The 57,047-nt window shown below is 54.6% G+C and carries 57 protein-coding genes and 1 other RNA gene (2 of these 58 only partly in view); 24 read left to right on the forward strand and 34 right to left on the reverse strand.

Going from position 1 to position 57,047, the window contains the following annotated elements:
- The 8 genes from N1249_RS18095 to N1249_RS18130 form a co-directional block, all read right to left on the reverse strand.
- Positions 1–686, reverse strand: partial view of an SDR family oxidoreductase gene (locus tag N1249_RS18095; protein WP_259831854.1) — the 5' portion only. The gene continues 58 nt to the left of window position 1, outside the view; 686 of the gene's 744 nt are visible here — the first part of the coding sequence; the start codon lies at positions 684–686; the stop codon falls past the left edge of the window.
- 69 nt (positions 687–755) lie between these two features.
- The gene (gcvP, locus tag N1249_RS18100; RefSeq protein ID WP_259831855.1) at positions 756–3,629 is read right to left on the reverse strand and encodes an aminomethyl-transferring glycine dehydrogenase; all 2,874 of its coding nucleotides are present in this window, start codon (positions 3,627–3,629) and stop codon (positions 756–758) included.
- A 123-nt stretch (positions 3,630–3,752) separates the two neighbouring features.
- Positions 3,753–4,142 carry a glycine cleavage system protein GcvH gene (gene gcvH / locus N1249_RS18105; protein ID WP_166717536.1) on the reverse strand — a complete coding sequence of 130 codons (390 nt, stop codon included), beginning with the start codon at positions 4,140–4,142 and terminating at the stop codon, positions 3,753–3,755.
- 23 nt (positions 4,143–4,165) lie between these two features.
- Positions 4,166–5,260, reverse strand: a complete 1,095-nt coding sequence (gcvT, locus tag N1249_RS18110; protein WP_259831856.1) for a glycine cleavage system aminomethyltransferase GcvT — start codon at positions 5,258–5,260, stop codon at positions 4,166–4,168.
- 429 nt (positions 5,261–5,689) lie between these two features.
- Positions 5,690–6,892, reverse strand: a complete 1,203-nt coding sequence (gene ubiI, locus N1249_RS18115; RefSeq protein WP_259831858.1) for an FAD-dependent 2-octaprenylphenol hydroxylase — start codon at positions 6,890–6,892, stop codon at positions 5,690–5,692.
- A 12-nt stretch (positions 6,893–6,904) separates the two neighbouring features.
- On the reverse strand, positions 6,905–8,083 hold the full coding sequence (ubiH, locus tag N1249_RS18120; protein ID WP_259831859.1) for a 2-octaprenyl-6-methoxyphenyl hydroxylase: 1,179 nt from the start codon (positions 8,081–8,083) through the stop codon (positions 6,905–6,907).
- Entirely contained in the window at positions 8,080–9,393 is a 1,314-nt protein-coding gene (gene pepP / locus N1249_RS18125; protein ID WP_259838213.1) for a Xaa-Pro aminopeptidase, read from the reverse strand. Before pepP ends, ubiH begins: the two co-directional genes overlap by 4 nt.
- Positions 9,394–9,424: 31 nt before the next feature.
- The gene (locus tag N1249_RS18130) at positions 9,425–10,003 is read right to left on the reverse strand and encodes a YecA family protein (protein WP_259831860.1); all 579 of its coding nucleotides are present in this window, start codon (positions 10,001–10,003) and stop codon (positions 9,425–9,427) included.
- A 168-nt stretch (positions 10,004–10,171) separates the two neighbouring features.
- On the opposite strand from N1249_RS18130, the gene zapA reads away from it, so the two are divergent.
- The 3 genes from zapA to N1249_RS18145 all read left to right on the forward strand — a co-directional run bounded on the left by zapA (position 10,172) and on the right by N1249_RS18145 (position 11,347).
- A complete protein-coding gene (zapA, locus tag N1249_RS18135) occupies positions 10,172–10,501 on the forward strand; it encodes a cell division protein ZapA (protein WP_014071673.1) in 330 nt (109 codons plus the stop codon).
- 41 nt (positions 10,502–10,542) lie between these two features.
- Positions 10,543–10,726: non-coding RNA, 6S RNA (gene ssrS / locus N1249_RS18140), on the forward strand.
- A 24-nt stretch (positions 10,727–10,750) separates the two neighbouring features.
- Positions 10,751–11,347: a 5-formyltetrahydrofolate cyclo-ligase gene (locus tag N1249_RS18145; protein ID WP_259831861.1), complete on the forward strand. Its 597-nt coding sequence runs from the start codon at positions 10,751–10,753 to the stop codon at positions 11,345–11,347.
- Between the two features lie 96 nt (positions 11,348–11,443).
- Here the strand turns inward: N1249_RS18145 and serA are convergent, their stop codons facing one another.
- Together serA and rpiA are read right to left on the reverse strand one after the other, a co-directional pair.
- Positions 11,444–12,676 (reverse strand): phosphoglycerate dehydrogenase, encoded by a 1,233-nt coding sequence (serA, locus tag N1249_RS18150; RefSeq protein WP_259831862.1) that lies wholly within the window; start codon positions 12,674–12,676, stop codon positions 11,444–11,446.
- Positions 12,677–12,943: 267 nt separating this feature from the next.
- Positions 12,944–13,603 carry a ribose-5-phosphate isomerase RpiA gene (gene rpiA / locus N1249_RS18155; protein ID WP_014071676.1) on the reverse strand — a complete coding sequence of 220 codons (660 nt, stop codon included), beginning with the start codon at positions 13,601–13,603 and terminating at the stop codon, positions 12,944–12,946.
- A 189-nt stretch (positions 13,604–13,792) separates the two neighbouring features.
- Here rpiA and argP point away from each other — a divergent pair, with 189 nt between their 5' ends.
- Positions 13,793–14,686, forward strand: a complete 894-nt coding sequence (gene argP, locus N1249_RS18160; RefSeq protein WP_003860089.1) for a DNA-binding transcriptional regulator ArgP — start codon at positions 13,793–13,795, stop codon at positions 14,684–14,686.
- A gap of 42 nt (positions 14,687–14,728) precedes the next feature.
- Here argP and N1249_RS18165 read toward each other — a convergent pair whose 3' ends face one another.
- The 8 genes from N1249_RS18165 to tkt all read right to left on the reverse strand — a co-directional run bounded on the left by N1249_RS18165 (position 14,729) and on the right by tkt (position 25,634).
- On the reverse strand, positions 14,729–15,451 hold the full coding sequence (locus tag N1249_RS18165; RefSeq protein WP_182063462.1) for an oxidative stress defense protein: 723 nt from the start codon (positions 15,449–15,451) through the stop codon (positions 14,729–14,731).
- A 92-nt stretch (positions 15,452–15,543) separates the two neighbouring features.
- On the reverse strand, positions 15,544–16,179 hold the full coding sequence (gene argO / locus N1249_RS18170; protein WP_259831863.1) for an arginine exporter ArgO: 636 nt from the start codon (positions 16,177–16,179) through the stop codon (positions 15,544–15,546).
- A gap of 145 nt (positions 16,180–16,324) precedes the next feature.
- Positions 16,325–17,179, reverse strand: a complete 855-nt coding sequence (gene mscS, locus N1249_RS18175) for a small-conductance mechanosensitive channel MscS (protein ID WP_259831864.1) — start codon at positions 17,177–17,179, stop codon at positions 16,325–16,327.
- A 187-nt stretch (positions 17,180–17,366) separates the two neighbouring features.
- Entirely contained in the window at positions 17,367–18,446 is a 1,080-nt protein-coding gene (gene fbaA / locus N1249_RS18180) for a class II fructose-bisphosphate aldolase (RefSeq protein ID WP_257272022.1), read from the reverse strand.
- 89 nt (positions 18,447–18,535) lie between these two features.
- On the reverse strand, positions 18,536–19,699 hold the full coding sequence (gene pgk / locus N1249_RS18185) for a phosphoglycerate kinase (protein WP_014071681.1): 1,164 nt from the start codon (positions 19,697–19,699) through the stop codon (positions 18,536–18,538).
- Between the two features lie 49 nt (positions 19,700–19,748).
- Positions 19,749–20,768: an erythrose-4-phosphate dehydrogenase gene (gene epd / locus N1249_RS18190; protein ID WP_166717527.1), complete on the reverse strand. Its 1,020-nt coding sequence runs from the start codon at positions 20,766–20,768 to the stop codon at positions 19,749–19,751.
- A 317-nt stretch (positions 20,769–21,085) separates the two neighbouring features.
- Complete coding sequence (locus N1249_RS18195) at positions 21,086–23,398, reverse strand: glycoside hydrolase family 18 protein (RefSeq protein WP_259831865.1); 2,313 nt, start codon at positions 23,396–23,398, stop codon at positions 21,086–21,088.
- Positions 23,399–23,642: 244 nt separating this feature from the next.
- Positions 23,643–25,634 (reverse strand): transketolase, encoded by a 1,992-nt coding sequence (tkt, locus tag N1249_RS18200; protein ID WP_259831866.1) that lies wholly within the window; start codon positions 25,632–25,634, stop codon positions 23,643–23,645.
- Between the two features lie 272 nt (positions 25,635–25,906).
- Here tkt and N1249_RS18205 point away from each other — a divergent pair, with 272 nt between their 5' ends.
- Both N1249_RS18205 and N1249_RS18210 read left to right on the forward strand, forming a co-directional pair.
- Entirely contained in the window at positions 25,907–26,665 is a 759-nt protein-coding gene (locus tag N1249_RS18205; RefSeq protein WP_014071684.1) for a M48 family metallopeptidase, read from the forward strand.
- Between the two features lie 209 nt (positions 26,666–26,874).
- Positions 26,875–28,143 carry an OprD family porin gene (locus N1249_RS18210; RefSeq protein ID WP_259831867.1) on the forward strand — a complete coding sequence of 423 codons (1,269 nt, stop codon included), beginning with the start codon at positions 26,875–26,877 and terminating at the stop codon, positions 28,141–28,143.
- 51 nt (positions 28,144–28,194) lie between these two features.
- Here N1249_RS18210 and speB read toward each other — a convergent pair whose 3' ends face one another.
- From speB to yqgB, 3 genes are all read right to left on the reverse strand, one after another.
- Positions 28,195–29,115, reverse strand: a complete 921-nt coding sequence (gene speB / locus N1249_RS18215) for an agmatinase (protein ID WP_014071686.1) — start codon at positions 29,113–29,115, stop codon at positions 28,195–28,197.
- Positions 29,116–29,324: 209 nt separating this feature from the next.
- Positions 29,325–31,301 carry a biosynthetic arginine decarboxylase gene (gene speA / locus N1249_RS18220; protein WP_259831869.1) on the reverse strand — a complete coding sequence of 659 codons (1,977 nt, stop codon included), beginning with the start codon at positions 31,299–31,301 and terminating at the stop codon, positions 29,325–29,327.
- A gap of 8 nt (positions 31,302–31,309) precedes the next feature.
- Complete coding sequence (gene yqgB / locus N1249_RS18225) at positions 31,310–31,441, reverse strand: acid stress response protein YqgB (protein ID WP_166717525.1); 132 nt, start codon at positions 31,439–31,441, stop codon at positions 31,310–31,312.
- 784 nt (positions 31,442–32,225) lie between these two features.
- On the opposite strand from yqgB, the gene metK reads away from it, so the two are divergent.
- The 8 genes from metK to ruvX all read left to right on the forward strand — a co-directional run bounded on the left by metK (position 32,226) and on the right by ruvX (position 39,382).
- A complete protein-coding gene (gene metK / locus N1249_RS18230; RefSeq protein WP_014071689.1) occupies positions 32,226–33,380 on the forward strand; it encodes a methionine adenosyltransferase in 1,155 nt (384 codons plus the stop codon).
- Positions 33,381–33,823: 443 nt separating this feature from the next.
- On the forward strand, positions 33,824–35,221 hold the full coding sequence (gene galP / locus N1249_RS18235) for a galactose/proton symporter (protein ID WP_259831871.1): 1,398 nt from the start codon (positions 33,824–33,826) through the stop codon (positions 35,219–35,221).
- A 59-nt stretch (positions 35,222–35,280) separates the two neighbouring features.
- Positions 35,281–35,778 carry a SprT family zinc-dependent metalloprotease gene (locus N1249_RS18240; protein ID WP_014071691.1) on the forward strand — a complete coding sequence of 166 codons (498 nt, stop codon included), beginning with the start codon at positions 35,281–35,283 and terminating at the stop codon, positions 35,776–35,778.
- A gap of 94 nt (positions 35,779–35,872) precedes the next feature.
- Positions 35,873–36,580 carry a deoxyribonuclease I gene (gene endA / locus N1249_RS18245; protein WP_259831872.1) on the forward strand — a complete coding sequence of 236 codons (708 nt, stop codon included), beginning with the start codon at positions 35,873–35,875 and terminating at the stop codon, positions 36,578–36,580.
- A 52-nt stretch (positions 36,581–36,632) separates the two neighbouring features.
- Entirely contained in the window at positions 36,633–37,364 is a 732-nt protein-coding gene (gene rsmE / locus N1249_RS18250) for a 16S rRNA (uracil(1498)-N(3))-methyltransferase (RefSeq protein ID WP_259831873.1), read from the forward strand.
- A 19-nt stretch (positions 37,365–37,383) separates the two neighbouring features.
- Complete coding sequence (gshB, locus tag N1249_RS18255; protein WP_182062370.1) at positions 37,384–38,331, forward strand: glutathione synthase; 948 nt, start codon at positions 37,384–37,386, stop codon at positions 38,329–38,331.
- A gap of 74 nt (positions 38,332–38,405) precedes the next feature.
- Positions 38,406–38,966 carry a YqgE/AlgH family protein gene (locus N1249_RS18260; RefSeq protein WP_014071695.1) on the forward strand — a complete coding sequence of 187 codons (561 nt, stop codon included), beginning with the start codon at positions 38,406–38,408 and terminating at the stop codon, positions 38,964–38,966.
- On the forward strand, positions 38,966–39,382 hold the full coding sequence (ruvX, locus tag N1249_RS18265) for a Holliday junction resolvase RuvX (protein ID WP_014071696.1): 417 nt from the start codon (positions 38,966–38,968) through the stop codon (positions 39,380–39,382). Before N1249_RS18260 ends, ruvX begins: the two co-directional genes overlap by 1 nt.
- Here ruvX and N1249_RS18270 read toward each other — a convergent pair.
- On the reverse strand, positions 39,376–40,098 hold the full coding sequence (locus N1249_RS18270; protein WP_259831875.1) for an IclR family transcriptional regulator: 723 nt from the start codon (positions 40,096–40,098) through the stop codon (positions 39,376–39,378). The genes ruvX and N1249_RS18270 overlap by 7 nt on opposite strands.
- Before the next feature lie 60 nt (positions 40,099–40,158).
- On the reverse strand, positions 40,159–41,166 hold the full coding sequence (locus tag N1249_RS18275) for a type IV pilus twitching motility protein PilT (protein ID WP_259831877.1): 1,008 nt from the start codon (positions 41,164–41,166) through the stop codon (positions 40,159–40,161).
- A gap of 17 nt (positions 41,167–41,183) precedes the next feature.
- Between N1249_RS18275 and N1249_RS18280 the strand changes: the two genes are divergently transcribed.
- The 6 genes from N1249_RS18280 to N1249_RS18305 are packed head-to-tail and all read left to right on the forward strand — an operon-like array spanning position 41,184 to position 44,899.
- A complete protein-coding gene (locus N1249_RS18280) occupies positions 41,184–41,888 on the forward strand; it encodes a YggS family pyridoxal phosphate-dependent enzyme (protein ID WP_217186910.1) in 705 nt (234 codons plus the stop codon).
- An 18-nt stretch (positions 41,889–41,906) separates the two neighbouring features.
- Positions 41,907–42,473 carry a YggT family protein gene (locus N1249_RS18285; protein WP_182062375.1) on the forward strand — a complete coding sequence of 189 codons (567 nt, stop codon included), beginning with the start codon at positions 41,907–41,909 and terminating at the stop codon, positions 42,471–42,473.
- Positions 42,470–42,766, forward strand: a complete 297-nt coding sequence (gene yggU / locus N1249_RS18290; protein ID WP_014071701.1) for a DUF167 family protein YggU — start codon at positions 42,470–42,472, stop codon at positions 42,764–42,766. The genes N1249_RS18285 and yggU overlap by 4 nt, the downstream gene beginning before the upstream one ends.
- Positions 42,767–42,769: 3 nt before the next feature.
- A complete protein-coding gene (locus N1249_RS18295; protein WP_259831880.1) occupies positions 42,770–43,363 on the forward strand; it encodes an XTP/dITP diphosphatase in 594 nt (197 codons plus the stop codon).
- Positions 43,356–44,504, forward strand: coding sequence for a radical SAM family heme chaperone HemW (hemW, locus tag N1249_RS18300; RefSeq protein ID WP_259831882.1), 1,149 nt, complete (start codon positions 43,356–43,358; stop codon positions 44,502–44,504). Before N1249_RS18295 ends, hemW begins: the two co-directional genes overlap by 8 nt.
- A gap of 56 nt (positions 44,505–44,560) precedes the next feature.
- Positions 44,561–44,899, forward strand: coding sequence for an endonuclease domain-containing protein (locus tag N1249_RS18305; protein ID WP_259831883.1), 339 nt, complete (start codon positions 44,561–44,563; stop codon positions 44,897–44,899).
- A gap of 82 nt (positions 44,900–44,981) precedes the next feature.
- On the opposite strand, the gene N1249_RS18310 is transcribed toward N1249_RS18305, so the two are convergent.
- From N1249_RS18310 to trmB, 3 genes are read right to left on the reverse strand one after another with little or no spacing between them, the layout of a single operon-like run.
- Entirely contained in the window at positions 44,982–45,698 is a 717-nt protein-coding gene (locus N1249_RS18310; RefSeq protein ID WP_259831885.1) for a DUF2884 domain-containing protein, read from the reverse strand.
- Positions 45,699–45,754: 56 nt separating this feature from the next.
- The gene (locus tag N1249_RS18315; protein ID WP_182062380.1) at positions 45,755–46,081 is read right to left on the reverse strand and encodes a YggL family protein; all 327 of its coding nucleotides are present in this window, start codon (positions 46,079–46,081) and stop codon (positions 45,755–45,757) included.
- Positions 46,081–46,800 (reverse strand): tRNA (guanosine(46)-N7)-methyltransferase TrmB, encoded by a 720-nt coding sequence (trmB, locus tag N1249_RS18320; RefSeq protein ID WP_259831888.1) that lies wholly within the window; start codon positions 46,798–46,800, stop codon positions 46,081–46,083. The genes N1249_RS18315 and trmB overlap by 1 nt, the downstream gene beginning before the upstream one ends.
- Before the next feature lie 144 nt (positions 46,801–46,944).
- On the opposite strand from trmB, the gene mutY reads away from it, so the two are divergent.
- The 4 genes from mutY (at position 46,945) to N1249_RS18340 (ending at position 50,975) form a co-directional block, all read left to right on the forward strand.
- On the forward strand, positions 46,945–47,997 hold the full coding sequence (gene mutY, locus N1249_RS18325; protein ID WP_259831892.1) for an A/G-specific adenine glycosylase: 1,053 nt from the start codon (positions 46,945–46,947) through the stop codon (positions 47,995–47,997).
- 26 nt (positions 47,998–48,023) lie between these two features.
- Positions 48,024–48,296 (forward strand): oxidative damage protection protein, encoded by a 273-nt coding sequence (locus tag N1249_RS18330; protein ID WP_013098674.1) that lies wholly within the window; start codon positions 48,024–48,026, stop codon positions 48,294–48,296.
- A gap of 125 nt (positions 48,297–48,421) precedes the next feature.
- Positions 48,422–49,498 (forward strand): membrane-bound lytic murein transglycosylase MltC, encoded by a 1,077-nt coding sequence (mltC, locus tag N1249_RS18335; protein ID WP_259838215.1) that lies wholly within the window; start codon positions 48,422–48,424, stop codon positions 49,496–49,498.
- 220 nt (positions 49,499–49,718) lie between these two features.
- Positions 49,719–50,975, forward strand: coding sequence for a nucleoside permease (locus tag N1249_RS18340; protein ID WP_259831896.1), 1,257 nt, complete (start codon positions 49,719–49,721; stop codon positions 50,973–50,975).
- 79 nt (positions 50,976–51,054) lie between these two features.
- Here N1249_RS18340 and citG read toward each other — a convergent pair whose 3' ends face one another.
- The 8 genes in view from citG to N1249_RS18380 are tightly spaced (at most 17 nt apart) and all read right to left on the reverse strand, a layout consistent with a single transcriptional unit that may run on beyond the window.
- On the reverse strand, positions 51,055–51,858 hold the full coding sequence (citG, locus tag N1249_RS18345; RefSeq protein ID WP_259831898.1) for a triphosphoribosyl-dephospho-CoA synthase CitG: 804 nt from the start codon (positions 51,856–51,858) through the stop codon (positions 51,055–51,057).
- On the reverse strand, positions 51,836–52,375 hold the full coding sequence (citX, locus tag N1249_RS18350; RefSeq protein ID WP_259831900.1) for a citrate lyase holo-[acyl-carrier protein] synthase: 540 nt from the start codon (positions 52,373–52,375) through the stop codon (positions 51,836–51,838). The genes citG and citX overlap by 23 nt, the downstream gene beginning before the upstream one ends.
- Positions 52,372–53,895 carry a citrate lyase subunit alpha gene (citF, locus tag N1249_RS18355; protein WP_259831901.1) on the reverse strand — a complete coding sequence of 508 codons (1,524 nt, stop codon included), beginning with the start codon at positions 53,893–53,895 and terminating at the stop codon, positions 52,372–52,374. Before citF ends, citX begins: the two co-directional genes overlap by 4 nt.
- 10 nt (positions 53,896–53,905) lie before the next feature.
- Positions 53,906–54,781 (reverse strand): citrate (pro-3S)-lyase subunit beta, encoded by an 876-nt coding sequence (citE, locus tag N1249_RS18360; protein WP_259831902.1) that lies wholly within the window; start codon positions 54,779–54,781, stop codon positions 53,906–53,908.
- Positions 54,778–55,071: a citrate lyase acyl carrier protein gene (gene citD / locus N1249_RS18365; protein ID WP_259831903.1), complete on the reverse strand. Its 294-nt coding sequence runs from the start codon at positions 55,069–55,071 to the stop codon at positions 54,778–54,780. Before citD ends, citE begins: the two co-directional genes overlap by 4 nt.
- 16 nt (positions 55,072–55,087) lie before the next feature.
- On the reverse strand, positions 55,088–56,113 hold the full coding sequence (gene citC / locus N1249_RS18370; RefSeq protein WP_259831905.1) for a [citrate (pro-3S)-lyase] ligase: 1,026 nt from the start codon (positions 56,111–56,113) through the stop codon (positions 55,088–55,090).
- A 13-nt stretch (positions 56,114–56,126) separates the two neighbouring features.
- Positions 56,127–56,990, reverse strand: a complete 864-nt coding sequence (locus N1249_RS18375) for a fumarylacetoacetate hydrolase family protein (RefSeq protein WP_014071717.1) — start codon at positions 56,988–56,990, stop codon at positions 56,127–56,129.
- Between the two features lie 17 nt (positions 56,991–57,007).
- A protein-coding gene (locus N1249_RS18380; RefSeq protein WP_259831906.1) for a 2-hydroxycarboxylate transporter family protein crosses the window boundary here: on the reverse strand, positions 57,008–57,047 show its 3' portion. Its footprint extends 1,322 nt past the window's final position; the window shows 40 of its 1,362 coding nt (coding positions 1,323–1,362); the start codon falls outside the window, past its right edge; its stop codon occupies positions 57,008–57,010.

A 57,047-nucleotide genomic window follows, 5' to 3' on the forward strand; every position in this document is an offset into this window, starting at 1 on the left:
AGCAGCCAGGCAATGGCCTGAGCGACCTCCTCCGGCTGGCCGCCGCGCTGCATTGGCAGCAGAGACTTGACCCTGTCCACACGCCCCGGCTCGCCGCCCGAGGCGTGAATATCGGTGTAAATCAGCCCGGGACGCACGCAGTTGACGCGAATGCCCTGCGCGGCCACCTCCAGCGCCAAGCCGGTGGTCAGGGAATCCACCGCCCCTTTGGATGCGGCATAGTCCACATATTCCCCCGGTGCGCCTAAGCGTGACGCCGCCGAAGAGACATTCACAATAGCCCCGCCCTGTCCGCCATGCTTATGCGACATGCGTTTCACCGCTTCACGACAACAGAGAAAATAGCCCGTCACATTGGTGGCCAGCACGCAGTTGATACGCTCGGCAGACAAGTTTTCGATGGTGGATTGTTCAAACAGGATCCCGGCGTTGTTTACCAGCGCGGTCAGCGGCTCGCCTTCGCGGTCAAGGCTTTCGAACATCGCCAGTACCTGCGCTTCATCACTGATATCTGCACGCACGGCAAAAGCTTTCCCGCCCGCATCAACAATTGACCTGATGACATCCGTTGCCGCCTTGATGTTGTGGTGATAGTTCACCGCAACGGTGTAGCCTTCATCTGCCAGCTGTAGCGCGGTGGCTTTACCAATTCCGCGGCTGGCACCGGTCACAAGTGCAATAGCCATTCACAATCTCCGGATAAAAAAAAGCCGGGTGACGCTTGCGCTTACCCGGCCTACAGTATGGCAAAGAAATTACTGGTATTCGCTCATCGGCACGCAGGAGCAGAACAGATTACGGTCACCGTAAACGTCATCAAGACGTTTCACGGTCGGCCAGTATTTGTTCGCCACGCCTGCCGGGAAGACGGCCAGCTCACGGGTGTAACCGTGGTTCCACTCTGCCACCAGCTCGTGCTGGGTGTGTGGCGCGTTAACCAGCGGGTTATCTTCCAGCGTCCATTCGCCGTCCAGCACGCGATCGATCTCCATGCGGATCGCCAGCATCGCATCAATAAAGCGGTCCAGCTCGGCTTTGCTCTCGGATTCCGTTGGCTCAACCATCAGGGTACCCGCTACCGGGAACGACATGGTTGGGGCGTGGAAGCCGTAGTCGATCAGACGTTTGGCGATATCCAGTTCACTAATACCGCTCTGCTCTTTCAGCGGACGAATATCCAGAATACATTCGTGTGCCACACGGCCATCGCGGCCGGTATAGAGCACCGGGAAGGCAGACTTCAGGCGAGTCGCAATGTAGTTGGCATTCAGAATAGCCACCTGGCTTGCCTGCTTCAGCCCTTCCGCACCCATCATGCGGATATACATCCAGCTGATAGGCAGGATAGATGCGCTACCAAACGGTGCCGCAGATACCGCGCCCTGACGGGTCAGCATCCCTTCGATTTGCACGACGCTGTGACCCGGAACGAACGGTGCCAGGTGCGCTTTCACACCGATTGGACCCATACCCGGGCCGCCACCGCCGTGTGGAATGCAGAAGGTTTTGTGCAGGTTCAGGTGCGACACGTCCGCGCCGATAAAGCCCGGAGAGGTAATGCCAACCTGGGCGTTCATGTTGGCGCCATCAAGGTATACCTGGCCGCCAAACTGATGCACCACTTCGCACACTTCACGGATAGTCTCTTCGTACACGCCGTGGGTAGACGGGTAAGTCACCATGATGCAGGAGAGCTTATCGCCCGCCTGCTCAGCTTTTGCGCGCAGGTCAGCCAGGTCGATGTTACCGTTCTTATCGCAAGCCACAACGACCACTTCCATCCCTGCCATCTGGGCAGAGGCCGGGTTAGTACCGTGGGCAGAGCTTGGGATCAGGCAGATATCACGATGCCCTTCGTTGCGGCTTTCGTGATAGTGGCGGATCGCCAGCAGACCAGCATATTCACCCTGTGCGCCGGAGTTTGGCTGCATACAGAGTGCATCGTAACCGGTCAGTTTCACCAGCCAGTCAGAAAGCTGGTTAATCATCAGGTGATAACCTTCAGCCTGCTCTGGCGGGCAGAACGGATGCAGCTCAGAAAACTCAGGCCAGGTGATTGGGATCATCTCAGCCGCGGCGTTCAACTTCATGGTGCAAGAGCCCAGCGGGATCATCGCCTGGTTGAGCGCCAGATCTTTGCGTTCCAGAGAGTGCATATAGCGCATCATCTCGGTTTCGCTGTGATAGCGATTGAACACCGGGTGCGCCAGGATGGCATCGTCACGCAGCATGGTTTGCTGGATGGAGCGGCTGTCGTGCGCCACCTCTTTATCCAGTGAATCAACGTCCAGACCGTGAGAGTCACCCAGCAGCACGTTAAACAGATTCAGGATATCTTCACGCGCGGTGCTTTCATCCAGCGTAATGCCCACTGCGTTGTGAATATCGCTGCGCAGGTTAATTTCTGCCGCATCGGCGCGTGCCAGAACAGCCGCTTTGTCTGCCACTTCAACACACAGGGTGTCAAAGTAATGAGCGTGGCGCAGCTTGAGGCCTTTATGTTGCAGGCCGCAGGCCAGAATATCCGCCAGGCGGTGGATACGACCGGCAATGCGCTTCAGGCCAGCCGGGCCGTGGAAGACGGCATACAGGCTGGCGATGTTTGCCAGCAGAACCTGTGAGGTACAAATGTTGGAGTTCGCTTTCTCGCGGCGGATGTGCTGCTCACGAGTCTGCATCGCCATACGCAGTGCGGTGTTACCGGCAGCATCTTTCGATACCCCGATAATACGGCCAGGCATAGAGCGTTTGAATTCATCTTTAGCGGCGAAGAATGCCGCGTGCGGGCCACCGTAGCCCATCGGTACGCCGAAGCGTTGTGCAGAGCCGAATACAATATCCGCACCCTGTTTGCCTGGTGCAGTCAGTAAGACCAGCGCCATGAAATCAGCGGCGACGCTAACGACCACTTTGCGGGCCTTCAGTTCGGCAATCAGCGGGCTGTAGTCGTGTACTTCACCGGTAGTGCCAACCTGTTGCAGCAGCACGCCGAAGACGTCCTGGTGATCCAGCACTTTGTCCGCATCATCAACAATCACGTCAAAACCGAAGGTTTCCGCACGGGTGCGTACCACGTCCAGTGTTTGCGGGTGAACATCTGCCGCCACGAAGAAGCGGTTGGCGTTTTTCAGCTTGCTGACACGTTTGGCCATCGCCATGGCTTCTGCCGCAGCGGTTGCTTCATCCAGCAGAGACGCGGAAGCGATATCCAGGCCAGTCAGATCCAGCGTGACCTGCTGGAAGTTCAGCAGCGCTTCCAGACGGCCCTGAGACACTTCTGGCTGATAAGGGGTGTAAGCGGTGTACCAGCCCGGGTTTTCCAGCATATTGCGCAGGATAACCGGCGGTAACTGCACGTTGGTGTAGCCCATGCCAATGTAAGACTTGTAGCGCTTGTTCAGGCCGGCAATCGCCTTCAGCTCCGCCAGTGCGGCGAATTCTGTGGTGGCTTCACCTACCTGCGGCGGTGTTGCAAGCTGGATGTCTTTTGGCACTATCTGGCCGATCAGTGCGTTTAATGAATCCGCGCCAACCGTGTTCAGCATCTCCTGCTGTTGCTGAGCATCCGGCCCAATGTGACGTTCAATAAAAGCGCCACGGTTTTCAAGCTGGCTTAAAGTCTGTGTCATGAGCGATGGTTCCTGAAACGTGCAGTGAATTAAGATTCCCTCTCCCTGTGGGAGAGGGTTAGGGTGAGGGGAAATGGGCACCCTCACCCCGGCCCTCTCCCATAGGGAGAGGGAGAAAAACGGTTACTCGTCTTCTAACAGGGCTTCGTACGCGGTTGCGTCCAGCAGCGCGGCAACTTCCGCTTCGTCGCTGGCTTTAATTTTAAAGATCCAGCCGCCTTCATATGGCTCGCTGTTCACCAGCTCCGGGGAGTCGCTCAGTGCATCGTTCACGGCAACGATTTCGCCGCTGACGGGTGCATAGATGTCGGATGCCGCTTTAACAGATTCCGCAACCGCGCAATCGTCGCCTGCACCTACGGTCGCGCCCACTTCCGGCAGATCAACAAACACCATATCGCCCAGCAGCTCTTGCGCGTGCTCGGTGATCCCTACGGTGTAAGTGCCGTCCGCCTCTTTGCGCAGCCACTCGTGTTCTTTGCTGTATTTCAGTTCTGCTGGCACATTGCTCATTGAATTTCTCCTGATAAAAATGATTAGGCGACCGGCTTACCGGCGCGAACAAAAATCGGTTTGGTCACGTTGACCGGCATTTCGCGGTTGCGGATTTGCACCACCGCCGTTTCGCCAATTCCCGCCGGTACACGTGCCAGTGCAATACTGTAGCCCAGAGTCGGAGAGAAGGTACCGCTGGTGATAATGCCTTCGCGGTGATTGCCGTTAGCATCGGTGAAACGTACCGGCAGTTCGCCGCGCAGCACGCCTTTTTCGGTCATCACCAGGCCGACCAGCTGTTCGGTGCCTTTTTCACGCTGGATTTCCAGCGCTTCACGACCAATGAATTCACGGTCAGCGGGTTCCCACGCAATGGTCCAGCCCATGTTAGCTGCCAGCGGAGACACGCTTTCATCCATTTCCTGCCCGTAGAGGTTCATCCCGGCTTCCAGACGCAGGGTATCGCGCGCGCCCAGGCCTGCCGGCTTCACGCCCGCTTCTACCAGCGCACGCCAGAAATCAGCGGCTTTCTCATTCGGCATGGCAATTTCGTAGCCCGCTTCACCGGTATAGCCGGTGGTCGCGATAAACAGATCGCCTGCCTGCACGCCGAAGAACGGCTTCATCCCTTCCGTTGCTTTACGCTGTTCATCGCTGAACAGAGAAGCGGCTTTTGCCTGCGCGTTCGGCCCCTGTACGGCGATCAGCGACAGATCGTCACGAACAGTGATATCGACAGAGAAAGGTTCAGCGTGTTGGGAAATCCAGGAGAGGTCTTTTTCGCGGGTGGCGGAGTTTACAACGAGGCGGAAGAAATCTTCAGTGAAGTAATAAACAATCAGGTCATCAATCACGCCGCCGGAAGCATTGAGCATCCCGGTGTAGAGCGCTTTGCCTGGGGTCTTCAGTTTTGCAACGTCGTTTGCCAGCAGATAACGCAAAAACTCCCGGGTGCGGCTACCGCGCAGGTCGACAATGGTCATATGGGACACGTCGAACATACCGGCATCGGTGCGCACCGCATGATGCTCATCAATCTGTGAGCCGTAGTGCAGCGGCATCATCCAGCCATGGAAATCCACCATGCGCGCGCCGCATAACACGTGTTGATCGTACAAAGGAGTCTGTTGAGCCATCTTTTCCTCGTTGAATAAGCAGGGCTATCTTGCGTTTCATGCGCCCAAAATCGCCACGAAACCCGGCGTCGGCATCACTTTACGGACGTCGACGCAAACGTTCTCTTTTACCTGAAGTTACCACCGAAACCGGTGATTAACCATAAGGCAAAGCGGGTCATCACATTAGCTTATGACTAAAAATCGCTAAAAAGCCTACAGAGTTATTCACTGGCAAAATGCGATTAACCCCGCATAAAATTAACATCATGCCAACATGATTTAGCACATGGTGATATTTCATGCGGGAAAACGGGCCGAATTTCCGTAACATAAAAAACGTAAGATTAGATAATCTAATGCGAAAAATGGCGTGGAATTAGAATATTTCAAACGAGGGGATTTCCCCGGCGCAGAGGCCGGGAAAATAAAGTGTGACGGGTATCTAAGTTAGCGTAGCCAGTCCGGCAGATCGTTAAGACCCATCGCCTGACGAAGGAGTTGCGGTTTTACGCCCGGGAGGGTGTCGGCCAGTTTCAGACCGATATCACGCAGCAGCTTTTTGGCCGGGTTTGCGCCAGCGAACAGCTCGCGGAAGCCCTGCATTCCTGCCAGCATCATTGCGGCACTGTGCTTGCGGCTACGTTCGTAGCGACGAAGGTATAAATGCTGACCAAAATCTTTGCCTTCACGGTGCAAACGACGCAGCTCATCAACCAGCTCTGCAGCATCCATAAAGCCCAGATTAACCCCCTGCCCGGCCAGCGGATGAATGGTATGCGCCGCATCACCCACCAGCGCCAGACGGTGCGCCGCGAACTGACGCGCATAGCGACCGGTAAGCGGGAACACCTGCCGTTCGCTTTCAAGGGTGCACAACCCCAGACGATTATCGAAGGCAACGCACAGCGCCTGGTTAAACTCTTCAGGCGTGGCTTCCTGCATCCGTTGCGCTTTTTCCGGCACCAGCGACCAGACAATGGAGCACAGGTGCGGGTCGGCAAGCGGCAGGAATGCCAGGATACCGTCATTATGGAAAATCTGACGCGCCACGCCGCCGTGTGGCTCTTCGGTACGGATCGTGGCCACCAGCGCGTGATGGCGATAGTCCCAGAAGGTCAGCGGAATATCCGCTTTATTTCGCAGCCAGGAGTTCGCACCGTCGGACCCCACCACCAGCCGCGCGGTGAGCATATCGCCGCTTTGCAGGGTAAGGAATGCTTCATTTTCGCCCCAGGCTACCTGCTGGATTTGCGCCGGTGCCATCAGCGTGACATCGCTACAGCGCTGGGCTTTTTGCCAAAGCGCATGGTGGATCACCGCATTTTCAATAATATGCCCCAGATGGCTGTACCCCATGCTTTCGTCATCAAAAGCAATGTGGCCAAAGCTGTCTTTGTCCCACACTTCCATTCCGTGATAGCAACTGGCGCGGTGCGCGGCAATATCCGACCACACGCCCAGATGGGTCAGCAGTTTTTCGCTGGCGGCATTAATGGCCGACACACGCAATTCTGGCGGCGCATCCTGTGCAACGGGCTGAGGCTGTTTTTGCTCAAGCACGGCCACACGCAGGCCGCTCCCCTGTAAACCACAGGCCAGCGCCAGCCCGACCATTCCGCCGCCGACAATGGCGACATCAACATTCTGCACGGTGATAACTCCTTAACGAGCGACCCAACCAAGAGTCCTCTGCGCCAGCACATCACGTGCCGGGATAAATAATTCCATCGCCATCAGCCCGAGGTTGCGCCCGGCAACCAGCGGGGCCCAGCGATTAGCGAACAGATGCACCAGGCCATCCGTGACGCCGATTGTGGCCTCTTTATCGGCATGGCGGCGCTTCTGATAATGGCTAAGCACCGAATACGCACCACAATCTTTTTGTTCTCCCCACGCCTGCGCCAGCGATTCCGCCAGGCTCATGACATCGCGCAGGCCCAGATTAAAACCCTGGCCCGCAATCGGATGCAGGGTTTGCGCGGCATTCCCCACCAGCGCAACGCGATGGGAAATCGACTGGGACGCAGTCGTCAGCGACAGCGGATAAACAGACCGCTTCCCCGCGTGGGTGATGCGCCCAAGTCGCCAGCCGAAGGCTTTTTGCAGCTCAGTGCAAAAACGTTCATCGCTCCAGGACAGCACGTCATCCGCCTTGTCTTGCGGGTGGCACCACACCAGCGAACAGCGATCCTGCGCCATCGGCAACATCGCCAGCGGGCCATGCTGCGTAAAACGCTCAAATGCACGCCCGTGATGCTCGCTCTGGGTAGAGACATTCGCAATGACCGCCACCTGTCCATAAGGTTGCGAGCGCCATTCCACGCCACACTGAGTACCCAGCGCAGAGCGGGAACCATCTGCTGCAACCAGCAGCTGGCCGTCAAGTGTCGTGCCATCGTCAAGCGTGACGTTAACGGCATCTTCGCTGCGACTGAAATGAGTCACGCGCGCCGGGCAGTGTAAGGTCACACCAGGTGCATCCTGTAACAAGCGGAACAGGCGGAGCCCAACGTCGTGCAGCTCAACAACCTGACCCAGCGCGTCGATGCGATAATCCTGCGCATCAAGGGTAACAAATCCCGCATGGCCGCGATCGCTGACGTGCACTGTTTCGATGGCAGTCGCGCAGTCGGCGATAGCCTGCCAGATCCCTATGCGCGCTAACTGCTGGCAGGTGCCTTGTGCCAGCGCAATTGCGCGGGCATCAAAACCCGGATGCTCGGTGGTCTGAGGTGCGATAGCTTCAATCAGGTGAACCGGAAGCTTCCCCTGCGTTAAATGAGAAATGGCCAGAGCCAGCGTGGCCCCTGTCATGCCACCGCCAACGATGATCACGCTCATACGCGTGCCGCTGCCATCAGCGCCTCAATGTCGTCGGCATTTTTCACAACAGAGGCAGTCAGGTTTTCATTGCCGGTTTCGGTGATGACGATGTCATCTTCAATACGAATGCCAATCCCGCGGTACTCTTGCGGCACATCGGCGTCCGGGGCGATATACAGACCCGGTTCAACGGTTAACACCATGCCCGGTTCCAGCACGCGCGAACGTTCAGAACCGTAGGCGCCCACATCATGAACATCCAGCCCCAGCCAGTGACTCAGGCCATGCATAAAGTACGGACGATGGGCATTTTCGGTGATCAGGGTATCCACTTCCCCCTTCAGAATGCCAAGACGCACCAGTCCGGTAATCATGATCCGCACCACTGCACCGGTGACGTCCTGAATGGAAGTGCCCGGGCGATAGAGCGTCAGTGCCGTTTCCAGTGACTCAAGAACGATGTCATAAATTGCGCGCTGCGCAGGCGTGAATTTGCCGCTTACCGGGAAAGTACGGGTGATATCGCCTGCATAGCCCTGATATTCGCAACCAGCGTCAATCAGCACCAGATCACCAGCACGCAGTTCACTTTCGTTCTCGGTGTAGTGCAGGATGCAGCCGTTTTCGCCGCCGCCCACGATGGTGTTGTAGGACGGATAGCGCGCGCCGTGGCGGTTAAACTCGTGGTGGATCTCGCCTTCGAGCTGGTATTCAAACATCCCGGGACGGCACTTTTCCATCGCACGGGTATGCGCCAGCGCGCTGATTTCACCTGCACGGCGTAGCACTTCAATTTCTTCTTCTGACTTGAAGAGACGCATCTCGTGCACCACCGGGCGCCAGTCCGTGAGCGTAGCTGGCGCAGATAAGTTCTGACGCGAACCTTTTCGCAGCTTATCCAGCGCATTGAAGACAATCTCATCGGCCCAGGCATATTCGCCCTGCGCGTGGTAGAGCACGTCCAGACCGTTAAGCAACTGATAAAGCTGCTGGTTGATTTCGCTGAACGCCAGAGCGCGATCGACACCGAGCTTTGCAGGCGCGGCCTCCTGGCCTAAGCGACGGCCAAACCAGATTTCGGCGGTTAAATCCCGCACGCGGTTGAAAAGCACGCTGTGGTTGTGGGTGTCATTGCTCTTAATCAGCACCAGTACCGCTTCAGACTCGTTAAACCCGGTGAAGTACCAGAAATCGCTGCTCTGGCGATAGGGGTATTCGCTGTCGGCGCTGCGCGTCACTTCAGGCGCGGCAAAAATTAGCGCGGCGCTTCCTGGCTGCATTTTTGCCAGCAGCGCCTGACGACGGCGAGAATACTCTTGATTCGAGATAACCATGACACCCTCCTGTGCGTTATTTTTCTTAATGTAAGGTTGGCTTGCGCACTTCCGGCGCGGTTGGCTGCGAGCGCGTAAAGGTGTCGTGGCACAGCAGCGCCGCAACGCGTACGTACTCAATAATCTCTTCGAGGGACATTTCCAGCTCTTCCTGGTCTTCCTCTTCGTCATAGCCAAGCTGCGCGATGTTGCGCAGATCGTCGATAGCTTCACCCGCTTCGCCGGTGACTTTATCGAGCTTAGGCTGTGTCACGCCAAGACCCAGCAGATAGTGGTTTACCCAACCTGCGAGCGCATCAGCGCGTTCGAAGACGCTAACATCGTCGCCTTCAGGCAGATAAAGCTGAAAAAGGAAGCCGTCATCTTCCAGCGAGTCGCTGGTTGCGGAGTGCATTTTACGCAGCGCTTCAGCCAGCTCGTGACCAAATGCCAGCCCTTCGTTCGTCAGGTCGTGAACCAGCGGCTGCCATGAGCTGTCGCTGTTTCCGCCACACAGCATCCCGGCGATCAGACCATGCATTTCGGCAGGGGTTAAGCCCACCCCTTGCTGGTTCAGTAACTGGCTTAAATCGTTGTAACCAGGCATTTCGTTCTGTATAGACATGCGCATTCGTCATCGTTGGGAGGAATATTCATGATATGCTACCACTTTGGACCCTGGTGATACCAGAAAAGGGCTTGTATCTTCACATCAGGGTAGCTATAGTGTCGCCCCTTCGCGGCCCCCGGGGCAGTAAGCGAAGGCAGCGCAGTCAATCAGCAGGAAGGTGGCATGTCTGCACAACCCGTCGATCTCCAGATTTTTGGCCGTTCACTGCGAGTGAATTGTCCACCTGAACAAAGGGATGCTTTGAATCAGGCTGCGGACGATTTGAATCAGCGGTTGCAAGATCTAAAAGAACGCACTAGAGTCACAAATACTGAGCAGCTGGTCTTTATCGCCGCGTTGAACATCAGCTATGAATTGACTCAGGAAAAAGCAAAGACCCGCGACTACGCGGCAAGCATGGAGCAGCGTATTAAAATGCTCCAGCAGACCATTGAACAGGCATTGCTTGATCAAGGTCGCACTCCCGAAAGACCGGGACCAAAGTTTGAATAACACTTCTCAGTTGACTATGGTAGAGTAACTGGGAAGACAAAATTTCTCTGAGATGTTCGCAAGCGGGCCAGTCCCCTGAGCCGATATTTCATACCACAAGAATGTGGCGCTCCATGGTTGGTGAGCATGCTCGGCCCGTCCGAGAAGCCTTAAAACTATGACGACACATTCACCTTGAACCAAGGGTTCAAGGGTTACAGCCTGCGGCGGCATCTCGGAGATTCCCTCTCTCTTCTTCTACCGACTACCATGACTCTACTTTCTGAAGTTTCTGCCTCACGCCAGGACATCCGTCAGTTAATCCGTAAACGCCGTCGTGCGTTAACCCCCGAACAGCAAACTCATTTCGCCCAGCAGGCCGCTGCACGCATGATGGCATACCCACCGGTTGTGATGGCACATACGGTCGCCCTGTTTCTGTCATTTGATGGCGAACTGGATACCCAGCCGCTTATCGAACAACTCTGGCGCGCCGGGAAAAAGGTTTACCTGCCGGTATTGCATCCGTTTAGCGAGGGTAACCTGCTGTTCCTGAACTACCATCCGCACAGCGAACTGGTGGTCAATCGTCTGAAAATCACCGAGCCGAAACTGGACGTGCGCGACGTGCTCCCGCTTGCGGAGCTGGATGTACTGGTAACCCCACTGGTGGCGTTTGATGAACAAGGCCAGCGTCTGGGAATGGGTGGCGGTTTTTATGACAGAACACTGCAAAACTGGCAGCAGTATGGTTTGCAGCCAGTGGGCTATGCGCATGATTGTCAGGGCGTAGAGGCGTTGCCGGTAGAGAAATGGGATGTGCCGTTGCCTGCGGTGGTGACGCCCAGTAAAACCTGGACCTGGTAGAATAAAGCCGGGTGGCGCTAACGCTTACCCGGCCTACAAAAACTCAACGTAGGTCGGGTAAGGCGCAGCCGCCACCCGACACCACAGACCGCTCTATCAGTAAAGCAGACGCGCGCGGATAGTCCCCGGGATCGCCTTCATGCTCAGCAGCGCTTTCTCGGCCACATCTTCATCCGCTTCAATATCGATAACCACGTAACCCATCTGCGAGTTCGTTTGCAGATACTGTGCGGCAATGTTGACACCCTGCTCAGCAAAAATCTGGTTAATTGCGGTCAGTACGCCAGGACGGTTTTCGTGAATGTGCAGCAAACGACGGCCACCGTGCAGCGGCAGAGACACTTCCGGGAAATTCACCGCAGAGAGCGTAGAACCGTTGTCGGAGTATTTGCTCAGTTTACCCGCCACTTCCAGGCCGATGTTCTCCTGCGCTTCCTGAGTTGAACCACCAATGTGTGGTGTCAGGATCACGTTATCGAACTCGCACAGCGGAGACGTAAACGGATCGCTATTGGTTGCCGGCTCGGTCGGGAATACGTCAATCGCCGCACCCGCCAGATGTTTACGCTTCAGCGCATCACACAGCGCCGGGATGTCGACAACGGTGCCGCGCGCGGCGTTGATCAGCAGTGAACCAGGCTTCATCAGCGCCAGCTCTTCTGCACCCATCATGTTTTTAGTGGAGGCGTTTTCCGGCACATGCAGGCTCACGACATCACTCATGTTCAGCAGGTCAGACAGGTGTTGAACCTGGGTAGCATTCCCCAGCGGCAGTTTGCTTTCGATATCGTAGAAGAAGACGTTCATGCCGAGGGATTCAGCAAGGATACCCAGCTGCGTACCGATGTGGCCGTAACCGATGATACCCAGTTTTTTGCCACGCGCTTCGAAAGAGCCAGACGCCAGTTTGTTCCACACGCCGCGGTGTGCTTTGGCGTTCGCTTCCGGAATACCGCGCAACAGCAGCAGCAGTTCGCCAATCACCAGCTCCGCAACAGAACGGGTGTTAGAGAACGGGGCGTTAAAGACAGGAATACCGCGCTTTGCAGCAGCATTCAGGTCAACCTGGTTGGTGCCGATACAGAAGCAACCAATAGCAACCAGCTTTTCCGCCGCAGCGATAACGTCTTCAGTCAGGTGAGTACGGGATCGCAGGCCAATGAAGTGGGCATCACGGATGGACGCTTTCAGCTCTTCAGTATCCAGCGCGCCTTTGTGAAATTCGATGTTGGTGTAACCCGCTGCACGAAGGCTATCGAGTGCTTTCTGATGCACGCCTTCTACCAGCAGGAATTTAATCTTGTCTTTCTCCAGTGATACCTTTGCCATTTACCCGACCCTGTTTTTTGTCTGAACTGATGTTGTGCTGGATTTGAATCCGCTCTAGCCAACATATCAAAAAAAACTATTGCAGCAATATGAACGTTTGCGTCGGCACTCTGAAGAAAAGTCATACAGGGCAAAATGACAGAGGAAAATGCTGCGTAAATTTACGAAAGCGGCAGGATCGGCAAAAGAGGGGCAAAAACGTGACACAAGTCACCGAATTTAGCTTTTCAAAAATTTTTTAGCGGGGGGAGAGTTCCCCCCGTCAGATCATTTCACGATGGTTTTCACGCCGTCAGCCGTACCGATCAGGGCAACATCCGCGCCACGGTTGGCAAATAACCCTACGGTTACTACGCCTGGAAGGCCATTGATGGCATTTTCCAGCGCAATGGCATCCAGAATTTCCAGACCGTGCACATCCAGGATCACGTTACCGTTGTCAGTCACAACACCCTGACGGTATTCCGGGCGCCCCCCCAGCTTCACCAGTTCACGCGCCACTGCGCTGCGCGCCATTGGGATCACTTCAACTGGCAGCGGGAATTTGCCCAGGATATCAACCTGCTTAGAGGCATCCGCGATACAGATAAACTTATCCGCAACGGAAGCGATGATCTTCTCACGCGTCAGCGCCGCGCCACCGCCTTTGATCATCTGCATGTGGCCGTTGATCTCATCAGCGCCGTCAACGTAGATCCCCAGGCGATCCACTTCGTTCAGGTCAAACACGGTAATGCCAAGGCTTTTCAGCTTTTCCGTGGAAGCATCGGAGCTGGATACTGCACCCTCGATCTGCCCTTTCATCGTGCCCAGGGCATCAATGAAGTGCGCCGCCGTCGACCCCGTACCAACACCCACAATAGTGCCTGGCTGTACGTACTGGAGAGCGGCCCATCCTACTGCTTTTTTCAGTTCATCCTGCGTCATGATCTTTTTGCCTGTGGTGTGAAAACTCAGGGCGCATTATAGAACACGTAAGCGGGAAATGTCCCTGTGACCACTATCACATAACCGCGCAAAGCCGTGACAGATCCGATGTGGGTGCATTTCGTCTGTATCAAACGTAAATTTGTGTCATAGTGCTGAATAAGCACATTTCAGGAGTAAGCCAGAGCAATGAAACGTCCGGACTACAGAACACTACAGGCACTTGATGCGGTTATTCGTGAACGAGGTTTTGAGCGCGCGGCGCAAAAGCTGTGCATCACTCAATCCGCAGTCTCACAACGTATCAAACAGCTTGAAAACATGTTCGGGCAGCCGCTGCTGGTGCGTACCGTTCCCCCTCGCCCAACGGAACAAGGTCAGAAGCTCCTTGCTCTGCTCCGCCAGGTTGAACTGCTGGAAGATGAATGGCTGGGTGATGAACAGACCGGCTCCACGCCGCTGCTGCTGTCGCTGGCGGTGAACGCCGACAGTCTGGCAACCTGGCTGTTACCGGCGCTTGCCCCGGTACTGGCAGACTCCCCTATTCGCCTGAATTTACAGGTAGAAGACGAAACCCGCACCCAGGAACGCCTGCGGCGCGGGGAAGTGGTGGGTGCTGTCAGTATTCAGCCGCAAGCGCTGCCAAGCTGCCTTGTGGATCAGCTCGGTGCGCTGGATTACCTGTTTGTCGGTTCGAAGGCTTTCGCAGAACGCTACTTCCCGAATGGCGTTACCCGCGCGGCGCTGCTTAAAGCCCCTGCCGTTGCGTTCGACCATCTTGATGATATGCATCAGGCCTTCCTGCAACAAAACTTCGACCTGCCGCCTGGCAGCGTGCCGTGCCACATTGTGAACTCGTCCGAAGCCTTTGTGCAGCTCGCGCGTCAGGGAACCACCTGCTGCATGATCCCGCATCTGCAAATTGAGAAAGAGTTAAAAAGCGGTGAGCTTATCGATTTAACGCCGGGGCTGTACCAGCGCCGGATGCTTTACTGGCACCGTTTTGCGCCGGAAAGCCGCATGATGCGCAACGTAACAGATGCACTGCTGGCATTCGGGCATAAGGTGTTGAGGCAGGATTAAAAAAATACGCCGGGTGGCGCCAGGCTTACCCGGCCTACTGGTTTACTGAGCGGATTTTTGAGCGGGTTCCAGCTCAAACACCACATCAACCTGATCGTCGAACTGGATAGTCGGCTGCTCGTAAGTTTCCTGGGCAGAAACCGGCGCAGCATCGGCCTTCATCATCCGAACCATCGGGCTTGGCTGGTAGTTAGAAACGTGGTAACGCACGCTATACACCGGGCCAAGTTTGCTGTTAAAGCCTGAAGCCAGCTGCTGCGCCTGATGAATTGCATCATCAATGGCCGCTTTGCGCGCTTCGTCTTTGTATTTTTCAGGTTGCGCAACACCCAGTGAGACAGAACGAATTTCGTTCAGACCTGCTTTCAGCGCGCCATCCAGTAATGAATTAAGCTTATCGAGCTGACGCAGCGTGACCTCAACGGTACGCACCGCGCGGTAACCTTTCAGAATACTTTTGCCGTTCTGGTAGTCGTAATCAGGCTGGGTGCGCAGGTTTGCGGAGTTGATATCCTTTTTCGCGACACCATTCTGTTCGAGGAAAGAGAGATATTGCGCAACACGATCGTCTGCCTGTTTTTTGGCAGAAGCGGCATCTTTTGCGGCCACATTCACTTCGATTGCCAGCGTTGCCACATCCGGAACGGCATCCACACTTGCCGTGCCTGAAGTCACAATGTGCGGGCCAGCAGGCAATTCATTCGCCTGAACCGATACCGCGCCTAAACTTACTAATGCCGCCAGGGCCATCACTTTAAACTTCACTGTCATTCCTCCATGTTGCGAAGAGTGCCCTATCAACAGGGCACATGCCAGCAAGCTTAGCGGGTCTTGTTCAGTTGTCCATAAGACAACACTTAGTTGAGTAAACCCTGTACATGCTGAATACCGTCTTTTGCCAGCTGGAAAGCGATAAACCACATCACGACACCCACCAGCGTATTAATGATGCGCTGTGCTTTCGCCGTGCGCAGACGGGGGGCCAGCCAGGCCGCCAGTATCGCCAGGCCGAAGAACCACAGGAAAGAGGCACTGACCGTGCCAAGCGCAAACCAGCGTTTTGGCTCCACATCCAGCTGCCCGCCAAGGCTTCCCAGGACGACAAAGGTATCGAGATACACATGCGGGTTAAGCCAGGTGACCGCCAGCATGGTGACGATAATCTTCCAGCGCCCCTGTTTCATGACCTCGGCCGTGGCTAATTCAAGATTGCTGCTCATGGCGGTTTTCAGCGCACCAAAACCGTACCACAACAGAAACGCCACGCCACCCCAGGTAACCAGCGCCAGCAGCCAGGGCGACTGCATTAGCAGTGCACTACCGCCAAAAATTCCGGCGCAAATCAGCAGCAAATCACTTATCGCACACAGCAGCGCAATCATCAGATGGTACTGACGGCGAATGCCCTGATTCATCACGAATGCATTCTGGGGGCCGAGCGGAAGGATCATGGCCGCGCCTAAGGCAAGACCTTGAAAATAATAGGATAACATGACGTAAATCTCTCAGAATTGTCTTTGCAGCAGACTATACTGTGAGAATGTCATTAGCGGAAATTGATAATATTAATTGGGTATTAGCATGGCTAATAAAATAAAAGCCCGGTGGCGCTAGCGCTTACCGAGCCTACGGGAGACGTTATTCAGCTTCTTTGACTTTTTTGACGTTTACGTCCATCTGCGGGTACGGGAAGCTGATGCCGTTGGCGTCAAAATCACGCTTGATGCGTTCCAGAACATCCCAGTAAACGTTTTGCAGATCGCTGCTTTTGCTCCAGATACGCACCACGAAGTTAATGGATGACGCGCCCAGTTCGTTGAGGCGAACCGTCTGCTCTTTATCTTTCAGAATGCGATCGTCTGAAGCAATGATATTGCTAATCAGCGATTTGACCTGATCGATGTCGGAGTCATAGGCCACGCTGATAATCAGCTCATTACGGCGCACCGGTTCACGGGAGAAGTTAATGATGTTGCCCGCGATGATTTTCCCATTCGGTACCACCACGATACGGCCATCGACGGTACGCATGGTGGTGGAGAAGATCTGCACCTGGAGCACGGTTCCGGCAATGCCGCCCAAATCAACGTATTCACCCGAGCGGAACGGGCGGAAGGTGACCAGCAGAACGCCTGCCGCCAGGTTTGAAAGTGAGCCCTGCAGCGCCAGACCAATAGCCAGACCAGCCGCACCGAGCACGGCGATGACGGATGCCGTCTGCACGCCCACGCGACCCAGCGCCGCAATCAGCGTAAAGGCAATAATCCCATAGCGCACCAGTGCAGAGAGGAAATCGGCAACCGTGGCATCAATGTTTCGCGCCACCATCACGCGATTAACGGTGTTTGACACGATCCGTGCCACGATCATCCCGACAATGATAATCGCGATTGCCGCAACGATGTTAACGGCATAACTCAGCAGTAACTCCTGGTTGCGCACAAGCCAGGTACCGGCGTTATTGATGCTGTCTACGACATCGAGTTGTTCCATTTATTCTTCCTTTTGTTAAACCAATACACAAAATCCATCCCCCATGGAGACAGGCAGGTCAGTAAAGGGTAAACAAAAAGAACAAATATTGCCAAACAGATCACAAAAACCAGACCAGCAGGCCATTGAAAAGCCATAAAAAAAGGCCCGCATTTGCGGACCTTTCTGAGGCGTTTAGCGACTCAAATTACAGAACGTCAACCGCGTTCAGCTCTTTGAATGCCTGCTCCAGACGAGTAATCATTGAAGTCTGTGCAGCACGCAGCCATACGCGTGGATCGTAGTATTTCTTGTTCGGCTGGTCTTCGCCTTTCGGGTTGCCCAGCTGGCCTTGCAGGTAAGCTTCGTTGGTTTTGTAGTATTGCAGGATACCGTCCCAGGTTGCCCATTGGGTGTCGGTATCGATGTTCATTTTCACTACGCCGTAGCTTACGGAGTCTTTGATTTCCTGAGCAGAAGAACCGGAACCACCGTGGAATACGAAGTTCAGGCTGTTGTGCGGCAGGTTGTGTTTCTTGGACACGTATTCCTGAGAATCACGCAGGATAGTTGGGGTCAGAACCACGTTACCTGGTTTGTAAACGCCGTGCACGTTACCGAAGGACGCTGCGATAGTGAAGCGTGGGCTGATTTTGCTCAGCTCGGTGTATGCGTAATCAACGTCTTCTGGCTGGGTGTACAGTGCAGAAGCGTCCATGTGGCTGTTGTCCACGCCGTCTTCTTCACCACCGGTGCAACCCAGTTCGATTTCCAGGGTCATGTCCATTTTGGCCATGCGCGCCAGGTATTTAGAGCAGATTTCGATGTTTTCGTGCAGTGACTCTTCAGACAGGTCGATCATGTGAGAAGAGAACAGTGGTTTACCGGTTGCCGCGAAGTGTTTCTCACCCGCGTCCAGCAGACCGTCGATCCATGGCAGCAGTTTCTTCGCGCAGTGGTCGGTGTGCAGGATAACTGGAACACCGTAGTGTTCAGCCATCTGGTGAACGTGGTGCGCACCAGAGATAGCACCCAGGATTGCAGCGCCCTGAGGAACGTCAGTTTTCACGCCTTTACCTGCAACGAACGCAGCACCACCGTTAGAGAACTGAACGATTACCGGCGCTTTAACTTTTGCAGCGGTTTCCAGAACGGCGTTGATGGAGTCGGTACCTACGCAGTTAACTGCTGGCAGAGCAAAATTGTTCTCTTTAGCTACCTGGAACACTTTCTGAACGTCATCACCAGTGATCACGCCAGGTTTTACGAAATCAAAAATTTTAGACATGTTACGAGTCCTGTATCTTCGGCCTTGGAAAGAGGTGCGTGCCCTAAAGCGCGCTGAAAATTGGGCAGGTTTCCCTGCCCTTAAATGACTTACTTCTTAGCGCGCTCTTCGAGCATTGCTACTGCTGGCAGTACTTTGCCTTCCACGAATTCGAGGAATGCGCCGCCACCAGTGGAGATGTAGGAGATCTTGTCAGCGATACCGAACAGGTCGATAGCTGCCAGCGTGTCACCGCCGCCTGCGATTGAGAACGCTTCGCTGTCTGCGATTGCGTTAGCAACGATTTCAGTACCTTTACGGAAGTTCGCGAATTCGAACACACCAACAGGACCGTTCCACAGGATAGTTTTTGCGTTTTTCAGGATTTCAGCCAGTTTCTGTGCAGAAACATCGCCCAGATCCAGGATCTGCTCTTCATCTTTGATGTCGTTTACAGATTTCAGGGTGGCGGTTGCTGTTTCAGAGAACTCGGTCGCGACGCGAACGTCAGTTGGAACAGGGATATCACAGGTGGTCAGCAGGCGTTTCGCTTCATCAACCAGGTCTGCTTCGTACAGGGATTTACCCACATTGTGGCCCTGAGCGGCAACGAAGGTGTTTGCGATACCACCGCCAACGATCAGCTGGTCAGCGATTTTAGACAGGGAATCCAGAACGGTCAGTTTGGTAGAAACTTTAGAACCACCAACGATAGCAACCATTGGGCGAGCTGGCTCTTTCAGCGCTTTACCCAGTGCTTCCAGTTCGTCAGCCAGCAGAGGACCTGCACAGGCTACGTCTGCGAATTTACCGATACCGTGGGTAGAAGCCTGAGCACGGTGAGCAGTACCGAATGCATCCATCACGAATACGTCACACAGTGCAGCGTATTTTTTGGACAGTGCTTCGTCGTCTTTCTTCTCGCCTTTGTTGAAGCGAACGTTTTCCAGAACAACCAGTTCACCAGCAGCCACTTCAACGCCGTCCAGGTAATCTTTAACCAGGCGAACCGGGTTGGACAGTTTGTCTTTCAGGTAATTAACAACTGGCAGCAGAGAGAACTCTTCGTTGTACTCGCCTTCAGTTGGACGACCCAGGTGGGAGGTTACCATCACTTTTGCACCTTGCTTCAGTGCCAGTTCGATGGTTGGCAGAGATGCACGGATACGCGCGTCGCTGGTCACTTTGCCATCTTTAACCGGTACGTTCAGATCAGCACGGATGAAAACGCGTTTACCAGCCAGATCCAGATCGGTCATCTTAATTACAGACATGGTGAATCCTCTCGTTGATTCTTAAAGTTTTGCAGACGCACGATGCGTCTTACCTGAAACCTTGAGCGGCCATTGCTAACGTGGTGTCGAGCATTCGGTTAGCAAAGCCCCATTCGTTATCACACCAGACCAGCGTCTTGATAAGGTGTGCGCCACTGACTCGCGTTTGAGTGCCATCAACAATGGCGCTGTGCGGGTCGTGGTTAAAATCTACTGAGACCAACGGTAATTCCGTATAGTCAACTATACCATGAAATGCACCCTGTGCCGCTTTTTGCAGCAACAGGTTGACTTCACAGGCTTTTACCGGTTTTTTCACCGTTACACTGAGATCAATTGCAGTGACGTTAATCGTCGGGACACGCACGGCAATGGCTTCAAAACGGTCGTTAAACTGCGGGAAAATACGGGTAATCCCTGCCGCAAGCTTCGTATCCACCGGAATGATCGACTGGCTCGCCGCGCGAGTGCGTCGTAAGTCCGGGTGATAGGCGTCGATAACCTGCTGATCGTGCATGGCGGAGTGAATCGTGGTCACGGTGCCGGATTCAATGCCATACGCATCGTCTAACAGTTTGATGACCGGAATAATGCAGTTGGTGGTACAGGAGGCGTTGGAAACAATACGGTGTTCAGCTTGCAGCTCATGCTGGTTGACACCAAACACGACTGTCGCGTCGAGGTCGTTACTGCCGGGATGAGAAAACAGGACTTTTTTCGCGCCTGCTGCCAGATGCGCTTCGCCGTGTTCGCGGTTGCCGTACACGCCGGTGCAGTCCAGCACTACATCCACACCCAGCTCGCGCCACGGTAGCTCTTCGATGCTGCTCTCATGCAGTACGCGAATCGCATCGTCACCAACAAAAAGCTGATCTCTTTCCTGGCGAACATCCCAGGCAAAGCGGCCATGACTGGTGTCGTATTTCAATAAATGCGCCATGCCCGTGGCATCCGCCAGTTCATTGATTGCCACCACGGTCATTTCCGCACGACGCCCGGATTCATATAAAGCACGAACCACGTTACGCCCGATGCGACCGAAGCCATTAATCGCTACGCGTACGGTCATAGATCTCCTGCAAAGCTATCCCTGGGTTTGAGGTGGCTGAAAGAGTAATCCAGCTACGCCCGAAGGGGAATCCTTGCCTGTCACAAACTGCGATTGATTGGTCAATTGTCGAACATTTAATCGACTGAAACGCTTCAGCTAGAATAAGCGAATCGGGGAATAAAAGGAATGACTGACCAGAGAGATAAGCCTGCAACATGACTTGCGTCACATTTTTGATGGAATAACCGGTACGTTTCAAATGCAGTCGAACGCTGACAACGAAAAAACAGTCCGGGAGGGATCATCCTGCCCGGACAGATGAGATACCTGATTTATTAGTAATAATAATACCCGTGTGGCACGGTCAAAGTAGCTGTCAGCACTTTTTTCCCGTCGACGATCTGGTACACCTTGAGGTCATCCTCTTCCTTCACGGTGACGCTGGAATCAGCGATGTACATGATTTTTTGAGCGCCTAAGTAACCACAGGTCATATGATCTGCATCGCACTGGCCAGTCTTAAGGATGTTCGCACCAGCGACATACTGGTCGTTAATATAAACCTGGTACTGAGCGTCTGTATAACCATCGATGAGGAACTCAACGGCATAATTCCCGACGCTGGCGGTTGCATCTACAATATAGACAGCTTTCAACTGACCATTATCAGTAACCAGAGCATTACCAAGCATCTGCTGAGTCACCGTTTTGGATATATCAATAGACTCTTCATCACTATCCTGGCGGACGATGGTGATCACGTCCCCCTCATTGATGGTGGCATCATTGGTGGTAATTTTAACCGTCTGATCGGTAGTAGAAAATTTACCGTTAGTCAGTTTTCCCTTGTTAATTTTCGCTACAGAGACATTATTCACGCGAATATCAAAGACGCCATCCTGGAAATCCGTTAATGGCATCTCGCAATAGACACCGGGATACATAATATACTGACCTGTTTTACCATCATACGCGAACCCTTTTTTGGCCCCGCGCGCCAGCGTCAGATACGAAACGACATGAGTGCTATCGTCGTCGTCATCGTCATCGCTGTCTGAAGCCTTCAACGTAGCAACAATTTTACCCAGCGTGTGATCGCTGGAATCGCCGCTGATATCCCAGATGATGGCTCCGCCAAGGCCCTGATCCTTGATGTAATTCACTTTGTCAGTAATAGACGCTTCATCATCATAGGTCAGGAACTCTTTGGTTTTTGCGTTATAAAGATAAGGAACGTGTGACTCCGAATCCCAGTAACGGGTGTAGTCGCCGCTGGCGATTTTCTCCTGCAACACATAGAACGGGTTAGTCCCTGTGTACTGGTCTTCATCATCCCATGCGCCGTGGACGGTAGCGGTTCCTGCAGCAAACAGCCCCGGTAAGCCTTTCACGATTTCAGTAGGCTCAACATTGCCCCAACCGCGACCGTAGAACGGGACACCCATAGTCAGTTTATTTTTTGCCACGCCCCAGGTATTGACATAGTCACTCATTGCCGAGGAGACGTTGAGTTTTAGATCTTCATCCTGACTATTCGGATAAAGCGGCGCATTATGACCCGTAATAGCATCGAAAGCGCCATGGATGTCATACGCCATCACGTTAACGGAGTCGAGCAGCGAGGCCGTAACCGCCGGATTGATATAGGCCATTTTATTATGGTTTACCGTCACGGCAGCGGAGAGTTGATAATAGATATCGTTTTGTTTGCCCAGCACATCCAGTTTGTTACGTAAACTGGTAATCAAATTAGTGAACTGCGTTTTTTCAACATCAGTATCAGGGTATTCCCAGTCAATATCTACGCCATCAAATTTCCACTTCACAATATAATCGACAATACTTTGCGCGAGTTTTTCGACACCTTCATCGGTTGACGTTGCAGCTTCAAATACGCCCTCTTCTGAGTTAGTCCATCCCCCGACAGAAAGAATATTTTTCACGCCTGCCGCCTTACTGGCAGTCGCAATTTCTTTCATCAGTTCCGGACCTTTTTCAGTATCATGCGTTACCACCACACCATTTTCGACAACACCAAAGGCATAAGTAATATGCGTTAGCTGATCCCAGGCAATTTTATCCGGCGTAAAATAGTTATGCGCCGCATACACTCCCCATTCAGGATAATAGCCATAAATGCGGGTCTGTTTCGCAACGTTCTCTTTTTGCTGGGTCTGGTAATCTTCAGCCTGCTGGCCTGTCCACGGCGTAAAGTTGTAGGTAGCAATGACATTAGCTTCCAGGTTGGTTGCTGCGCCTTTTAGCCATACGCTATTGCTTCCCGGAATTTCACCTGGATTGGCCCACCACTGGTTCGTCCAGTAATAGCCGTTGTAACGCACTTTTGTATTGGGAGTATCGTAGGTCTGTGTCGAATCATACAGAGGTGTAGCAATAACATCGGCAAGCTTATTGGCAACAACAACCGTTTCTGTGCCAGGAAAATCGTTATTAGTACCACTACTACTGCCATCGCTTGGGACAAGCTCAAGCCAACTTTCGCCATTATCGGTTGACCGCATAAGCGTATTACTATACGTGCCTTCTATCTTATTCGTATCGTCATTAGCGGTTAATTCGGCCAGCGTACTTGTGGAAAACAAACACGTGGATACCGCCAACGCAACGATTGATGGTGATATATTCATACAATATCCTTATTGGTTTCTGATTATTTATAAAAATAACAGCATTGCTAAAAGTCCTGACAGAGCGTAGCAAACTGATTCATCAAAAACTAATATAGATATTTTTACCAGTTAACGAAAAACATTCACAATATAAATTAGAGGGCAAATAAAACAATAAAACCAACAAATATAAATTATAGATATTATTTTCTTGATAAATAAAAAAGGGTGCTCAAGGCACCCTTTTTAAAGAACGTGATAATTACAGCAGTTCTTTCGCTTTCGCGACAACGTTCTCTACGGTGAAGCCGAACTCTTCGAACAGCAGCTCTGCCGGTGCAGACTCACCGAAGGTGGTCATACCAACGATAGCGCCATTCAGGCCCACGTATTTGAACCAGTAGTCAGCGATACCCGCTTCCACTGCCACGCGAGCGGAAACCGCTTTAGGCAGTACGGATTCACGGTAGGCCGCATCCTGCTTGTCGAACGCGTCGGTAGACGGCATGGAAACCACGCGCGCTTTCACGCCTTCGGCAGACAGTTTGTCCCATGCCGCAATAGCCAGCTCAACTTCAGAGCCAGTCGCGATGAAGATAAGCTCTGGCTGGCCAGCGCAGTCTTTCAGCACGTAACCACCGCGGGCGATGTTCGCCAGCTGCTCTGGAGTACGATCCTGCTGTGCCAGGTTCTGACGGGAGAGGATCAGTGCGGTCGGGCCGTCCTGACGCTCAACGCCGTATTTCCACGCTACCGCGGATTCAACCTGGTCACATGGGCGCCATGTGGACATGTTCGGGGTCACACGCAGGGAAGCAACCTGCTCTACCGGCTGGTGAGTCGGGCCATCTTCGCCCAGACCGATGGAGTCATGGGTGTAGACCATCACCTGACGCTGTTTCATCAGCGCAGCCATACGCACGGCGTTACGTGCATATTCCACGAACATCAGGAAGGTAGAGGTGTACGGCAGGAAACCACCGTGCAGGGAGATACCGTTTGCAATCGCGGTCATACCGAATTCACGTACACCATAATGGATGTAGTTACCGGCGGTATTTTCGTTGATTGGCTTAGAACCGGACCACAGGGTCAGGTTGGAAGGTGCCAGGTCAGCGGAGCCGCCCAGGAATTCTGGAAGCCAAGGACCGAACGCTTCGATCGCGTTCTGAGACGCTTTACGGCTGGCGATTTTAGATGGGTTCGCCTGCAGCTTAGCGATGAACTCGTTCGCTTTCGCGTCGAAGTCAGACGGCATGTCGCCTTTCATACGACGGGTGAATTCAGCCGCTTCCTGCGGGAAGGCTTTCGCGTACGCAGCGAACTTCTCGTTCCATGCCGCTTCTTTCGCCTGGCCCGCTTCTTTTGCATCCCACTGCGCATAAATGTCAGATGGGATTTCGAATGCCGGGTGTTTCCAGCCCAGCGCTTCACGGGTCAGCGCGATTTCCGCGTCGCCCAGTGGCGCACCGTGGGAGTCGTGGGTACCCGCTTTGTTCGGAGAACCGAAGCCGATGATGGTTTTGCACATCAGCAGGGACGGTTTGTCGGTCACAGCGCGCGCTTCTTCTACTGCACGTTTAATCGAGTCAGCATCGTGGCCATCAACACCACGCACTACGTGCCAGCCGTAGGCTTCGAAGCGTGCTGCGGTGTCGTCAGTGAACCAGCCTTCAACGTGACCGTCGATGGAGATACCGTTGTCGTCATAGAACGCAACCAGTTTACCCAGCTTCAGGGTACCTGCCAGGGAGCACACTTCGTGAGAAATGCCTTCCATCATGCAGCCATCGCCCATGAATGCATAGGTGAAGTGGTCCACGATGTCGTGGCCAGGACGGTTGAACTGTGCTGCCAGAGTCTTCTCGGCAATCGCCATACCCACGGCGTTAGCAATACCCTGACCCAGCGGGCCGGTGGTGGTTTCTACACCAGCGGTGTAGCCCACTTCCGGGTGACCTGGCGTTTTGGAGTGCAGCTGACGGAAGTTTTTCAGCTCTTCGATTGGCAGATCATAGCCGGTGAGGTGCAGCAGGCTGTAGATCAGCATTGAGCCGTGGCCGTTAGACAGCACGAAACGATCGCGGTCAGCCCAGGCCGGGTTCTGCGGGTTGTGGTTCAGGAAATCACGCCACAGGACTTCCGCGATATCAGCCATACCCATAGGGGCGCCCGGGTGGCCGGATTTGGCTTTCTGTACTGCGTCCATGCTCAGCGCACGAATAGCATTAGCAAGCTCTTTACGTGAGGACATTTTAACTCCAGATCGGACTGTTAAAGGCCATGCCCTTGACGACAGCGCGTTTTGGGCTACGCCGGAAAAAAGTGCCAACAATGTAACCCAAGCGACAAGGCATGTACATGGAGCATTCTTTTGCCGCTTAAGAAATCTCTGGATCATGCTCGCATGTTGCGCAATCTGCTCGCCCGCTACCGTATATCTTCCTTATACTTAGCCCGACACTGGCTTTTTGGCCGGTGCACTTTTCGGATTTAATTCAGACTAACGAGTACGGAAGCAACATCATGAAAATGCGTGCAATTGTGCTGGCCCTGGGTACAACGCTGCTGCTGAGCGGCTGTCAGAATATGGATTCTAATGGCCTGATGACCTCTGGTGCTGAAGCATTTCAGGCGTATTCACTGAGCGATGCGCAGGTAAAAGCGCTGAGCGACCAGGCCTGTAAAGATATGGACGGAAAAGCCACTATCGCCCCTGCCAGCAGCACATATGCGCAGCGTCTGAATAAGATAGCCTCCGCTCTGGGCGACAACATCAACGGCCAGCCGGTGAACTACAAGGTCTACATGGCGAAAGACGTGAACGCATTTGCCATGGCAAACGGCTGTATTCGCGTCTACAGCGGGCTGATGGACATGATGAACGACAACGAAGTTGAAGCGGTCATCGGTCATGAAATGGGTCACGTCGCACTCGGCCACGTGAAAAAAGGAATGCAGGTCGCGCTGGGCACCAACGCCGTTCGCGCCGCAGCGGCCTCCGCGGGTGGGATCGTCGGCAGCCTGTCCCAGTCTCAGCTTGGCGATATGGGTGAAAAACTGGTCAACTCTCAGTTCTCCCAGCGTCAGGAATCCGAGGCCGATGACTACTCCTACGACTTGTTGCGCAAACGCGGTATTAATCCGTCAGGGTTAGCCACCAGCTTCGAAAAACTGGCAAAACAGGAAGCGGGACGTCAAAGTTCAATGTTTGACGATCACCCGGCGTCAGAAGAACGCGCACAACATATTCGCGATCGTATGGCAGCAGACGGAATTAAATAATTTATGAAGGAGGCAATATTGCCTCCTTTTTTATTTCGCACGTATTGTCAATTTAACCGCACGTATCGATAACGCCCTGCAAGCCGCGCCACATCAGCATCAATTCTCTGAAACCTTTACTCACATAATTATTGCAATCGGTAAATTTTCCGGTAATTATTCCTTCGCAGTCTTTCAAATTAATATATCAAGACAGAGACGTTCCCTCCGTGAAAAAACAATTATCGTTAGTTGCTTTAAGTTTATTTTCCGTATTACCTGCTTTTGCAAGCCAGCAATCAGACAGCCAGGGTTTTATTGACGACAGCCATCTGGATCTGTTTTTACGCAATGCGTATATCAGCCGTGACTATCATCAGGGCCAGCAGGATAAAGCCGAATGGGGTCAGGGCATCGTCGCCACATTTGCATCTGGTTATACCGAAGGGCTGGTCGGCTTTGGCGTTGACGGCATTGCCCAGTACGGCGTACGCCTTGACGGCGGTCGCGGTAAAAGCGGTGCAGGCGGTATCGACTTCTTTAAACAGGAAGACGATGGTCGTGCGAAATCCGATCTGGCGAAATTTGGCGCGACCGCCAAAATGCGCATCTCCAATACCGTACTGAGCTACGGTAACCAGCGTCCTGAGCTTCCGATTGTGAATGCCGACAGCTCCCGCCTGCTGTTCGAAAGCTATACCGGGACGATGCTGACCTCAAAAGAGATAGACGGGCTGGAAGTCAACGCGGGTTACTTCACTGACGAGCAACGCAAAAGCGACGACCGCCACGACAGCGGCCTGAAGAGCCTCTCCTTTGGTGGTGCAAGCTATCAGTTCAACGACCAGTTCAGCGGCGCGCTGTACGCTTCTCACGTTGAAGAGGTAATGAACAAGCAGTATCTGGGCATGAACTTCAAACAACCGTTCAGCACCGGGCAACAGCTGGTTCTCGACTTTAACGGCTATAACTCACGTCTGGATCAGGGTTACGCTGACAGCCTCGATACGGGCCGCAGCAACACCATCTGGAGCATGGCGGCGAGCTACATCTGGGATATTCATACCTTCAAGGTGGCGTATCAGCAAAGCAGCGGCAGCACCGGTTATCACTACGGCAGCTATCGCGATCAGGGCGGCGTGGGCGACGGTGGGAATACCATCTGGCTTGCGAACTCTTACTGGTCTGATTTTAACGGTGAAGACGAACGCTCATGGCAGGCATCCTACGGGCTGGACTTTGCCGGCCTCGGCTTACCGGGCCTGAGCTGGACCACAGCATATGTGCGTGGCGATAACATCAAAACCGCTGAAACCAGCAACGGTAAAGAGCATGAGTGGTTTAACCAGGTTCAGTACCAGGTGCAGGATGGCCCGGCGAAAGACCTGAAACTGAAACTGCGCTACTCCGTTCTGCGCGTGTCCAGTAATGCCAGCGATTACAACGTGGGCGGAGACGAAATCCGCGTCTATGTGGAATACCCGTTTAACGTGTTTTAAGCGTAAAAAAGCCCTCACCTGCTGGTGAGGGCTTTGACTTAACCGCTAAGCTTACTCGCCTTTTTTCGCGGCCTGGATGTAGAGCATTTCCAGTGCCAGCGTTGCCGCAGCCAGCGCTGTTATTTCAGATTGATCGTACGCAGGCGCAACTTCCACCACGTCCATACCCACGATGTTCAAATCTTTCAGGCCACGCACCAGTTTGATGGCACGGTCAGACGTCAGGCCGCCGATCACCGGGGTACCAGTACCCGGAGCAAATGCCGGATCCAGGCAGTCGATGTCGAAGGTCAGATAAACCGGCATGTCGCCAACAATCTGCTTAACCTGCGCGATGATGTCGTCAACGCCACGATCGTTCACCTGGCCGGCATCCAGCACGGTGAAGCCGTTGTCTTTATCGAACTCAGTACGAATACCGATCTGCACAGAGTGGTTCGGATCGATCAGGCCTTCGTTCGGCGCGGTGAAGAACATGGTGCCGTGGTCAAATTCACAGCCGTTTGCATAGGTATCGGTATGCGCATCAAAGTGCACCAGCGCCATTTTACCGAAGTGTTTCGCGTGAGCACGCAGCAGCGGCAGCGTCACGAAATGATCCCCCCCGAAGGAGAGCATACGCTTACCAGCAGCCAGCAGCTTCTCGGCGTGCGCCTGGAGTTTTTCGCTCATTTCACGTGCGTCGCCAAAGGCGTACACCAGGTCACCGCAGTCAACCACGTTCAGGCGCTCACGCATGTCGAAGTTCCACGGGAAGCGGTTGTGCTCCCAGGCCAGGTTAGTCGATACCTGACGGATAGCGGCCGGGCCATGACGACCACCCGCGCGGCCAGATGTGGCCATATCAAACGGCACGCCGGTGATAACCCAGTCGGCATCGCTGTCGTACGGCTGGAAGTTCATCGGAAGGCGTAAAAAACCAAACGCGTTAGATACCAGAGAGTTATCGTACTGATGACCTAAAGTGCTCATGTCCTGACCTCTTTTAAAGTCGATTCATTAAAAACAGATGAAAAAAATCCCCTCCGCGTCGTTAAACCCGACGAGGAAGGGATTGATTCGTAAATAGCATATTGGGGCGAATTATCGCCGTTAATTCATACGGGTTCAAGAGAGTATAGGGCATTGTGCGGTCTGATGCCCTCACCCCAACCCTCTCCCACGGGGAGAGGGAGGTTTTCTTACTCGTCTTCCAGATAAGTGTACCCGTACAGACCCGCTTCAAACTCTTCGAGGAACTGCTGCTGCAATGCATCGTCCAGACCGGTGTTTTTCACCTGATCGCGGAACTGAGTCAGCAGCGTTTTCGGATCCAGCTGAACGTATTCCAGCATGTCCGCCACCGTGTCCCCTTCGTCGGACAACTCGACTTCCACGCTGCCGTCAGGGAAGACAAACACGTCAACCGCTTCGGTATCACCGAACAGGTTGTGCATGTTACCGAGGATCTCCTGATATGCACCGACCATAAAGAAGCCCAGCATTGGCGGGTTCTCCGGGTCGTATTCCGGCATTGGCATCGTGGTCGCGATACCGTCACCATCAACGTAATGATCGATAGCACCGTCTGAGTCACAGGTGATATCCAGCAGCACCGCACGGCGTTCCGGAGCGTGGTTCAGCCCTTCCAGCGGCAGAACCGGGAACAGCTGATCAATACCCCATGCATCCGGCATCGACTGGAACAGCGAGAAGTTGACGTAAATCTTGTCCGCCATACGCTCCTGCAACTCATCGATAATCGGACGGTGCGCACGGTTGCTCGGGTCGAGCTGTTTCTGCACTTCATGGCACATGTTCAGATAGAGCTGCTCTGCCCACGCGCGCTCCTGCAGGCTAAAAGTGCCTGAAGAGTAACCCACGTGGATGTCATGCAGATCCATCTGGCTGTCGTGCAGCCATTCGCGCAGGGAACGACGCGTGCCCGGCTCGTGCATCTCCTGCCAGGTTTCCCACATACTTTGCAGGGAACGTGGGGCATCGTCTGCCGGCGGGGTCGCTTCGGTGGTTTCGCTGCGCTCAACGCCGATAATGTTAGAGACCAGCACTGTATGGTGCGCGGTCACCGCGCGACCCGATTCGGTGATCACCGTCGGGTGCGGCAAGCCGTGTTCTTCACACGCATCGCCAATCGCCCAGATGATGTTGTTCGCGTATTCGTTCAGGCCGTAGTTCACAGAGCAGTCAGACTGCGAGCGTGTACCTTCATAGTCCACACCCAGACCGCCGCCCACGTCGAAGCACTGGATATTTACGCCAAGCTTATGCAGCTCAACGTAGAAACGCGCTGATTCGCGCACACCCGTGGCGATGTCGCGGATGTTAGCCATCTGCGAACCGAGGTGGAAGTGCAGCAACTGAATGCTGTCCAGACGACCGCGCTCGCGCAGGATCTCCACCAGTTGCAGGACCTGGTTTGCCGCCAGGCCGAATTTGGATTTTTCGCCGCCGGAGGACTGCCATTTACCGGAACCCTGAGAGGCCAGACGTGCACGCACGCCAAGGCGTGGGATCACGTTCAGACGTTCGGCTTCTTCCAGCACGATAGCGATTTCGGACATCTTCTCGATAACCAGATAGACCTTGTGGCCCATCTTCTCGCCAATCAGCGCCAGACGAATGTATTCGCGGTCTTTATAGCCGTTACAGACGATCACTGAGCGGGTCATCCCCGCGTGTGCCAGAACAGCCATCAGCTCCGCCTTTGAACCGGCTTCCAGCCCCAGCGGTTCGCCGGAGTGGATCAGGGATTCAATGACGCGGCGATGCTGGTTTACCTTGATCGGGTAAACCAGGAAATAGTCGCCTTTATAGCCGTACGATTCACGCGCGCGTTTGAACGCGGCGTTAATAGAACGCAGGCGGTGTTGCAGGATCTGCGGGAAGCAGAACAGTGCAGGCAAACGCTGGCCCTGCGCTTCACGTGCTTTCACCAGTTTGGCGAGATCCACGCGCGCTTCAGGGACGTCTGGATCCGGGCAAACGCTGATGTGGCCCAGTTCGTTGACGTCATAGTAGTTATTGCCCCACCAGGCAATATTGTAAGTGCGCAGCATCTTGCTGGCTTCCTGGGAGCTCATCGCAACCTCCTGCATAGAACGTAGTACACCCTGTTCGCCTGCTGACGAAGGCGAAACCGAAGACATGTCGTCAGACATAGCGAACCTCAACTCTTTGTATTAAGTGTAAAACAGTTGACTACTATCGCAGCGTTATACGGCGATAACAACCCATAAACGGCTCCGTTTTCCAGCATAGTATGCTGAAATCCTGACCGTGCGACCGGTTTCTTATTCATATCATTGTAAAACACGTATCCGAACTCTGTATGACAAGGTTCGGCGAAACCACGAGAAAACTCTTGTATTAACAAGAGCGCCCTTGTTCATTTTTCACAAAGCGTGACCGGCCCTGGAATCCTGAGAAGCGCCGAGATGGGTATAACATCGGCAGGTTTGCAGACTAGAAATGCGGGTTGCGGGAATCAAATGCGCGCCAGAACGGCTGCGCTGAATTAGCGGAAAACGATGGTTCATTATCTCGTATCACCTCCACGGCCGCTCCTGTTGAAACGGACCACAAGCCAAAGCTAAAAGTTCACTGCTTAACCCGGCTGGAAGTGGCGACACGATGAGTTCATCGAGCGCTTTTTTGGTTATCCTAAATAATTCGAGTTTCAGGAAGGCGGCGACGCAGCGAATCCCCGGGAGCTTACAAACGTAAGTGACTGGGGTGAGCGAGGAAGCCAACGTACATGAAACTTGAAGTATGACGGATATGAGCCGCGCGCCGCGTTTTATACCGAGAACAAGGGTAAAAAGCAAAAGATTAATGTGCGTGTTGCCAGCGCCGTCAGGAAATATTTCCAGCTTCGATTTCAACGCAGTGAGAGCTTAGTCAAAAAAAACTGGAAATCGGGTGAAGAAGTGACCTAAAATAGACGTCCAGATGTTAATCCATCCATACTGATTAACACTCAGACTGCCAGTGTCAAAATCCTGCAGGCCTTGGTAGAATTATCTCCTTTGGCTATTCCACACAGCAGCTTGAGCTAACCAAATTCCTCTTAGGTGAAATAAAACATGGCAAAACACCTGTTTACGTCCGAGTCCGTATCAGAAGGACATCCTGATAAAATTGCTGACCAAATCTCCGATGCGGTGCTGGATGCGATCCTCGAGCAGGATCCTAAAGCGCGCGTAGCGTGTGAAACCTATGTCAAAACCGGCATGGTTCTGGTTGGCGGTGAGATCACCACCAGCGCATGGGTTGATATCGAAGAGATCACCCGTAACACGGTGCGTGAAATCGGTTATGTACATTCTGATATGGGCTTTGATGCCAACTCTTGCGCAGTACTGAGCGCAATCGGCAAACAGTCCCCAGACATCAACCAGGGTGTTGACCGCGCCGATCCGCTGGAACAGGGCGCGGGCGACCAGGGTCTGATGTTCGGTTATGCAACCAACGAAACTGACGTGCTGATGCCGGCACCCGTGACCTACGCACACCGTCTGGTGCAGCGTCAGGCTGAAGTGCGTAAAAACGGCACCCTGCCGTGGCTGCGCCCGGATGCGAAAAGCCAGGTAACCTTCCAGTATGACGATGGCAAAATCGTCGGTATCGATGCCGTGGTTCTGTCCACTCAGCACGCCGAAGATATTGATCAGAAATCTCTGCAAGAAGCCGTGATGGAAGAGATCATCAAGCCAGTTCTGCCTACCGAGTGGCTGAGCGCGTCGACCAAATTCTTCATCAACCCAACCGGACGTTTTGTTATCGGCGGCCCAATGGGTGACTGTGGCCTGACCGGTCGTAAAATCATCGTTGATACCTACGGCGGCATGGCGCGTCACGGTGGCGGCGCATTCTCCGGTAAAGATCCGTCTAAAGTTGACCGTTCTGCTGCGTACGCTGCACGTTATGTTGCGAAAAACATCGTTGCTGCGGGCCTGGCTGACCGTTGTGAGATTCAGGTTTCCTACGCAATCGGCGTGGCTGAACCAACCTCCATCATGGTTGAAACCTTCGGTACTGAAAAAGTTCCTTCTGAACAGCTGACCCTGCTGGTGCGCGAGTTCTTCGACCTGCGTCCATACGGCCTGATTCAGATGCTGGATCTGCTGCACCCAATCTACAAAGAAACCGCTGCGTACGGTCACTTTGGTCGTGAACATTTCCCATGGGAAAAAACCGACAAAGCTGCACTACTGCGTGAAGCTGCCGGTCTGAAATAATCGACTCACAGCGTTCTTTTAAAGGCCAGCCTTCGGGCTGGCCTTTTGCATTTGTGCGGTCATTTTTGCCCGGCGGCGCTTCGCTTGCACGGGCCTACGGCTTTTGAGGTGTTTGTAGGCCGGGTCAGGCGCAGCCGCCACCCGGCTCAAAGCCACACCATTTGAAACCGCTTACACCACACCAAATATACCCTGCTTTCAGAATAATCTCTTTGCATGATCGCACTTGTTCTGCTGTTACATTTCATTTCAGTTAAGTCTGAAATTCAAACAAACCCGATGCGCATCACTCAATTTATACCTATATTTTCAGAGTCTTAATTAAATTTACATCCGCATATTTGTGTAACCGATTACACCAATGTGATTTGTTTCACATATTTTTGCGGGTCACTCACCTACCCTTAACCTCGATAAAACTGATAACCCAACTGGAGGGCATAATGCCTGACAATAAAAAACAGGGGCGTACGTCCAACAAGGCGATGACTTTCTTCGTCTGCTTCCTCGCCGCCCTGGCAGGATTACTCTTTGGCCTGGATATCGGCGTGATTGCCGGCGCACTACCCTTCATCACCGATGAATTCCAGATAACCGCCCACACTCAGGAATGGGTGGTGAGCTCCATGATGTTTGGTGCCGCGGTGGGTGCAGTCGGCAGCGGCTGGCTCTCCTTCAAACTGGGCCGTAAAAAAAGCCTGATGATCGGCGCCATTCTGTTCGTGGCCGGTTCATTGTTCTCCGCGGCGGCACCAAACGTAGAAGTACTGCTGGTATCCCGCGTGCTGCTCGGCCTGGCGGTTGGTGTGGCCTCTTATACCGCTCCGCTTTACCTGTCAGAAATCGCACCAGAGAAAATCCGTGGCAGCATGATTTCGATGTACCAGCTGATGATCACCATCGGTATTCTGGGAGCCTACCTTTCCGATACCGCGTTCAGCTACAGCGGCGCCTGGCGCTGGATGCTCGGCGTCATTATCATCCCTGCAATCCTGCTGCTGATTGGTGTGTTCTTCCTGCCGGACAGCCCACGCTGGTTTGCCGCGAAACGCCGCTTCGTGGATGCTGAGCGCGTGTTGTTGCGCCTGCGCGATACCAGCGCAGAGGCGAAAAACGAACTGGAAGAGATCCGCGAAAGCCTGAAGGTAAAACAGTCTGGCTGGGCGCTGTTCAAAGAGAACAGCAACTTCCGCCGTGCCGTATTCCTGGGTGTACTCCTTCAGGTGATGCAGCAGTTCACCGGGATGAACGTCATCATGTACTACGCGCCAAAAATCTTTGAACTGGCGGGTTACACCAACACCACCGAGCAGATGTGGGGCACCGTGATCGTGGGCCTGACCAACGTGCTGGCCACCTTTATCGCCATTGGTCTGGTTGACCGTTGGGGGCGCAAACCAACGCTGACGCTGGGCTTCCTGGTGATGGCTGTGGGGATGGGCGTCCTCGGTACAATGATGCATGTGGGCATTCACTCACCTTCTGCACAGTACTTTGCCGTGGCCATGCTGCTGATGTTTATCGTCGGTTTTGCGATGAGCGCTGGCCCGTTGATTTGGGTTCTGTGCTCTGAGATCCAGCCGCTGAAAGGGCGTGATTTTGGTATCACCTGCTCTACCGCAACCAACTGGATTGCCAACATGATTGTCGGCGCAACCTTCCTGACCATGCTCAATAGCCTGGGGAATGCCAACACCTTCTGGGTTTACTCTGCCCTGAACCTGTTCTTCATTGTGCTGACGGTGTGGCTGGTTCCGGAAACCAAACACGTATCGCTGGAACATATTGAACGTAACCTGATGAAAGGTCGCCCATTGCGCGAGATTGGCGCACACGACTGACCTGCCTGCGGGGAGGTGCCTCTTGCACCTCCCTTTCGCAAGCTCTATGCTCTGCCCCTATGAAAACTCCCCGTCTTCCCATCGCTATTCAGCAGGCCGTAATGCGCAGCCTGCGGGAAAAACTTGCCCTGGCAAATCAGAAACTCGGTCGCAATTACCCGGAACCTAAGCTCGTCTATCAGCAACGCGGAACCTCTGCCGGAACGGCCTGGCTTGAGTCGTACGAAATCCGTCTTAACCCGGTGCTGATGATGGAAAACCAGCAGGCATTTATCGATGAAGTGGTTCCACACGAGCTGGCGCACCTGCTGGTCTGGAAACACTTTGGGCGCGTGGCACCGCACGGCAAAGAGTGGAAATGGATGATGGAAGCGGTGCTTGGCGTTCCGGCACGCAGAACCCATCAGTTCGAGCTTGAGTCTGTTCGCCGCAATACCTTCCCCTACCGCTGCCAGTGCCAGCAGCATCAGCTAACCGTTCGCCGTCATAATCGCGTGGTACGCGGTGAAGCCACCTATCGCTGCGTCAAGTGCGGCGAGCCGCTGGTTGCAGAATAATCAATTGAACAATCAGGAACTTTCCTGATCTGACTGATTGCATACAGGAACAACTTTCGTTACGTTGCGGGCTCGTTTTGACACGGAGTTAACGATGTCCCGTAATATTTCTCTCGCGGTCGCTTTTCTGGCGACGGCATTCTCAGGCTATACCCTGGCCGACGGTATCAACAGTTTCTCTCAGGCTAAGAGCGCAGGTGTAAAGGTTAACGCCGACGTTCCCGGTGATTTCTACTGTGGCTGTAAGATTAACTGGCAGGGCAAAAAAGGGGTCGTTGATCTCGAGTCCTGCGGCTATAAAGTGCGTAAAAACGAAAACCGCGCCAGCCGAATCGAATGGGAACACGTCGTCCCGGCATGGCAGTTTGGCCACCAGCGCCAGTGCTGGCAGGACGGCGGGCGTAAAAACTGCGCCAAAGACCCGGTCTATCGCCAGATGGAAAGCGACATGCATAACCTGCAACCGGCGGTGGGCGAAGTGAACGGCGATCGCGGCAACTTTATGTATGGCCAGTGGAATGGCGGCGAGGGTCAATATGGACAGTGCGCCATGAAGGTCGATTTTAAAGAGAAAGTGGCTGAGCCACCGGCTCGTGCGCGCGGCAGTATCGCCCGCACCTACTTCTATATGCGCGACCGTTATGACCTCACCCTCTCCCGCCAGCAGACACAGCTGTTTAATGCCTGGGATAAGCAGTATCCGGTCACCGACTGGGAGTGCCAGCGCGACGAACGCATCGCCAAAGCCCAGGGGAATCATAACCCTTATGTCCAGCGGGCTTGCCAGGCGCAAAAGAGCTAACCTACACTAGCGGCAATTCGCTTACATTGCATGACACACGGAATTTCTGACTATGCGCATTCCTCGCATCTACCACCCTGAACTGATTACCGCAGGCCGCGAAATCGCCCTGTCCGACGAAGCCGCCAACCATGTTGGCCGCGTGCTGCGCATGGGCGCAGGCCAGGCAGTCCAGCTTTTCGACGGCTCAAATCAGGTTTTCGACGCTGAAATCACCCGTGCTGATAAGAAAAGCGTGCACGTAAATGTGCTGCGTGGCGAAGTGGATGACCGTGAATCGCCGCTGCATATTCATTTAGGCCAGGTGATGTCGCGCGGTGAAAAGATGGAATTCACCATCCAGAAATCGATCGAACTGGGTGTAAGCCTCATTACGCCACTTTTTTCTGAGCGCTGTGGCGTTAAACTGGATGCGGAACGTCTGAGCAAAAAGATCCAGCAGTGGCAGAAAATCGCCATTGCTGCCTGTGAACAGAGTGGCCGCAACCGTATCCCGGAGATCCGTCCGGCAATGGATCTGGAAGACTGGTGTGCTGAACAGGACAGCGGGCTTAAGCTCAACCTCCACCCGCGCGCCAGCGCCAGTATTAATACGCTGCCGCTGCCCGTTGAACGCGTTCGCCTGTTGATTGGCCCCGAAGGTGGCCTGTCCGCTGACGAAATAGCTATGACGGCACGTTACGAATTTACTGATATTCTGTTGGGACCTCGCGTTCTGCGCACTGAGACAACGGCACTCACTGCCATTACCGCGCTGCAAGTGCGGTTTGGCGATCTGGGTTGAAGCATTATTGGAGAGGAACATGATCAAGCTCGGCATCGTGATGGATCCCATCGCAAACATTAACATCAAGAAAGATTCCAGCTTCGCTATGCTGCTGGAAGCACAGCGTCGCGGCTATGAACTCCACTACATGGAGATGAACGATCTTTACCTGATCAACGGTGAAGCCCGCGCACGCACCCGTATTGTTAACGTCGAGCAGAACTACGATAAATGGTACGAATTCGGCACCGAGCAGGATATCCAGCTTGCCGATCTCGATGTGATCCTGATGCGTAAAGATCCGCCGTTCGACACCGAATTTATCTACTGCACCTATATCCTTGAGCGTGCAGAAGAGAAAGGCACGCTGATCGTGAACAAACCGCAGAGCCTGCGCGACTGTAACGAGAAGCTCTACACCGCCTGGTTCTCCGATCTGACGCCAGAAACGCTGGTGACCCGCAATAAGGCCCAGCTGAAAGCCTTCTGGCAGAAGCACGGCGATATCATCATGAAACCGCTGGACGGTATGGGCGGCGCATCGATTTTCCGCGTGAAAGAGAGCGACCCGAACATTGGTGTGATTGCCGAAACGCTGACCGAACTGGGTACCCGTTACTGCATGGCGCAAAACTATCTGCCTGCCATTGTCGATGGCGACAAGCGCGTTCTGGTGGTGGATGGCGAACCGGTTCCTTACTGCCTGGCGCGTATCCCGCAGGGTGGCGAAACCCGTGGTAACCTGGCGGCCGGTGGCCGTGGCGAACCGCGTCCGTTGACCGAAAGCGACTGGGAAATTGCCCGCCGCGTTGGCCCAACGCTTAAAGCCAAAGGCCTGATCTTCGTCGGCCTGGATATCATCGGCGACCGCCTGACTGAAGTGAACGTCACCAGCCCAACCTGCATTCGTGAAATCGAGGCCGAATTCCCTATCTCGATCACCGGAATGCTGATGGACGCAATCGAAAAACGTTTACAGAAATAACCTGTGACAGCGCCTGAGTTTGTCCCCATACTGGGCGCTGTCGCTTTTTAAACCAGGAAACAGAACCTCTGACAATGAATTTACAGCATCACTTTCTTATTGCCATGCCTGCTCTCCAGGATCCCATTTTCCGCCGTTCCGTCGTTTATATCTGTGAATACAATGAAGACGGTGCGATGGGTATCATCATTAATAAGCCTCTGGAAAACCTGCAAATTGAAGGCATTCTGGAAAAGCTAAAAATCACCACTGAAGAGCGTCTGCCTGAAATCCGTCTTGATAAGCCGGTGATGTTAGGCGGGCCGCTGGCTGAAGATCGCGGTTTTATCCTGCATACGCCGCCGGGTTTCTCTTCCAGCATTCGGATCTCGGATAACACCGTGGTCACAACTTCGCGCGACGTACTTGAAACGCTGGGTACCGCCGAACAGCCTTCGGAAGTGCTGGTTGCGCTGGGCTATGCGTCCTGGGAAAAAGGCCAGCTTGAACAGGAGATCCTGGATAATGCATGGCTGACTGCGCCTGCGGATCTGAACATCCTGTTTAAGACCCCTATCGCCGATCGCTGGCGTGATGCGGCTAAACTTATCGGCATTGATATTCTGACCATGCCGGGCGTAGCGGGGCACGCGTAATGAGCGGGACGCTTTTAGCTTTTGATTTTGGCACCCGCAGTATTGGCGTTGCCGTCGGCCAGCGCATTACCGGCACGGCGCGTCCGCTGACGGCGTTAAAAGCGAACGATGGCACGCCAGACTGGACGCTGATCGAACGCCTGCTCAAAGAGTGGCAACCGGATGACGTTATCGTTGGGTTACCGCTTAATATGGATGGCACCGAACAACCGCTCACCGCGCGCGCACGTAAGTTTGCCAACAAAATTCACGGCCGCTTTGGTGTCTCAGTGAAGCTGCACGACGAACGCCTTAGCACCGTCGAAGCCCGTGCAGGCCTGTTTGAGCACGGCGGTTTCAGGGCGCTCAACAAAGGCAGCGTGGACTCAGCGTCTGCCGTGGTGATCCTCGAAAGCTATTTCGAACAGGGTTACTGAGCCTCTTCTGAATTGCCCGCGAAATCGGGCATTTCCAGCAGTTTAGCGTTGAGTTCCTGTAGCGCCTGAAGGCGCGCTTCCACCACATCATTTCCGACATTCCACATCCCGGCAAATGCCAGCGCAGCATGATGCGCACCGACCGGAATCGCCATCGACACTTCCCCATCATCGTGATGCCAGATAACGCGGCCGGTTTTACGCTGCTGGTCAACGTGGGGCGCCAGGTTTTGCCACTGTTCGTCAGTGAAGCGTAATTTCAGCTGTTCGTCGCTCTCTTCTGCCAGCAATGCCATGCCAATGACCGACTGCCAGGCCGGGAGCATCCGATAACCGGCCAGCGCCTGCGTCGTTTGGCTGCCAGGCACCGAGTGCCAGATGTAGATAATCTGGTCCTCCCACAGTACCCCGAGCGCGACGACAATATCGCGCGGCGCGTAACGCTCCAGTATTGGCAAGGCGCGGGAAAAAAGCGCGGATCCACGAATGGACTGTGCCGCCAGGGCATGGATACCCGGCCCCGGCAGATAGCGGCGGTGTTCGTCCTGCATCGTCAGGCCAATCGAGGCCATGGTCATCAGCAGGCGGTTAGCGCGAGTGGTGTTAATTCCCATCAGACGCGCCAGCTCGCGACACCCAATCGCACGATCGCTGGACACCAGGTATTGCAGACAGCGTATACCGTCAATCAGGCTTTGATTTGGTTGTGATGACATGGTTTCGTTTGCTCAAAAGGTAGAGAGTCGATTCTACCGCTCGCACGGATGGAAACAAGGTCAACCCGACGCAACTGCTGACCTTTCGTGAAGCCGCCCCTGCGCTCTGCGTTCCGCAAAGCTTTGGTCAAAATCCTGCATCCCCGCCTGTTGCCCGGTCTGGATAATGCCGGGCAACTGCCAGGTTTTACCCTCGCGGATAAGGTTTGCTGCCGCTGAGGTATTCACCAGCAGTTCGTACAGCGCCACGCGCCCTCCCTGGACGTCCCGACAAAGCTTTTGCGCCAGTACCGCGCGCAAACTGCCCGCCAGCTGATTACGCACCGGGTCTTTTTCCTGTGCCGGAAAGGTATCAACCAGGCGCTCTATTGCCTGCGCCGCCCCACGCGTATGCAGTGTTGCCAGCACCAGATGCCCAGTTTCTGCCGCCGTAAGGGCGAGCCTGATCGTTTCGCTGTCGCGAAGCTCCCCCAATAAAATCACGTCAGGATCTTCACGTAATGCAGCGCGAAGTGCCTCTGCAAATGAAGGGCAGTGCTGGCCTATCTCCCGCTGATGGATAAGACAGCGATCGCTTTGATAAATAACCTCAACCGGGTCTTCCAGCGTCAGAATGTGTTTATCGTAGTGGCGGTTAAGATGATCCACCATTGCCGCAAGCGTAGTGGATTTGCCACTTCCTGTTGCCCCCGTCACCAGAATCAGACCGCTGTCGTTGTCCAGCAGTTCCGGGAGCGTACGCGGCGCCCCCAGCGCCGAAAGCTGCGGGCAGCTCGCCGGTAAGAGTCTGAGCGTGAGTGAAGTACCGTTAATGTGGCTGAATGCGCTGCCGCGTAAACGCTGCTGGCTGGCGAGCGTCACGGCAAAATCTACCTGCCCGTTTGCCCACCAGGTCCCCTGTTGCTCATCGTTAAGCCACGTTTTTAATAGCTGCGTAATATCCGGCGGCGGGAATGGCGCAGGTTCAAGCGTACCTGCCCTGCGCCAGCGTGGCGGTGAATCACTGCACAGGTGTAGATCCGACACGTTATGCTTTACACTAAGGGCCACAATTTCTTCCATTACCACACGACTCTCCTCGGAAAATGAACGACATTGCGCATAACCTGGCACAGGTCCGGGACAAAATCTCAGCCGCAGCAACGCGTTGCGGCCGTGCTCCAGAAGAAGTTACGTTACTTGCAGTGAGCAAAACCAAGCCTGCGAGCGCCATCGCAGAAGCGATTGCCGCTGGTCATCGTGCGTTTGGTGAAAACTACGTGCAGGAGGGCGTGGATAAAATTCGCTATTTCCAGGAACTGGGAAATAGCGACCTGCAATGGCACTTTATTGGCCCGTTGCAGTCGAACAAAAGCCGTCTGGTTGCAGAGCACTTTGACTGGTGTCATACCCTTGACCGCCTGCGGATTGCGACCCGTCTCAGCGAGCAACGTCCGGCCGGGCTCGCGCCACTTAACGTGCTGATTCAAATCAATATCAGTGACGAAAACAGCAAGTCAGGCATCGCGCTAAACGAGCTGGATACACTGGCGGCAGAGGTGGCCGCGCTGCCGGGGTTAACCCTGCGCGGATTGATGGCTATCCCGGCGCCTGAGTCAAGTTACGAAAGGCAGTTTGCCGTGGCACAGCAAATGGCTGTAGCATTTGAGGCGCTTAAAGCGCGCTACTCCACGGTAGACACGCTTTCTCTGGGCATGTCGGACGATATGGAAGCCGCAATTGCGGCAGGCAGCACTATGGTGCGCATTGGCACAGCTATTTTCGGTGCGCGCGATTACCCCCAAAAATAAGGAAACCTGAGGAACGCCATGAAGACGTTGACTTTCCTGCTCTCAACGGTGATTGAACTGTATACGATGGCGCTTTTACTGCGCGTCTGGATGCAGTGGGCGCGTTGTGATTTTTATAATCCCTTCTCGCAGTTTGTTGTGAAAATCACGCAACCTGTAGTGGGGCCGCTGCGCCGTGTAATCCCGGCGATGGGCCCAATTGACAGCGCCTCTTTACTGGTCGCTTTTGTGCTCAGCGTCATTAAGGCCATCGTGCTGTTTATGGTGGTGACGTTCCAGCCCATTATCTGGATCGCCGCCGTTCTGATTCTGGTCAAAACCATCGGGTTGTTGATCTTCTGGGTCCTGCTGGTGATGGCAATCATGAGCTGGGTGAGCCAGGGCCGTAGTCCGGTGGAATATGCCCTGATTCAGCTTGCCGAGCCGCTGCTGCGCCCGATCCGCAGTCTGTTGCCTTCGATGGGCGGCATCGACTTTTCACCGATGATTCTGGTGTTGCTGTTGTACGTCATCAACATGGGTATCACCGAGCTGCTGCAGGCTACGGGCAACATGCTGCTGCCGGGGCTGTGGATGGCGTTATGAGTGCAGTAAGTACCTGCGCCGATGGGCTGGTTTTACGGTTGTATATTCAACCGAAAGCCAGCCGCGATAGTATTGTTGGACTGCATGGCGACGAATTAAAAGTCGCCATCACCGCCCCACCCGTTGATGGCCAGGCGAATGCACATCTGACCAAATATCTGGCTAAACAGTTTCGCGTCGCTAAAAGCCAGGTCATCATTGAAAAGGGTGAGCTTGGGCGTCATAAACAGGTAAAAATCCTCGACCCGCAATCCATCCCGACGGAAGTCGCGGCTCTGAAAGAACAGGAATAAACGATGCAGAAAGTTGTTCTCGCTACCGGTAACGCCGGTAAGGTGCGCGAGCTGGCCTCGCTATTGAATGATTTTGGTCTGGATGTCGTTGCTCAGACCGAACTGGGCGTAGAGTCTGCCGAAGAGACAGGCCTGACGTTTATTGAAAACGCGATCCTGAAAGCGCGCCACGCGGCACAGGTAACCGGCCTGCCCGCGATTGCCGATGACTCTGGTCTGGCTGTTGATTTTCTGGGTGGTGCGCCGGGGATCTATTCCGCGCGTTATTCAGGCGTTGATGCCACTGACCAGCAGAATCTGGAAAAACTGCTTGTTGCCCTGAAAGACGTTCCTGACGAAAAGCGTCAGGCGCAGTTCCACTGCGTGCTGGTTTATATGCGTCATGCGGAAGACCCAACCCCTGTTGTCTGCCACGGCAGCTGGCCGGGCGTGATCACTCGTGAAGCGGCAGGCAACGGCGGTTTTGGCTATGACCCGATTTTCTTTGTCCCGACCGAGGGCAAAACCGCTGCGGAACTGACCCGCGAAGAGAAAAGCGCGATTTCCCACCGTGGACGCGCACTGAAACTGTTACTGGAAGCATTACGTAATGGCTAATTTGCCACCTCTGAGTCTTTATATTCATATCCCGTGGTGCGTGCAGAAATGCCCGTACTGCGATTTCAACTCTCATGCGCTGAAAGGCGAAGTACCGCATGACGATTACGTTGCGCATCTGCTGGCTGACCTGGATGCCGACGTACCTTACGCACAGGGACGTGAAGTTAAGACCATTTTTATTGGTGGCGGTACGCCGAGCCTGCTGTCAGGCCCGGCAATGCAAACGCTGCTGGATGGCGTGCGTGCGCGCCTCAATCTGGCGGCGGATGCTGAAATTACAATGGAAGCCAACCCCGGTACCGTTGAAGCCGACCGTTTTGTCGAGTATCAGCGTGCGGGTGTGAACCGTATCTCCATCGGCGTGCAGAGTTTTAGCGAGCCAAAATTAAAACGTCTGGGACGTATTCACGGCCCGGAAGAGGCAAAACGCGCGGCACACCTGGCGACAGGGCTTAATCTTCGCAGCTTTAACCTCGATTTGATGCACGGCCTGCCGGATCAGTCCCTGGAAGAGGCGCTGGACGACCTGCGCCAGGCAATTGAACTGAACCCGCCGCATCTCTCCTGGTATCAGTTGACCATTGAACCGAACACGCTGTTTGGCTCCCGCCCGCCGGTGCTGCCGGATGACGACGCGCTGTGGGATATCTTTGAGCAGGGGCATCAACTTCTGACCGCCGCGGGCTATCAGCAGTACGAAACCTCCGCCTATGCGAAGCCAGGTTACCAGTGTCAGCACAACCTGAACTACTGGCGATTTGGTGATTACCTGGGTATTGGCTGCGGTGCGCACGGTAAGGTGACCTTCCCGGACGGGCGCATTCTGCGTACCGCCAAGACGCGTCATCCGCGCGGGTTTATGGAAGGACGTTATCTGGAGCGCAGTCACGATGTCGAGGCGGCTGATAAACCGTTCGAGTTCTTCATGAACCGCTTCCGCCTGCTGGAAGCTGCCCCGCGTGCGGAGTTTACGCTGTACACCGGGTTGCCGGAGTCCGTTATACGCCCGCAAATTGACGAAGCGCTGGCACAGAAGTATCTCACCGAGTGTGATGATTTCTGGCAGATAACTGAGCATGGAAAACTGTTCTTAAACTCCCTTCTTGAGCTGTTCCTCGCCGAAGAGCCTGAAAGCTGATTCAGGATTTTGCATCCCGTTCTGCCAGTTGAGAGAAAGGCTGGCAGAGTGTGGGGATGGACAAATCAAAACAACTCCGTAAACAAATGACGCCCGAAGAATTACGCCTCTGGTATTTGCTCAGAGGTCGTCGCTTCTATGGGTATAAGTTTCGCCGCCAGATGCCGGTTGGCACGTATATCGTCGATTTTGCCTGCTTTAAGGCGAAATTGATCGTTGAGCTGGATGGAGGGCAACATCAGGATGAAGCGGCGTATGACTTACGAAGAACTGCGTTCTTAAACGCAAACGGCTGGGAAGTTTTGCGGTTCTGGAATAACGAGTTCAGGGCGAATGAAGAAGAAGTCTTGATGGTTATTTTGCAAAAATTGCAGAGCCTGATGCCCTCACCCTAACCCTCTCCCACAGGGAGAGGGAACTCTGACGCCCTCTCCCCTGGGGAGAGGGCCGGGGTGAGGGGCACAGCGCGCAGAAATCTTACTTCAGCGTCCCCACCAGCGCCTTACGGCTGTCTTCCAGCGACACCACGCGCTTACACACGTCTTTACCGAACTGCTGGAAATCATCCTCCTGATTCTTCCATTCGTTCTGGATCGAGGTCTGTAGGCCGCCCAGGCTACCTAAAACGCCCTGCAATGGGTTTCCGCCGCCTTTCAGCACGGCTTTGGCGCCCATTTCGTTGATGCTGTCCTGCAAGATACCGCCCATCGCCTGATTCACCAGTTGCTGGCCATCGGCACGGACCTGGTCAATCGCCTTATAGTGGAACGTCAGGCCATCGGTACGATTCTCGATAATCCGGTTCATCTGCTCTTTCAGCTGTTTGTCCAGCTTGGTCAGACGGGTGCGCATATTGCTGCTCTCACCCACCTCTTTGGTGATGATCTTATCCAGCGCCACGCGGCTTTTCTCAACGCGCGTCAGCGCGCCGTCGTTAATCCACGGCAGTGCGGTACGCAGTTCGGCCTGGTAATCCTTGGCCTGCTCGCGCTGGGCGGCAGTCAGGTTTTGCGGTTTGCCGTTAAACGTCACGTCACCATCCGGCGTAATCACCAGATTGCCGTTCTCGCCTTTGACCTGCACGGTTTGCGGGTTTAACACCACATCGTCACGCGGGGTGACGCTACATTTATACTCCGCATGGGCGGTGGATCCGATTGCCAGTAAAGCAACCGCCAGCAACGTTTTGCGCATCTTTAACACTCCCTCAGACAAAATGGGCCAGCTAATGCTGGCCCCTTGATGCTTACTTAGTCCCACCAGATATCGAAAAGTTCGCTGATGCGCACATCTTCAAATTTGCGGTCTTCAAGCCATTTACGTACTGCCGCCTGATGCTCTTCAGTGCATTTACCCACTTCTTGCAGGCAAATCAGGCCTTCCCATGACAGGTAACCACTACCGTCAAACGCCAGCTTGTTTGGCTCAATCACGTCGCTGATGAAAGCATCAACGTCCTGATCAATTTGCTCTACGCTTGTACCTTCCGGGAAACGCCATGCGATAGAGAAACCGACTTCCTGGAATTCCTCGATATGCATTTTTTTACGCAGACGACGGCTACGGTTCTTTGCCATTATTTCACCCTCTCGAACATTAAGTCCCATACACCGTGACCAAGACGATGGCCACGCTGTTCAAATTTCGTCACCGGACGTGAGTCCGGGCGCGGTACATAGTCGTTGCTCTCAGACTGGTTTTTATACCCGTCCAGAGACGACATCACTTCCAGCATATGTTCCGCATAAGGTTCCCAGTCGGTCGCCATGTGGAAGACGCCGCCCAGTTTAAGTTTGCTTTTTACAAGCTCAGCAAACTGCGCCTGAACGATACGGCGTTTATTATGACGTGCTTTGTGCCACGGGTCAGGGAAAAAGAGCTGAACCATGTTCAAAGAATTGTCAGGAATCATTTTGTGCAGCACTTCTACCGCGTCGTGACACATCACGCGCAGGTTTTCTACGCCCTCTTCATGGGCAGTCGCCAGACATGCACCCACGCCCGGCGAGTGGACCTCAATACCGAGGAAGTTCTGCTCCGGGCGCGCTTTGGCCATGGCGACAAGCGAGGTGCCCATGCCAAAACCAATCTCAAGCGTAACCGGCGTATCACGGCCAAACAGCTCGGCAAAATCGACAGGCTGTTCACTGAACTCAACGCCCATCACCGGCCAGTAGTTGTCCAGCGCATGTTGCTGCCCTTTGGTCAGGCGGCCCTGACGGCGGACAAAGCTGCGAATACGGCGCAGCGGGCGGCCGTTTTCATCAAATTCCGGTGAAATGACGTCGTTTTTCATAAAAGAGTTGTCTGCTTGTGAGAATGTTCGGGAAACGGGCATTATCCAAAGTTAAGGCTTCTATGCAAGCATGGGAAAGATCCGGTTTACAGCAGATTGACGCTGTGCTGCAATCTGCGTCCCTGATTATGTGAATCGATAACCATGCAAGCCTCTCAATTTTCAGCCCAGGTGCTGGACTGGTACGACAAATACGGGCGTAAAACCCTGCCCTGGCAAATTGAAAAAACGCCTTACAAAGTATGGCTCTCCGAAGTGATGTTGCAACAAACGCAGGTCGCTACGGTTATTCCTTACTTTGAGCGTTTTATGGCACGCTTCCCGACGGTGACCGATCTGGCAAACGCGCCGCTGGATGAGGTATTGCACCTGTGGACAGGGCTTGGCTACTACGCCCGCGCGCGTAATCTGCACAAAGCCGCACAGCAGGTTGCGACGCGCCACAACGGCACATTCCCGGAAACCTTTGACGAAGTGGCGGACTTACCCGGCGTCGGGCGATCGACCGCGGGCGCCATTCTCTCTCTGTCTTTAGGCAAGCACTTCCCCATCCTCGACGGCAACGTCAAGCGCGTGCTGGCACGCTGCTATGCCGTCGACGGCTGGCCGGGCAAGAAAGACGTTGAAAAACGCCTGTGGGAGATCAGCGAAACGGTGACCCCGGCCAAAGGTGTGGAACGTTTTAATCAGGCGATGATGGATCTGGGCGCGATGGTCTGTACCCGTTCCCGACCTAAGTGCGAACTCTGCCCGGTGAATAATATTTGCGTGGCGTATGCCAACAACAGCTGGGCTCAATACCCGGGCAAAAAACCGAAACAGACGCTTCCGGAGCGTACTGGCTACATGTTGCTGATGCAGCAGGGTGATGACGTATTCCTCGCCCAGCGCCCGCCAAGCGGCCTGTGGGGTGGTCTATACTGCTTCCCACAGTTTGAAGATGAAGCATCGCTGCGGGAATGGCTTAAGCAACGTGGAATTGCTGCCGATAACCTCACGCAACTGACCGCGTTTCGCCACACCTTTAGCCATTTCCATCTGGATATTGTGCCAATGTGGCTTCCCGTGTCCTCATTTACCGCGTGCATGGATGAAGGCCCGGCTCTCTGGTATAACTTAGCGCAACCGCCGTCAGTCGGGCTCGCGGCTCCCGTAGAGCGTCTGTTACAGCAATTACGTGTCGGTGCAATGGTTTAGCATCGGCAAGATAAAGAGGAATGAGTATGGCCAGAACCATTTTTTGCACTTTTTTACAGCGCGACGCTGAAGGACAAGACTTTCAGCTCTATCCAGGCGAATTAGGAAAGCGCATCTATAACGAGATCTCCAAAGAAGCCTGGGGACAGTGGCAGAAAAAGCAAACCATGCTGATTAACGAGAAAAAACTCAGCATGATGAACCCGGAACACCGCAAGCTGCTGGAACAAGAGATGGTGAACTTCCTGTTCGAAGGTAAAGACGTACACATCGAAGGCTATACGCCACCGGAAAAATAAAACTCTGCGGGCTGGTGCCCGGCGGCGCTTTGCTTGCGCGGGCCTACGGTTTTGTAGGCCGGGTAAGCGCAGCGCCACCCGGCAAAAGCAACAACTAAGCAAACACAACACGCACTCCCGGAATGATGAAAAAATTTTTAGCGCTAGCTCTTATTGCGCCGTTGCTTGTGTCTTGTTCATCTAAAAAAGGCGATGATTACAACGAAGCCTGGGTAAAGGACACCAACGGTTTTGACATTTTGATGGGGCAATTTGCCCATAACATCGAAAATATTTGGGGATTTAACGAAGTTCTTATCGCTGGCCCTAAGGACTACGTTAAGTACACCGACGCTTACCAGACCCGAAGCCACATCAATTTTGATGATGGTACGATCACGGTCGAGACTATCGCAGGTACTGAACCTGCCGCACGCCTGCGCCAGGCCATCATCAAAACCCTGCTGATGGGCGACGATCCGGGCTCTATCGATCTCTACTCCGATGCTGACGACATTACTATCTCCAAAGAGCCGTTCCTGTACGGTCAGGTTGTCGATCAGACCGGCCAGGCGATCCGCTGGGAAGGCCGCGCCACGAAATTCGCCGACTACCTGCTGCAAACGCGTCTGAAAAGCCGGACTAACGGGCTGCGTATTATTTACAGCGTGACCATCAATCTGGTGCCAAACCACCTTGATAAACGTGCACATAAATACGTGGGCATGGTACGTCAGGCGTCGCGGAAATACGGCGTGGATGAGTCGCTGATTCTGGCGATTATGCAGACCGAATCCTCCTTTAACCCTTACGCCGTAAGCCGTTCTGACGCGTTAGGCCTGATGCAGGTTGTCCAGCACAGCGCCGGGAAAGACGTTTTCCGCTCGCAGGGGAAATCGGGTACGCCAAGTCGTAGCTACCTGTTCGATCCGCAAAGCAACATTGATACCGGCACGGCGTATCTGGCGATGCTCAACAATGTCTATCTGGGGGGAATTGATAACCCAACTTCACGTCGCTATGCGGTGATCACCGCATATAACGGCGGTGCGGGCAGCGTACTGCGCGTCTTCTCAAATGACAAAGTGCAGGCGGCGAACATCATCAACAGCATGGCACCGGGCGATGTCTATTCGACACTGACCACCCGCCACCCGTCGGCGGAATCCCGTCGTTATCTGTATAAAGTGAATACGGCGCAGAAGAACTATCGTCGTCGATAACCCCCTCACCCTGCCCTCTCCCACCGGGAGAGGGTAAAAAATACCCCACCCATACGAAAATGTTATTTGCATCACAATCCAAACTGCAAATTAATGTGGATTGCATTTTTTTGCGGGAGGTAACAAAACATATCGTTGCCTGCTGATAGAATTGCATCAAATACCAACCCTGAATGTTTCTATAACAACATATCTCCCGCTCACTTGTGAGGAAAGTAACATGAACCTTAAGCTGCAGCTTAAAATCTTGTCGTTTCTGCAGTTCTGCCTGTGGGGTAGCTGGCTGACTACACTCGGCTCCTATATGTTTGTGACGCTCAAGTTCGATGGTGCGTCTATCGGTGCCGTATACAGCTCGCTCGGTATTGCGGCTGTCTTCATGCCAACGCTGCTGGGTATCGTGGCGGATAAATGGTTAAGCGCAAAATGGCTGTACATGCTTTGTCATCTGGTGGGTGCGGGGACGCTGTTTATGGCAGCCGAAGTCACCACGCCTGGCGCGATGTTCATGGTGATCCTGCTTAACTCGCTGGCCTATATGCCAACGCTTGGCCTTATCAACACCATCTCCTACTACCGCCTGAAATCAAACGGTATGGATATCGTGACTGACTTCCCGCCAATCCGTATCTGGGGCACCATCGGCTTTATCATGGCGATGTGGGGCGTGAGCTTCGCGGGCTTCGAACTGAGCCATATGCAGCTCTATATCGGTGCTGCGCTGTCTGTTGTGCTGGCGATCTTCACCCTGACCCTGCCGCACATTCCGGTGTCTAACCAGCAGAAAAACCAGAGCTGGAGCACCATGCTGGGCCTGGATGCATTTGCTCTCTTCAAAAACAAACGCATGGCGATTTTCTTTATCTTCTCCATGCTGTTGGGCGCGGAACTGCAAATCACCAACATGTTCGGCAACACCTTCCTGCACAGCTTCGATAACAACCCGCTGTTCTCCGGTAGCTTTATCGTTGAACACGCGTCGGTGATGATGTCTATCTCTCAGATCTCTGAGACGCTGTTCATCCTGACCATCCCGTTCTTCCTGAGCCGCTACGGCATCAAGAACGTGATGCTTATCAGTATCGCGGCCTGGATGTTGCGCTTCGGCCTGTTCGCTTACGGCGACCCAAGCCCGTTCGGCACCGTGCTGCTGGTTCTGTCGATGATTGTTTACGGCTGCGCCTTCGACTTCTTCAACATTTCGGGTTCCGTGTTTGTGGAAAAAGAAGTGAAGCCTGAAATCCGCGCCAGTGCGCAGGGTATGTTCCTGATGATGACCAACGGCTTCGGCTGTATTCTGGGCGGTGTGGTGAGCGGTAAAGTGGTTGAGATGTACACCACCAACGGTATCACTAACTGGCAGCCAGTGTGGCTCATCTTCGCCGCGTACTCGCTGGTACTGTTCTTCGCGTTTATCGCGCTGTTCAAATACAAGCACGTTCGCGTGCCAGAGGGTGCACAGCCGATTGCGCATTAATTGTGGTGCCCGGTGGCGCTTCGCTTACCGGGCATACAAAACCAGACCGTAGGCCGGGTAAGGCGAAGCCGCCACCCGGCTATTTTATTGCCGAGAGCACCCACCCCACCGACAGCAAATCTGCGCTGCCTCCCGGGCTCAGGTTCCGTTCAATTAATGCGTTATCCATTTTAAGCAGCGCATCACGATCCCAGCCGTTGCTCAGTAATTCCCGCGCGTAGCCCTGCACGTAGCGCAGCCCGTCGATACTGCCGCGCGATACCAGGTTACTGTCCTGATTTATCGCCATCAGGCCTAACAGCAGCTCATGAAGCGAACGTCCGCGCCACTTCGCCAGCGCGTTGCGTACCGTGGAAAAACCGCTTTCGGCTTCACCGCGCGCGCCGGTTAACCCATACTGCTGAAACTGCCGCTCCCCCGCTGTCGCCTGTCCGCTGCGCCCTGCCAGCTCCCGCGCCACCAGCCCACGGCAGATGTTACTCACCTCACAGCACAGGCTCTCTGCGCTCACGTTTTTCACCCGCCCGGAGGCAAAACAGAGCAGGCCGAGAGCAAAAATCCCGCCTTTGTGGGTGTTCACTCCGCCCGTTGCGGTATACATCGCCTGTTCACAGGCCATCCCCATCGGGCGGATAAGGCGCAACTGTTCTGTCACAGGCTTATCTGCATGGGCATCACCCAGCGCGGCAAAGCGCGTAAACCATGGCGTAATTGCCGCAATACTGCGGACAAACAGAGCGTGGTCCATATCGCGATGGGAGCCGTTATTAAGCTTGTCTACCAGCCCCGGCTTGGGCGTCAGCTCCAGCTCCTGCCACAGCGCCTCTTCCGCCAGCCCGGGCATATCCCACGGGCGCGGTTTAGTCGCGAGCAAACCAGTCATCAATCATCTTCTCCACGCGAGCCGTCACCTGTTCAACAGGATGATTTCGCGAACGGGAACAGGCGTGGGCGGGCTCGTCACAAATCAGGCAGCGGCGCAGATTTGCGCCTAACGATACCCGGCCAACATGGCCGTTATGCGGGCAAATCACATCCAGATCCCAGAGCCTGCCGAGCGGATGCGTCTGTTCCAGCTCTGCACAGTGGGCTTTCATTTCCGCCGCCTGATGGGCCACGCACCACAGTGCCTCTGGCCCTGTCGGCAGCCATAAAACCTGACGGTCGAGCACCTGCCAGCGGTTCTCCCACAGCAGCTGGTCGCACATCTGGAGCGCCACGCCCATCGTATTGCGATAACGCAGGCTGTCTTTGATTTCACCCGGTGTGACCAGGGTGAGAGAAATCACCGGTTGTTGATAGTGCGCAAGCCAGTCAGCCTGGCGTGCCGCGCGGCGCTCTTTCGCCGCCAGCAACGCTTCCAGGCTGACACCCGCCTGCACGGGTGTCACTGTTGTCATGATGACTCCTTCACCTGTCTGACGGTGTCGATCACACTGCCGTCGCGATAGCGGATCACACCCACAATTTTGTCGGTAAATTCAATCGCTTTTGGCACGCCAGTCAACGAGATAGCCCGCTCGTACAGCGCGTCGATATCGACGATTTTCAGCCCGGCTTCCAGCAGACGCTCGCGGATCTCCGGGCGCGCCGGGTTGACCGCAATACCGTGGTCAGTGACTAACACATCGATGCTCTCCCCGGGCGTCAGGCGGGTGGTCACGCGCTTCACCACCGTCGGAATGCGGCTACGCAACAGCGGTGCTACCACAATCGTCAGGTTCGCCGCCGCGGCAACGTCGCAGTGTCCGCCAGATGCCCCGCGCATTACCCCGTCGGAGCCGGTGATCACGTTCACGTTAAAATCGACGTCAATTTCCAGAGCGCTCAGGATGACAACATCAAGCTGGTCGCAACATGCAGCCTTGCTGCCGGGGTTGGCGTAGACGTTGGTGGAGATCTCGACGTGATTCGGGTTGCGCGCCAGCGATGCCGCCGCCTGCCCGTCAAAACACTGGGTATCGAGCAGCTTTTCGATAAGCCCTTTTTCGTGCAGATCCACCAGGCTGCCGGTAATGCCGCCGAGCGCAAAGCGTGCTTTCACGCCGCTGCGCTCCATCTTCTCTTCCATAAAGCGCGTGCAGGCGGTGGCCGCCGCGCCGGAGCCGGTCTGCATGGAGAAACCCGGTTTGAAATAGCCGGAGTGTTCAATCACATCCGCCGCATAGCGGGCAATCATCAGCTCGCGTGGGTTGCTGGTCACGCGCGCGGCGCCGACGCTGATTTTGGCCGGGTCGCCCACGCTCTCGACCTGCACGATGTAGTCCACCTGATCCTGCACCAGGCTGGCGGGCATATTGGGGAACGGCACCAGCTCTTCGGTCAGCAGCACCACCTTGCGGGCAAAATGGGCGTCCACCATGGCATAACCCAGCGAGCCGCAGCTCGATTTCCCGTGCGTACCGTTGGCGTTACCAAATTCATCGCTGCACGGCACGCCGAGGAACGCGACGTCGATATTCAACTCCCCGTCCTGCAATAATTTGACGCGCCCGCCGTGGGAGTGGATCTGCACCGGCTCATCCATCAGCCCGTGTGAGATGGCATCTGCCAGCTTGCCGCGCATCCCGGAGGTGTAAATACGGCTGATCACCCCGCTTTGGATATGTTCAATCAGCGCATCATTGCAGGTCATCAGTGAGCTGGAGGCCAGGGTCAGGTTTTTGAAGCCCATCTTCGCCAGCAGCGCCACCACGGTGTTGATCACCCGGTCGCCTTCGCGAAACGCATGGTGAAACGAAATGGTCATGCCGTCCTGCAAACCGCTGCGTAACACCGCCTCTTCAACGGATGCGCACAGCTTACGGGTATGTTTCTCTTCCGGGCTGTTCAGCCACGGCGTCGTGCTGTGGGCGGTATCGAAAGATGTTAACGCCCGCAGATGGGGAAAATTCACATGGAGAAGTTCTGTCTGATTCATTTTGTAATCCTTAACGACGCACGCCGGAGGCCGCCGCGCGTTCCAGCACCATCTGCGCGTGGTTAATAATCGGGGCATCGACCATTTTGCCGTTGAGCGATACCACGCCCAGGCCGTTACGTTCGCCCTCTTCTGCTGCTTCGATCACCCGTCTGGCGTGATCCACTTCCTGCCGGGTTGGCGCATAGGCGTTGTGCAGCAGGTCAATCTGGCGCGGGTTAATCAGCGATTTGCCGTTAAAGCCCATCTTGCGGATCAGTTCCACTTCACGCAGGAACCCGGCTTCGTCGTTGACGTCTGACCACACCACATCAAAGGCGTCGATGCCTGCGGCGCGCGCCGCGTGCAGCACGGCACAACGGGCGTAGAACAGTTCGGTGCCGTCACCGCGCTCGGTTTGCATGTCCATCACGTAGTCAAAGGCCGCCAGCGCGATACCGATTAAACGCGGGGAACTGCGGGCAATCGCCACGGCGTTAATGACACCAATCGCCGATTCAATGGCCGCCATCACGCGGGTCGACCCCACTTCACGCCCGCATTCGCGCTCGATGCGCTCCAGGTGGCCTTCCAGTTCAGCAATATCGTCAGGGGTATCGGTTTTCGGCAGACGGATGACGTCCACACCGGCACGCACGGCGGCTTCCAGATCCAGCAAGCCAAACGGCGTGCTCAGTGGGTTAATACGCACCACGGTTTCGATATCCTGATACATCGGGTGCTGTAACGCGTGGAAGACCAGCAGGCGCGCGGTGTCTTTCTCGCGTAGCGCCACCGCATCTTCAAGGTCGAACATGATGGAGTCAGGACGGTAGATAAACGCCGTTGAGAGCATGGCGGCGTTCGCCCCAGGCAGGAACAGCATACTGCGACGGAGTTTGCTCATTTCAGCGCCCCCCAGTTGATGGTTTGTTCTTCTGAGGCGCGCATAATCGCGCTTTGCAGACGGGCGCGGATCACACAGTCCAGCGCCCCTTTATCTTCAACGATGATCAATCCCTGCTGCACGTTCATCGCGCGTAATGTCTCATCGACGACCTGGCGGATCTGTTCGCCAAACTGCTTGATCACTTCACTGTGGATGACAATCTCCAGCTCGCCGTGAGCGGGAGCGATTTTCACCATCAGGTCGCTGGACTCCTGCGTTCCGGCCAGCGCCTCCCTTACAATTTTCATGATAAATTCCTGAGAGTTATGCGACTTCCGCGCGTGCACTGTAGTGCGCTTCGAGATGCGCGAAAGTGGATTCCGGGACAATCTCCCGGATCCGGGTAAACTGCTGTGTCTTGAGTAAGCGGCGTACTTCCGAGGCTGAAATGGCGTTGCCGGTGGCCTTGATGCGCGGCATTTCCACCACCCCGATGCGGGAGGAAAGCAGCGCGTGCAGCGTCTGGTTGTACTGACGGGTGATATCGCAAAACGGTTCTGAGCCGATAAACCGGTGGGTGATCCCCAGGGCTGGCGCGATGTGATCCCGGAAGATCAACACATCGATTTCACTCCACGCCTGCTGCACTTTGCCGGTATCTTTCAGGAAATAGGCCGGGAAGGTCGCGCGGGAAATGATGTACTGCGAGCCTTCATGCACCATCACGTTTGGCAGATTCGCCACACCTGCACGCACCATCTCCAGACGTGCGCTGAACGGGAAGAACGACGCGTCTTCACGCACCACAAACAGATGCAGTACATCGCACTGCTGCGCGGCCTGTTCCACCAGATGGCGGTGGCCAAGGGTGAACGGGTTGGCGTTCATCACAATCGCCCCCACCTTCTCGCCACACTTGCGCTTAGCGCTAAGCGTACGGCAGTAACGCTCAATGCCCTGCGGCGTGTTTTCCATCAGCACGGCGTTGTTACCGCTCTGGGCAATGGGCCAGAAGCCGCTGCGGGAAAAGCGCTCTTTATTGCACGGACGCGTGCACAGAAAGAGATGGAAGTGACCGCGCGCCAGCGCCGCGTTCTCTACTTCTGCCAGTAACCGCGCGCTTAAGTTTTCACCACGAAGCTGCTCGTTTACCGCCACGCATTTGATGACGTTACCGGCAAGGCCTGCGCAACCCACCAGCTGCATTCCGGCCCAGGCCTCAACAAACAACGTAATGTCGCTGTCCAGGCCAAGACCGCTGTCTGCCAGTAAATAACGGATCTGGCTTAAGCGTTCCGGGTGTTTCGCCACGTCAGTCAGACGAAAATCGATAGTGGGTTGCGATTGCATACTGCCGCCTTACTTAATGTGCTGCCGCAAGCGTGGTCGCTGGCGCTTCCATGATCACGTTACTCAGATGGCCGATATGTTCGATCTCCACCTCAATGCGATCCCCCTCTTTCATAAACAGCGGTGGGTTACGCTTTTTACCTACGCCACCCGGGGAGCCGGTGATGATCACATCGCCCGGGCTCAGTCGGGTGAAGGTGCTGATGTACTCGATCAGTTCCGCCACCTTGTGGATCATGCTGCTGGTGTTGTCTTCCTGCACCATGCGGCCATTCAGCCAGGTGCGGATCGCTAACTGGTGCGGGTCAGGAATTTCATCCGCCGTGGCCATCCACGGGCCGAACGCCCCGGTCTGACGCCAGTTCTTCCCGGCGGTAAACCAGGTGTGCTGCCAGTCGCGGGCTGAACCGTCCATGTAGCAGCTGTAACCGGCCACGTGACGCAGGGCGTCGTCGCGGCTGATGTTCTCCCCGCCTTTACCGATGATCACCGCCAGCTCGCCTTCATAATCGAACTCGCTGGAGTGGCGCGGTTTCAGCACCGGCTCGTTGTGGCCGGTCTGGGAATCCGGGAAGCGGACAAACAGCGTTGGCGCCGGGTTGTGCTGGTCGAACTCCTTGCGCTTGTCGGCATAGTTCATGCCCACGCAGAGGATTTTTTCCGGCTGCTCAATCACCGGTAAAAAGGTGATGGCGCTCATCGGCACATCCACAGCATCGTTGAGATAACGGGTGGCCTGTGCCAGCCCGTTGCCCTGCAACAGCGCTTTAAGGTCGCTGTAGCGGTCGCCCAGACGGCGACCTAAATCAATCACACCTTCGGCCTGCACGATGCCGTAGCTGCGTTTACCCTGGTATAAAAAGCTTGCGAGTTTCATTGTTCTTTCCTGAAAACTTAAACGAGGAAGTTGCCCAGAATCAGCAGTGAGACAGAG

The organism is Enterobacter sp. CP102, from assembly GCF_025152625.1.
GTDB classification, from domain to species: Bacteria; Pseudomonadota; Gammaproteobacteria; order Enterobacterales; family Enterobacteriaceae; genus Enterobacter; species Enterobacter soli.

Excerpts from the sequence above, each read along its gene's own strand:
- citG (WP_259831898.1), bottom strand. The coding sequence starts at position 51,858 with ATGACTGGTTTGCTCGCGACTAAACCGCGCCCGTGGGATATGCCCGGG.
- speA (WP_259831869.1), bottom strand. The coding sequence starts at position 31,301 with ATGTCTGACGACATGTCTTCGGTTTCGCCTTCGTCAGCAGGCGAACAG.
- pgk (WP_014071681.1), bottom strand. The coding sequence starts at position 19,699 with ATGTCTGTAATTAAGATGACCGATCTGGATCTGGCTGGTAAACGCGTT.
- citX (WP_259831900.1), bottom strand. The coding sequence starts at position 52,375 with ATGACAACAGTGACACCCGTGCAGGCGGGTGTCAGCCTGGAAGCGTTG.
- trmB (WP_259831888.1), bottom strand. The coding sequence starts at position 46,800 with ATGAAAAACGACGTCATTTCACCGGAATTTGATGAAAACGGCCGCCCG.
- mltC (WP_259838215.1), top strand. The coding sequence starts at position 48,422 with ATGAAAAAATTTTTAGCGCTAGCTCTTATTGCGCCGTTGCTTGTGTCT.
- rpiA (WP_014071676.1), bottom strand. The coding sequence starts at position 13,603 with ATGACGCAGGATGAACTGAAAAAAGCAGTAGGATGGGCCGCTCTCCAG.
- mutY (WP_259831892.1), top strand. The coding sequence starts at position 46,945 with ATGCAAGCCTCTCAATTTTCAGCCCAGGTGCTGGACTGGTACGACAAA.
- gcvH (WP_166717536.1), bottom strand. The coding sequence starts at position 4,142 with ATGAGCAATGTGCCAGCAGAACTGAAATACAGCAAAGAACACGAGTGG.
- fbaA (WP_257272022.1), bottom strand. The coding sequence starts at position 18,446 with ATGTCTAAAATTTTTGATTTCGTAAAACCTGGCGTGATCACTGGTGAT.
- epd (WP_166717527.1), bottom strand. The coding sequence starts at position 20,768 with ATGACCGTACGCGTAGCGATTAATGGCTTCGGTCGCATCGGGCGTAAC.
- gcvP (WP_259831855.1), bottom strand. The coding sequence starts at position 3,629 with ATGACACAGACTTTAAGCCAGCTTGAAAACCGTGGCGCTTTTATTGAA.
- mscS (WP_259831864.1), bottom strand. The coding sequence starts at position 17,179 with ATGGAACAACTCGATGTCGTAGACAGCATCAATAACGCCGGTACCTGG.
- N1249_RS18260 (WP_014071695.1), top strand. The coding sequence starts at position 38,406 with ATGAATTTACAGCATCACTTTCTTATTGCCATGCCTGCTCTCCAGGAT.
- hemW (WP_259831882.1), top strand. The coding sequence starts at position 43,356 with ATGGCTAATTTGCCACCTCTGAGTCTTTATATTCATATCCCGTGGTGC.
- N1249_RS18295 (WP_259831880.1), top strand. The coding sequence starts at position 42,770 with ATGCAGAAAGTTGTTCTCGCTACCGGTAACGCCGGTAAGGTGCGCGAG.
- N1249_RS18375 (WP_014071717.1), bottom strand. The coding sequence starts at position 56,990 with ATGAAACTCGCAAGCTTTTTATACCAGGGTAAACGCAGCTACGGCATC.
- N1249_RS18280 (WP_217186910.1), top strand. The coding sequence starts at position 41,184 with ATGAACGACATTGCGCATAACCTGGCACAGGTCCGGGACAAAATCTCA.
- N1249_RS18305 (WP_259831883.1), top strand. The coding sequence starts at position 44,561 with ATGGACAAATCAAAACAACTCCGTAAACAAATGACGCCCGAAGAATTA.
- N1249_RS18340 (WP_259831896.1), top strand. The coding sequence starts at position 49,719 with ATGAACCTTAAGCTGCAGCTTAAAATCTTGTCGTTTCTGCAGTTCTGC.
- speB (WP_014071686.1), bottom strand. The coding sequence starts at position 29,115 with ATGAGCACTTTAGGTCATCAGTACGATAACTCTCTGGTATCTAACGCG.
- N1249_RS18240 (WP_014071691.1), top strand. The coding sequence starts at position 35,281 with ATGAAAACTCCCCGTCTTCCCATCGCTATTCAGCAGGCCGTAATGCGC.
- citE (WP_259831902.1), bottom strand. The coding sequence starts at position 54,781 with ATGAGCAAACTCCGTCGCAGTATGCTGTTCCTGCCTGGGGCGAACGCC.
- N1249_RS18270 (WP_259831875.1), bottom strand. The coding sequence starts at position 40,098 with ATGTCATCACAACCAAATCAAAGCCTGATTGACGGTATACGCTGTCTG.
- tkt (WP_259831866.1), bottom strand. The coding sequence starts at position 25,634 with ATGTCCTCACGTAAAGAGCTTGCTAATGCTATTCGTGCGCTGAGCATG.
- rsmE (WP_259831873.1), top strand. The coding sequence starts at position 36,633 with ATGCGCATTCCTCGCATCTACCACCCTGAACTGATTACCGCAGGCCGC.
- yggU (WP_014071701.1), top strand. The coding sequence starts at position 42,470 with ATGAGTGCAGTAAGTACCTGCGCCGATGGGCTGGTTTTACGGTTGTAT.
- citD (WP_259831903.1), bottom strand. The coding sequence starts at position 55,071 with ATGAAAATTGTAAGGGAGGCGCTGGCCGGAACGCAGGAGTCCAGCGAC.
- galP (WP_259831871.1), top strand. The coding sequence starts at position 33,824 with ATGCCTGACAATAAAAAACAGGGGCGTACGTCCAACAAGGCGATGACT.
- N1249_RS18205 (WP_014071684.1), top strand. The coding sequence starts at position 25,907 with ATGAAAATGCGTGCAATTGTGCTGGCCCTGGGTACAACGCTGCTGCTG.
- gcvT (WP_259831856.1), bottom strand. The coding sequence starts at position 5,260 with ATGGCTCAACAGACTCCTTTGTACGATCAACACGTGTTATGCGGCGCG.
- gshB (WP_182062370.1), top strand. The coding sequence starts at position 37,384 with ATGATCAAGCTCGGCATCGTGATGGATCCCATCGCAAACATTAACATC.
- endA (WP_259831872.1), top strand. The coding sequence starts at position 35,873 with ATGTCCCGTAATATTTCTCTCGCGGTCGCTTTTCTGGCGACGGCATTC.
- metK (WP_014071689.1), top strand. The coding sequence starts at position 32,226 with ATGGCAAAACACCTGTTTACGTCCGAGTCCGTATCAGAAGGACATCCT.
- argO (WP_259831863.1), bottom strand. The coding sequence starts at position 16,179 with ATGTTATCCTATTATTTTCAAGGTCTTGCCTTAGGCGCGGCCATGATC.
- citC (WP_259831905.1), bottom strand. The coding sequence starts at position 56,113 with ATGCAATCGCAACCCACTATCGATTTTCGTCTGACTGACGTGGCGAAA.
- serA (WP_259831862.1), bottom strand. The coding sequence starts at position 12,676 with ATGGCAAAGGTATCACTGGAGAAAGACAAGATTAAATTCCTGCTGGTA.
- N1249_RS18315 (WP_182062380.1), bottom strand. The coding sequence starts at position 46,081 with ATGGCAAAGAACCGTAGCCGTCGTCTGCGTAAAAAAATGCATATCGAG.
- zapA (WP_014071673.1), top strand. The coding sequence starts at position 10,172 with ATGTCTGCACAACCCGTCGATCTCCAGATTTTTGGCCGTTCACTGCGA.
- ruvX (WP_014071696.1), top strand. The coding sequence starts at position 38,966 with ATGAGCGGGACGCTTTTAGCTTTTGATTTTGGCACCCGCAGTATTGGC.
- N1249_RS18145 (WP_259831861.1), top strand. The coding sequence starts at position 10,751 with ATGACTCTACTTTCTGAAGTTTCTGCCTCACGCCAGGACATCCGTCAG.
- argP (WP_003860089.1), top strand. The coding sequence starts at position 13,793 with ATGAAACGTCCGGACTACAGAACACTACAGGCACTTGATGCGGTTATT.
- N1249_RS18130 (WP_259831860.1), bottom strand. The coding sequence starts at position 10,003 with ATGTCTATACAGAACGAAATGCCTGGTTACAACGATTTAAGCCAGTTA.
- N1249_RS18330 (WP_013098674.1), top strand. The coding sequence starts at position 48,024 with ATGGCCAGAACCATTTTTTGCACTTTTTTACAGCGCGACGCTGAAGGA.
- ubiH (WP_259831859.1), bottom strand. The coding sequence starts at position 8,083 with ATGAGCGTGATCATCGTTGGCGGTGGCATGACAGGGGCCACGCTGGCT.
- N1249_RS18195 (WP_259831865.1), bottom strand. The coding sequence starts at position 23,398 with ATGAATATATCACCATCAATCGTTGCGTTGGCGGTATCCACGTGTTTG.
- citF (WP_259831901.1), bottom strand. The coding sequence starts at position 53,895 with ATGAATCAGACAGAACTTCTCCATGTGAATTTTCCCCATCTGCGGGCG.
- yqgB (WP_166717525.1), bottom strand. The coding sequence starts at position 31,441 with ATGAATAAGAAACCGGTCGCACGGTCAGGATTTCAGCATACTATGCTG.
- N1249_RS18285 (WP_182062375.1), top strand. The coding sequence starts at position 41,907 with ATGAAGACGTTGACTTTCCTGCTCTCAACGGTGATTGAACTGTATACG.
- N1249_RS18310 (WP_259831885.1), bottom strand. The coding sequence starts at position 45,698 with ATGCGCAAAACGTTGCTGGCGGTTGCTTTACTGGCAATCGGATCCACC.